Source organism: Rahnella sp. RcJ3, from assembly GCF_009498575.1.
In the GTDB taxonomy this organism is placed as follows: Bacteria; Pseudomonadota; Gammaproteobacteria; order Enterobacterales; family Enterobacteriaceae; genus Rahnella; species Rahnella aceris.
In genome coordinates this window covers 57421-115091 of the sequence record NZ_QSNX01000001.1, presented here as the reverse complement: position 1 = coordinate 115091, position 57671 = coordinate 57421, and the positions used below count along the sequence as shown (strand labels likewise).

Here is a 57671-nt window from a genome sequence, read left to right as displayed (position 1 = left end):
ATATCGGCGCGGGTCCTTTTCGTCTGACTACCTTTTCACCTGAACTGATCAGGCTTGAACAACATACGTTGTACGCCTTACAGCATCCTTATCTGGCGGCTATTGAATTTTGGATCACACCGCAACTCTTTGCACAAAAAAGCAATGTCAGTTGCCAGCATCCGGTCAGGATCATTTTGGGTGAACAGGATGAATTATCGCGCGTGAAACCGGTCAGACGCAGCACCAGCCTGGGATTTTGCTACATCGCCGCCAATCTGAAACGTGGCGTATTGAATGAGGCTCAGGCGCGTAAAATCGTCCGTCTGATCCAGCGCAGCGGCATGCTGGATAATTTGCCTATCGATCATGATCTGGTGAAAGCCAGCAAAGAAATGCTGCCTGGCTGGCCAATACCTTTGCATGACGATGCTGATGTTCCATTGCCTGAAAAGCTGACATTGCTGTTTCACCCGCCGGTTGAATTTGAGCTGGTGGCGCAGGCACTAAAGGAAAAGCTGGCGGAAGAAGATTGTGCACTGGAGGTTAAATATCATGCCGGGCGACTTTGGGAAGATGATGCGCTGCTGGGCTGGGCCGATCTGCTTCTCGGTGATCGTTTGATTGGCGAATCTCCCGATGCCTCCCTGGAGAACTGGTTACAGCAAGATCCGCTCTGGCCGGGGATCCTGCGCGAAAAAGATTATGTTTGCCAGCAACAGCGCCTGGCCGCTATTCAGCAAATCCCGCTGGAGAACCATCGCTCGGACGAACTGCGCGATCATTTATTTCAGTGGATGCAGTCGGCCATCGTCACACCGTTGTTTAACTATCAGTATCAGGTCAGCGCACCACCGCGCATCAGCGGTGTGCAACTCACCGCATGGGGCTGGTTCGATTTCTGTCAGGCATGGGTTCCGCCGCCGCTGCCAACGGAAAGTGCCTGAAGGAGCTGTTTCACTACACTCCGGGGGTAAAGGAAAGTAACATTAGGACACTTTTACTGCCCGATGCGCAGTAAATTTCAGATAATGGTTTCAAACAACAGGTAATCAGAATGAAAAGAGCAGTGGTAGTTTTTAGCGGCGGACAAGATTCAACAACCTGTCTGATTCAGGCTCTGAAGCAATATGACGAAGTCCACTGCGTTACTTTCGATTATGGTCAGCGTCATCGTGCAGAAATCGAGATTGCACAAAAACTGTCTGTGGAACTGGGCGCACGTGCCCATAAAGTGCTGGATGTCGGATTGTTAAACGAACTGGCTGTCAGCAGCCTGACCCGCGATAACATTCCGGTGCCTAATTTTGGTGATGAAAACAACGGGGGCTTGCCGAGTACGTTCGTTCCCGGTCGTAATATTCTGTTCCTGACGCTGGCGGCCATTTATGCCTATCAGATCCAGGCAGAAGCCGTCATCACCGGCGTGTGTGAAACTGACTTCTCCGGTTATCCGGATTGCCGTGATGAATTCGTCAAGGCGCTGAACACGGCTGTGTCGCTGGGTCTGGCGCGCGATGTGCGTTTCGAAACGCCGCTGATGTGGCTCAATAAAGCCGAAACCTGGGCGCTGGCCGATTATTACCAGCAGTTGGATCTGGTTCGCCATAAAACGCTGACCTGCTACAACGGCATTGCTGGTGATGGTTGTGGTGAATGTGCAGCCTGTCATTTACGCGCTAATGGTTTGCAGCAATACCAGCAGGATAAAGCGGGCGTGATGACCAGCCTGAAGAAGAAAACCGGACTGCGTTAATTTTTCAGTTTTAATGTTTTGCCGGTAACGGGCGGCTTTCAACCGCCCGTTGGCGTATTCTTTTGACGGGAAAGTGATCTTGCGTAAGGGGAAACGATTAATCGTTTTCCAGTTCCAGTTCACGTAACCGCTCGAGCAATTCCCCTTCCAGCGGCAGCGCTTTTTGCGTACGCAAATCGATACACACGAACGTCAGCGTCGCATCCGCAACCACATCACCTTCACACGTGACAACCTGCTCGAGAACACCACTGCGCCCGTTCAGCTGTTGCAAACTGCTGTCAATGCGCAATACATCCCCCAATACCGCAGGCTTGCGGTAATTGATGTTGATATTCACCACGATGAAGGCAATCTTGTTCTGGCTCATCCACTGGAAACCTGACTGATTGTCGAGCCATTCCCAGCGCGCTGTTTCAAGAAATTCCAGATAACGCGCGTTGTTTACGTGCTGATAAACGTCAATGTGGAAACCGCGAACTTTAATGAACGTATGCATAATCGTTAAGAAACTCCTGATAGTCGTCTGAGGCTTACAACCAAACTGGTCAGATGTCTCTAGAGATTAGCAGAAGAAAACGGCGGCAACCGTTAAGGGATCACCGCCGCGACATCCGTCACAATTTCAGACGGTCCTTGTTACGTTCAAACAATGCAGCACCAATTCCCGGAACTTCACGCAATTGTTCGATATCCGTAAATTGCCCAAGATCTTCGCGGTAACTGACGATGGCTTGCGCTTTTTTCATCCCTACCCCGTTCATCACATTGGCAAATTCTTCCGCAGTCGCCGTGTTGATGCTTACGGTACTTTCATCGGTCACTGCCACTTGTTCCTTTTTCACTTGCGGGCCAGTGACTTTGCTGGCTGCCGTCGCTGGCGCAGTCGTCGTGGTCGCCACGCTGCTGGCCGCATTGGGCGCGGCCTGCAACATGACCGGTAGTGTGGAAAGTCCCAGAGCGAGAGCTAACGAAAGTGAGGTGATGCCTAATTTTTTCATGCTGTATCCTCCATGTGTTTGACAGCACGGAGAGAATGCATCAGGCAGAGAAAGCGGACAATGGGCAACATTCAAATGTGGAAAAGGCCGCGGAAGCGGCCTTTTGTTTGTTGCAACGCGTTGCAAAACTTTGCGGCGTTTACTGGTTTTGTGCAGCAGAACCGTATTTGATTTTCGCTTCCTGACGCAGGTTGGTCAGCAGCGAATCAAAGGCCACATTCGAGGACGTCTGTTGCATTTCCTGATTGAAACGTGCTGTATCAGCGGCAGGAATGGTACCCGGCGTCACCGCATTCAGTTTGACCAGTACACTGTTGCCTTTATCGTCCTGAGTCAGCCCATAAACCGGTTGGTCTTTCTGAGGATGAGGCAGTGCGTAAACGTTTTCTTCGAATGCAGAAGGCTGCTGGCTACGCTGTACTTTCTGGACGGCACCAAATGTCAGGCCGGCAGCTTTGATGGCGTCATCGCCTTTGCCTTCTTTCAACGCGGTCAGCAGTTTCTCACCTTCCATACGCGCCTGATCCTGTGCTTTCTGCCGTTTCACCAGCGTCGTCACCTGATCTTTCACGTCAGCGAAAGGTTTAACCCCTTCAGCTTTGTGCGCATCCACGCGAACTACAAAGGCGCGGTCACCATCAACGGTAATAATGTCTGAGTTACTGCCAGAAGAACCGTCCTGACCAATCAGGCCGCCGTCGAAAATCGCCTGTACGACAGGTTTGAAATTGATACCTGCCGGGATTTGATTCTGAGTGAACCAATCTGTGTGAACCGCTTTCGTACCGGCAACATCTTCAGCAGAAGCCAGAGATTCGTTGTCATTGGTTGCCGCTTCGCTGACTTTCTGTTGCAGCGCGTAGTAGGCATCCAATGATTTCTCTTGTTTGAGCTTGTCGGCAATCGTGTTGCGAACGTCAGCTAACGGTTTGACCTGCTCAGGCGTCACGTCATCAAGGCGCAAAATGAAGAAACCGCTGTCCGATTTAATCACACCAGACACCTGACCTTTGGTGGTCAGATTGGCATTTTTAAATTCTGGTAACGTCGTTTCAGGCTCCATCCAGCCGAGGTCACCACCTTGTCTGGCACTCAGCGCATCGGTCGATTTGGTCTTAGCCAGTTCCGCGAAATCGGTGCCTTTTTTCAGCTCGGCAGCCACTGCGTCAGCATCGGCCTGAGATTTCAGAACAATGACACTGTAGCGACGGCGTTCAGGCTGACCAAATTCGCTTTTATGCTGGTCGTAATAGGCGCTGATATCCGCATCCGTCACGTTAGTTTTCCCCTGCATGGCCGCTGCATCCATTTCGATGTAGCTGACTTTCACCTGTTCAGGCGAGAGGAAACTGTTTTTATTCTGGTCGTAGAATGCCTGCAATTCAGCGTCAGTGACCTGCTGTTTAGCTGCCAGCGCATCGGTATCCAATGTGGCAGTCTGCACATCACGACTTTGCAGAATCAACCCACCTAGAGATTTGCTTTCCACTGGCAAAACGAAATCGGACTGACCGTAGGCTTGCTCAAGTTGCTGACTGATTAACTGTTGTTTCATCAACTGCGCAAAGTTATCCGCGGTGTATCCCATACCCTGGATGCTTTGCAGATATTTAGCATTGTCGAAACGGCCATCAGTCTGGAATTGCGGAGTCGCAAAAATCGCGTCTTTGATCTGCTGATCGCTGACGGTAATGCCTAATTTTTTGGAATACTGATCCAGCAACGTGACGTCAATCAGGTTGCTCAGGGATTCCTGGCGTAATTGCTGCATATAACCGTCGCTGCCCGCAAGCGCAGAGAATTGATCTCCAAGCTGCTGTTGCAAGCGGCTACGCTGGTTTTGAACTGCCTGTTCCAGCTGAGCACGTCCTATTTCCTGACCATTCACTTTCGCTGCATAGTCGCCTGAACCGCCGATCAGGTAGTTGCCTACCCCTGTCAAAATAAAGGACAGAATAATCAGGGCCAGAATGATTTTGAGCACGACGTGATTGGCGGCCGCGCGTAAATTGTCCATCATAGTGTGGCAACACTCCGCTGTAATAAAAAAAGCGCACCGTTTTCGATGCGCCTTGTATCTTACCTTACCAGCCCGATGACGTCAGGTTATTGTTTAACAACCAGACCTGAATGAAAAGCATCAGTGATGCGCCTCACACAGTTTCGACGTCAGTCTGCGGGTAATTAACCGTTAACGGCATCTTTCAGCGCTTTACCTGCACGGAAGCCCGGCACTTTAGCGGCTGCAATGCTGATTTCTTTACCGGTCTGTGGGTTACGACCAGTACGTGCTGAACGCTCGCGAACGGAGAAAGTACCAAAACCAACCAGAGCTACTTCATCCCCAGCTTTCAGGGTGTCAGTGACAGATGCAAGAACAGCATCTAAAACACGTCCCGCTGCGGCTTTAGAAATATCAGCACCGGCAGCAATTTTGTCGATCAATTGTGACTTATTCACTCTTATCATCCCCTCTTAAAATTCGTTCATCACGGCGCATTTTCCCTGCAGACGTGACCGCGCTGCTGTTATATCAATCTTGTCAGAGTGATGCAAGCGACTGAAAGCAGCCTGAAACCCTTTGACCGTTCACTAAGTTAACGGCACAAAAAAAAGCTGGCAAGTGAGATTTCACCTGCCAGCCTGAGTTTTATTCAACTGTGTAAGCTGAGGTCACTATTTTGCTGCCACCGGCAATGCACCGTAAGCCGGATTTTGCAGTGCGATGTTGAGAACATCATCAATGCGTTTTACCGGATGGATCTCAAGATCTGCCAGCACGTTCGCCGGAATTTCTTCCAGATCACGTTTGTTGTCGTCCGGGATCAGAACCACTTTGATGCCACCACGATGGGCCGCCAGCAGCTTTTCTTTCAGACCACCGATTGGCAGAACCAGACCACGCAGTGTGATCTCACCGGTCATCGCAACATCCGCACGAACCGGGTTACCCGTCAGACAAGACACCAGCGCGGTACACATGGCAATACCGGCACTCGGGCCATCTTTCGGCGTTGCCCCTTCGGGTACGTGAACGTGAATATCACGTTTTTCGTAGAAGTCAGGGTTGATACCCAGTTTGTCTGCGCGTGAACGGACAACCGTCAGTGCAGCCTGAATGGATTCCTGCATGACTTCACCGAGAGAACCGGTGTAAGTCAGCTTACCTTTGCCCGGTACGCAGGCCGTTTCGATGGTCAGCAATTCACCGCCCACTTCGGTCCACGCCAGACCAGTAACCTGGCCCACCCGGTTTTCGGTATCAGCACGGCCATAATCGACCTTCTGCACGCCGAGGAAATCTTTCAGGTTGTCGCCGTTAATTTCAATGTGCTTGATGTCTTTATCCATCAGCAATTGCTTAACCGCTTTACGGCACAGTTTCGACAACTCACGTTCCAGACTACGTACACCCGCTTCACGGGTATAGAAACGGATGATGCCAGTTATTGCGCTGTCATCCACAGTCAGTTCGTTCTTCTTAAGCGCATTACGTTCAAGCTGTTTCGGCAACAGGTGCTGTTTGGCGATGTTCAGTTTTTCGTCTTCGGTATAACCGGAAAGACGGATCACTTCCATACGGTCCAGCAGCGGAGCCGGGATGTTCATCGAGTTCGAGGTCGCCACAAACATCACATCTGACAGGTCGTAATCGACTTCCAGATAGTGATCGTTGAACGCCACGTTCTGTTCCGGATCCAATACTTCCAGCAAGGCAGAAGCCGGATCGCCACGCATATCCGATGACATCTTGTCGATTTCATCAAGCAGGAACAGCGGGTTTTTAACCCCCACTTTCGCCATTTTCTGGATCAGTTTGCCCGGCATGGAACCGATATAGGTACGACGGTGACCACGGATTTCCGCTTCATCACGTACGCCACCCAACGCCATACGAACATACTGACGGCCAGTCGCGCGTGCGATTGACTGACCCAGTGAGGTTTTACCCACACCCGGAGGCCCGACCAGACACAGGATTGGGCCTTTGATTTTGCTGACGCGACTCTGCACGGCGAGGTATTCCAGAATGCGGTCTTTGACACGCTCCAGACCATAATGGTCAGTATCCAGAACTTCCTGTGCTTTGATCAGGTCTTTTTTCACTTTGCTGCGGGCATTCCATGGCACCTGAAGCATCCAGTCGATATATCCACGGACAACCGTAGCTTCGGCGGACATCGGCGACATCATTTTCAGTTTTTGCAGCTCAGCTTCGGTTTTTTCACGCGCATCTTTCGGCATTTTGGCCGCTTCGATTTTGCGTTTCAGCGCCTCGTGCTCGTCAGGCGTGTCATCCATTTCGCCTAGTTCTTTCTGAATCGCTTTCATTTGCTCATTCAGATAGTACTCGCGCTGACTTTTCTCCATCTGTTTTTTGACACGATTGCGAATGCGTTTCTCAACCTGCAACAGGTCAATTTCCGATTCCATCATCGCCATCAAATATTCCAGACGCTCGGTGATATCAAACATTTCCAGTACAGATTGTTTGTCAGCGAGTTTCAGTGGCATATGTGCCGCGATGGTGTCAGCCAGACGTGCAGCATCTTCAATGCTGTTCAGCGAAGTCAGCACTTCCGGCGGGATCTTTTTGTTCAGCTTGATGTAGCCTTCAAACTGATTAATTGCAGTACGCACCAGAACTTCCTGCTCGCGTTCATCCACGGCCGGAGATTCCAGGTACTCCGCCTGGGCAGCAAAATGCTCGCCACTGTCAGAAAGTGTCGTAATACGCGCGCGTTGTAACCCTTCCACCAGCACTTTTACCGTGCCATCCGGGAGCTTCAGCATTTGTAATATTGAGGCAACCGTACCCACGGAGAAGAGATCATTAACGCCCGGCTCATCTGTTGAGGCTTCTTTCTGCGCCACCAGCATGATTTTTTTGTCGTGATCCATCGCAGCTTCGAGGCATCGAATCGATTTTTCCCTGCCAACAAACAACGGGATCACCATGTGCGGATAAACCACCACATCGCGCAGAGGCAATACGGGGATTTCTATGCGTTCAGAACGCTCAGGGTTCATAGAGCTCTCTCTTAGTTTAGCTTCCGCCAGGTTAAGGAAATCTCGTGAAACACGAGTCAGACGGGTTTCAGCAAGTCGTTAACTGAGTATATGGGGATGAATGTCCGACATTCAACGATAAGAATGTGCGAAAAAAAAATGGGGGACAAAATCCCCCATTTCGTGGCTAACTCTCTGGATAGATTGGCTAATTATTCGCCAGATGCTTGTTGTGCTTCCGGCTTGCCATAAATCATCAGAGGCTCTGACTGACCCGCAATCACGGATTCATCAATAACCACTTTCTCGACATCTTCGAGAGACGGCAGATCATACATGGTATCCAGCAATGCCGCTTCCACAATGGAACGCAGGCCACGCGCACCGGTTTTACGGATCATGGCTTTTTTGGCAATGGCCGTCAGCGCTTCATCCCGGAATTCCAGTTCAACGCCTTCGAGATTAAACAATGCCTGATATTGCTTAGTCAGGGCATTTTTCGGCTCTTTCAGGATTTGAATCAGGGCTTCTTCATTGAGCTCACTCAGAGTCGCCACCACTGGCAGACGACCTATGAACTCTGGGATCAGACCAAATTTAATCAAATCTTCGGGTTCAGCCTGAGCCAGTAACTGACCTTCAGTCGCTTTCTGCTCTTTGCCTTTCACTTCAGCGCCGAAACCGATACCGGTATTCGTATTGATACGCTGTCCAATCACTTTATCCAGGCCGGCAAAAGCACCGCCACAGATAAACAGGATTTTCGAAGTATCAACCTGCAAGAATTCCTGCTGCGGATGCTTACGTCCGCCTTGCGGTGGAACAGCAGCCACGGTGCCTTCAATAAGTTTCAGCAGTGCCTGCTGTACACCTTCACCGGACACATCACGCGTGATCGATGGGTTGTCAGACTTGCGGGAAATCTTGTCAATTTCATCAATGTAAACAATGCCGCGTTGCGCTTTCTGTACGTCGTAGTCACATTTCTGCAGCAGTTTCTGAATGATATTTTCGACGTCCTCACCCACATAACCGGCTTCGGTCAGCGTGGTAGCATCGGCCATGGTAAATGGCACATCCAGGAAACGCGCCAGGGTTTCAGCCAGCAGCGTTTTGCCGCTACCGGTCGGCCCGATCAGCAGGATGTTACTCTTGCCTAATTCGATACCGTTGCTGGTATCGCCATTACGCAGGCGCTTATAGTGGTTGTAGACCGCCACTGCCAGCACTTTTTTTGCAGGTTCCTGGCCGATAACATAATCGTCAAGGTGCTGACGGATTTCATGCGGCGTCGGTAATGCACTGCGTTCACGGTGTGGCGCGACTTCTTTGATCTCTTCGCGAATAATGTCATTACATAAATCGACACATTCATCGCAGATATACACTGACGGCCCGGCAATCAGCTTACGAACTTCATGCTGGCTTTTGCCGCAAAAAGAGCAGTACAGCAGCTTTCCTGAACCGTCTTTGCGCTTATCTGTCATCAGTAAACCTCTTCTCTGGTATCAGTCCCGCAGCGTAACAATAACACCACGACACGACTATATTACACAACAGCCGCATGATTGGCTGATGTCTGTTCATTCCTGTTATGACTCATTGCTTGCAGGACTTCAGTAACTCAAGCCCTGCCTTTGAGACGTCCGTATGAGTATAACTATAGACCATCAGCCCGGCAGAAATAAGCCGTCAGGCGCGATGGGTAAATACGGAGTCTACTAACCCGTACTGTACAGCCTCATCAGCGGACAGGAAACGGTCACGCTCAGTGTCACGCTCTATTTCTTCAAGAGATTTGCCCGTATGTTTCGCCATCAGCTCATTCATACGAGATTTCACTTTCAGAATTTCTTTAGCGTGGATCTCAATATCCGTCGCCTGGCCCTGGAAACCGCCCAGTGGCTGGTGGATCATCACACGGGAATTTGGCAGGCAGAAGCGTTTGCCTTCGGCACCTGCTGTTAACAGGAATGCGCCCATTGAACAGGCTTGTCCCATACAAATCGTGCTGACATCCGGTTTGATGAACTGCATGGTGTCATAAATCGACATACCGGCAGTGATCACGCCGCCCGGTGAGTTGATATACAAATAAATGTCTTTTTCCGGACTTTCTGCTTCCAGGAACAGCATCTGGGCAACAATCAGGTTAGCCATATGGTCTTCAACCTGACCGGTCAGGAAGATGATACGTTCCTTAAGCAGACGGGAGAAAATATCGTATGAACGCTCGCCCCGTGAAGTTTGCTCAACCACCATGGGTACCAACGCCATGTTTGGTGCAAATTGCTCTCTTTCACCACTGTATGACATAACCGTCTCCTAATAGATTCTGTTTGGCGCTATTTAAAATCGATTCTACTTGAGATAGGCACACATGACTATGCTCAAGCGGCCAAGTCGCCATTTACACGCCTGACGGTGTTTATCAGTCAGATTTTAACTACAAATTTACCTGGGTTAGCTCTTATCAATTGGGGGAATTGCCCCCTTTTTCAAGCCTGCAGTGATATTTCTTTTTTGGCGTGCCCCCTGAGCCAGTAAAAAGCCATCCTGAGGGTGTCAGTCAACAGTTTCTACGTGGGCTGTGCTTTATATTGATAAATATAGTGCAAAAACAACAGCCAAAACAAAAATACCTGATTTTCAGGAAATAAAAAGCCCGCAGTAAAAACCGCGGGCTTTGGAAGCAAACCTGTAAACAGGTTCAGCAACGTGCATTACAATTATGCAGGTTGAGTCTGGTTCATCAGTTCAGTAAAGGTAGTGGCTTTTTCAGTCACTTTCGCTTTAGACAACAGAGTTTCGACCGCTTGTTCTTCCAGTGCGACGTTACGCATGTTGTTCATCAGCTCTTTGTTTTTGCTGTAGAACTCAACAACTTCCTGTGGATCTTCGTACGCAGAAGCCATTTCTTCGATCAGTGCTTTAACGCGATCTTCATCAGCTTTCAGTTCGTGCTGGCTGATGACCTCGCCCAGCAACAAACCAACAACGACGCGACGTTTAGCTTGCTCTTCAAACAATTCGCGTGGCAGTTCCAGCGCTTGTTTTTCGTTGCCGCCAAAACGTTGTGCAGCCTGACGACGCAGAACATCCACTTCGCCGTCGATCAGTGCAGATGGCACGTCGATTTCGTTAGCGCTGACCAGACCGTCGATTGCCTGAGTTTTGATGCGGTTACGAACAGCACCTTTCAGCTCGCGTTCCATGTTTTTACGCACTTCAGCACGCAGACCTTCAACAGAACCATCAGCCACGCCGAAACGTTTGATGAATTCAGGGGTCAGTTCTGGCAACTCACGCTCTTCTACTTTCTTCAAAGTAATCGCGAACTTAGCCGCTTTACCTTTCAGGTTTTCAGCATGGTAATCTTCCGGGAAGTTCACGTCGATGGTGAATTCTTCACCGGCTTTGTGACCCACCAGACCGTCTTCGAAGCCTGGGATCATGCGGCCCTGGCCCATAGCCAGTACGAAATCAGAAGCTTTGCCGCCTTCGAATTCTTCACCGTCGATGGAACCGGAGAAATCTACAGTCACGCGGTCTTCAGCAGTGGCCGCAGCATCAGTTTCCTTCCAGTCCGCTTGTTGCTTACGCAGAGTTTCCAGCATGGTATCAACATCAGCGTCGTTAACTTCAACAACCGGTTTTTCAACCTCGATGTTTTCCAGATCTTTCAGCTCAACTTCCGGGTACACTTCAAATTCTACGGAGAAGTTAAAGTCTTCACCCTGCTTGTACTCACCCGGGATGTAGTTAGGTGCGCCAGCTGGATTGATTTTTTCTTTGATGATCGCATCAACGAAATTGCGTTGCATCAGATCACCCAGTACGTCCTGACGTACTGACGCGCCGTAACGCTGTTCAATGATGTGGCTTGGTACTTTGCCTTTACGGAAGCCGTCAATACGTACTTTTTTAGAGACGTTGATCAGTTCACTGCTCACTGCTTTTTCAATGCTTTCAGCAGGAACAGTAATCGTTACGCGGCGCCCAAGGCCTTGAGTGGTTTCAACAGAAACTTGCATCTTGTTACCTCAAAAAAAAATCACAGTGCTCGGTCAACTCCAGAAGTCGTTCTCAAGATGAGCGCAAACTTACCTTGAAAACGACTTCTAAGAACCGGGACAGTTCTGTATCAGAACGTAGCCCTGTATTCGAGAGCGTCCGAAACCATTCCGGAAAAATTAGACGCGACATTATAGCGGCGCATACGCATTGAGTCGAGGACGGTCTCTGTTGCGCGGGAGGGAAACTCACACGGGACTCGATCCTTCGAAAAATGCGGTCATTCAGAGGCATAAACCTCGTGCCGTCAGTCCGTCAGAAGAAAAACAAAAACGGCCCGCAGGCCGTTTCTTGAAATTCGCATCTACTAATACCGCATCTGGCAAGGAAAGTTCCAGTGTTACCGCGTCAAATGCCGATATTTATGCCTTTTGTGAATCAGATCGCGACTGTCAGGCCATGGTGCCCGCGCCGCGACACGGCGGTGAAGCTGGCACCGTATCCTGTAAGCCTTCCCATTCTTTCAGGGTATACGTGTGCAAAGCCAGCGCATGCACGCTGCCTGCCAGCTCCTCCGTTAATCTCCCATAGATGGCACGATGACGCGCCAGGAAACGCTCCCCGATAAACTTATCCGACACCATGACCACTTTAAAATGGCTCTCGGAGCCTGCCGGGACATTATGACGATAGCTTTCGTCAGTCACTTCCAGAAACGCAGGTTCAAATGCTTCAACTAATTTTGCTTCTATTTGCTCACGAATCATAGCAATCTCCTTACACCGCATCAGCAGAGAACTGCGCCTGTCTGGTACACCTATCTCTTTATAATGATAGGCGGCTTTCCAGATTCTACGCACGCCAGAACAATAAATTTCTGCTGCAGATTGATAAAAATGGCGCTCAGTCTGTCAAAGAAACTGCCGCTTCGCTACGGATGGCGTCAGCAGCCCGCGGTTTTACTGCGACTTTGCTGAAAAAAAACGCGAAAAACACGCTTTTCCGGATTGTTGGGACTTCCCCCGGCAAATGGCAATGTTATGATGTCGGCAAATTTTTGAGCACTATTCCCTTCTTAATATTGAGAAAATACACATGCTAAAGAAAATTATTTTCCCTGTTCTGGCACTGTTCATGCTGGCCGGTTGCGCCACCAGCACTAACACCCTGGACGTTTCACCGAAAATTGTTCTGCCTTCACAAGATCCAACGCTTCAGGGCATCACTATCAGCATCAACGGTGCTGACCAGCGTCAGGATCAGGCACTGGCAAAAGTGAACCGCGATGGGCAGTTGATTTCCCTGACACCGTCACGCGATCTGCGTTTCCTGTTGCAGGAATCACTGGAGAAACAAATGACCGCCAGAGGTTACATGGTGGGGGCTGACGGCGCGGTTGATTTGCAAATTGTGGTGAACAACCTGTATGCAGATGTTCAGGAAGGTAATCTGCGTTATAACATCACCACTAAAGCCGACATCTCCATCATCGCGACGGCGAAGAACGGCAGCAAGCAGGTGAAAAACTACCGCTCGACATATAACGTTCAGGGCGCACTGTCTGCGACTAACGCAAAAATTACCAACGCAGTTAACACCACACTGGGCGATGTCATCAGTGACATGGCGTCAGACACCAGCATCAGTGACTTCATCAAAGCGAATGCCCGTTAAGTTCAGCTGAAGTTTGCGTGATGAATTCTGCCCGGCTCGTCCGGGCAGAATGCTTTTTAAGGCCAGTGATTATCTTTCCTGAAATGCATCCCTTCCTTTATTATGCGTATGCGCCACTCTCTCAACGGTTCGCAGGAACACAATTTTCATGATCAGTCAGTACTTTAAAATTTTCACGCAACGCAATACGGTCATTTTACTGCTTCTGGGCTTCGCTTCCGGTTTACCCCTGGCGCTGACGTCCGGCACGTTGCAGGCGTGGATGACGGTCGAAAATGTTGACCTGAAAACCATCGGTATTTTTTCGCTGGTAGGTCAGGCCTACGTGTTCAAGTTCTTATGGTCACCGATGATGGACCGTTACACGCCTTCTTTTCTCGGGCGCAGACGCGGATGGCTGATCCTGACGCAGTTGTTGCTGGTCCTGGCGATTTTCGCGATGGGTTTTATGGACCCTTCAAAAGATTTATTCTGGCTCGCCGCGCTGGCCGTACTGATTGCATTCGCCTCGGCGTCGCAGGACATCGTTTTTGACGCGTATAAAACCGATTTACTGCCACCGGAAGAACGCGGAAATGGTGCCGCCGTGTCAGTTCTGGGTTACCGCCTGGCAATGCTGGTCTCCGGCGGACTGGCATTATGGCTGGCTGATCGGTATCTCGGCTGGCAGCATATGTACTGGCTGATGGCAGGTATGATGCTCATCGGCGTTCTCGCCACCCTGTTGTCGCCGGAGCCTGAAAACACCCAACCAGCTCCGCGTACCATGGAGATGGCCGTCGTCGCACCGCTGAAAGACTTTTTTGGCCGCAACAATGCCTGGCTGATTTTGCTGCTCATCGTGATGTACAAGATGGGCGATGCGTTTGCAGGAAGCCTGAGTACAACATTTTTGATCCGTGGCGTCGGTTTTGATGCGGGGGAGGTCGGGCTGGTAAATAAAACGCTCGGGCTAATGGCAACCATCATCGGTGCATTGTTTGGCGGAATGTTAATGCAGCGTCTGAGCTTGTTCCGCGCCCTGATGTTATTCGGGATTTTGCAGGCTGTTTCTAATGCCGGTTACTGGATCCTCGCCATCACCGATAAAGATTTAACCACTATGGGCGCGGCGATTTTCTTTGAAAACCTGTGTGGCGGTATGGGGACGGCAGCGTTCGTGGCACTCCTGATGACGCTGTGTAATCGCTCATTCTCTGCCACCCAGTTTGCGCTGCTTTCAGCATTGTCTGCCGTGGGCCGCGTGTATGTCGGGCCGATTGCCGGATGGTTCGTTGAAGCTTATGGCTGGCCGTGGTTTTATCTTTTCTCGATTGTAGCAGCGCTGCCCGGTTTACTGCTGCTGGCAGTTTGCCGGCAGACCCTCGAATACACCCAAAATACAGACAGTTTCCTGCCGCGCATTCACTTTGCCGCCCCGTATCGCTGGGCATTACGTTGCATGCTGACGGGAAGCTTGTTATTGATACTCTGGCTGATCACGCTGATTGTCGACAGTATGGGCTGGGCATCCTGGCAAAGGCTGGCGACAACCTTGTTAGAAACGGGAGCAGTTATTTGCCTGACTGGCGTTATTTTAGGCAGTCTGCTCGATTTTTTATCTCTGCGCCGTACTGCACGTTCCTGATTTACCGCCATTCATTCGAAATGAATGGCGCGTTTCATTTAACAAATGATCTATAAATAGGACGCAATAAATTAAATTCAGAAAAAATAATATTTTCCGGGATAGTTTTTCTTTCGGGCTTTTCATGCATTTTATTTCACCTGCTTTATACATTAATTTAACATTAATTAAACGTATCGATGAGATATCGCACGACAATTATAATGTCAAAATCTGTCACCCCTTGTTTTTCATCACTATAGAAAAAAATCCATACGCAACATATTGTTGCCCACTGTAAATTGTCACGATCCGTGACATGTGTGACTGCGTTAACATAAAGTGTCAACAGCGCTTTGACACTTGTTTAAGCGTGTTTACAGTCCTGCAACCTTCCCGTAAAATGCCCGCACACCTGAAGCGACAATAGAGCCCTAGTTATTGAGGTCGTTAGATGAGACTTAAGAAATACAATAAAAGTATTGGGATGTTGTCCTTATTTGCCTCCGCGGTAATGTTGAGCGGTTGCAATACGGCATTGATGGATCCCAAGGGAGCAATTGGACTTGAGCAGAGAACGCTGATTTTAACCGCTATCGGTTTAATGCTGATCGTTGTTATACCAGTTATTATCATGGCGTTTGCCTTTGCCTGGAAGTATCGCGCTTCCAATACAAAAGCAAAATACAGTCCTGATTGGTCCCACTCCAACAAAATTGAAGCCGTCGTCTGGACAGTTCCAATTATTATCATTGCCATCCTGGCAACGATTACCTGGAAAACCACCCACTCGCTTGATCCGTTCAAGCCAATCGTGACTGACCAAAAACCGATGACGGTTGAAGTCGTTTCTCTGGACTGGAAATGGTTGTTCATTTATCCAGAACAAGGCATCGCGACCGTTAACGAACTGGTTATTCCTAAAGATGTGCCTGTTCAGTTCAAAGTCACTTCAGACTCTGTGATGAACTCGTTCTTCATTCCTCAGTTAGGCGGGCAGATTTATGCGATGGCCGGTATGCAAACTCAGCTGCATTTGATTGCAAATGAAGCGGGTACGTATAAAGGCATTTCAGCAAGCTTCAGCGGCCGCGGCTTCTCAGGTATGAAGTTCAACACAATTGCGACTCCAACCCGTGCCGATTTCGACACCTGGGTAGCAAAAGTGAAAAGTGCACCGAACCAGCTGGCTACCACTGATGACTTCAACAAACTGGCTGCACAGAGCATCGACAACCCGGTCGAATACTTCTCTGTTGCAAAACCTGGTTTGTTTAAAGAAATCATTGGCAAATACTCCATGCATGACATGAAGGCAGCGCCAGAAGGTCACACCATGCCAATGCCGGCAGGCGCTGACATGAAAGGCATGGATATGGGTGGACAGTCTCACGCAGCCGGAGCCGAGGAATAAACGATGTTCGGAAAATTAACGCTTGATTCGGTTCCGTATCATGAACCGATTATCATGGTCACAGTTGCCGCGATTATTATCGGTGGCCTGGCAGTAGTTGCCGGCATCACCTATTTCGGTAAGTGGAAATATCTGTGGACCGAGTGGCTGACCTCCGTCGACCACAAAAAATTAGGTATCATGTATATCATTCTGGCCTTCGTCATGCTTCTGCGTGGCTTTGCCGATGCCATCATGATGCGTAGCCAGCAGGTGCTTGCCTCTGCGGGCGAGCCGGGCTTCCTTCCTCCTCATCACTACGACCAAATCTTTACCGCGCACGGCGTGATCATGATCTTCTTCATGGCGATGCCTTTCGTAATCGGTCTGATGAACGTGGTTGTTCCTTTGCAAATCGGTGCGCGCGACGTTGCGTTCCCGTTCCTGAACAACGTGAGCTTCTGGTTTACCGCCGCGGCTGTTGTGCTGATCAACATCTCTTTGGGTGTGGGTGAGTTCGCACAGACCGGCTGGTTAGCTTATCCGCCACTGTCAGGTAAGGAATACAGTCCGGGGGTCGGGGTAGATTACTGGATCTGGAGTCTCCAGATATCCGGTGTCGGGACCTTGCTGACCGGTGTTAACTTCTTTGCGACCATCCTGAAGATGCGCGCACCCGGTATGCCGCTGATGAAAATGCCGGTATTTACCTGGGCCGCACTGTGCACCAACGTGTTGATTATCGTGTCCTTCCCGATTCTGACCGTGACTGTTGCACTGCTGACTTTAGACCGTTATCTGGGCACCCATTTCTTCACGAATGATATGGGCGGCAACATGATGATGTACATCAACCTGATTTGGGCCTGGGGCCATCCGGAAGTGTACATTTTGGTTCTGCCAGTATTCGGTGTGTTCTCAGAAGTTACCGCAACCTTCTCCAAAAAACGTCTGTTCGGTTACACCTCGCTGGTATGGGCAACCATCGCCATCACGGTGTTGTCGTTCATCGTTTGGTTGCACCACTTCTTCACCATGGGTTCTGGCGCCAACGTCAATGCCTTCTTCGGCATCATGACGATGATCATTTCTATCCCGACCGGGGTAAAAATCTTCAACTGGCTGTTCACCATGTATCAGGGCCGTATCACGCTCAACGCAGCGATGCTGTGGACTGTTGGCTTCATCATCACCTTCTCTGTGGGTGGTATGACCGGTGTTCTGCTGGCGGTTCCGGGTGCTGACTTCGTGCTGCACAACAGCCTGTTCCTGATTGCCCACTTCCATAACGTTATTATCGGTGGTGTGGTCTTCGGTTGCTTCGCAGGTCTGACTTACTGGTTCCCTAAATCCTTCGGCTTCACGCTGAACGAAAAATGGGGTGTGCGTTCATTCTGGTTCTGGATCATCGGCTTCTTCGTTGCGTTCATGCCACTGTACGTCCTCGGCTTCATGGGCATGACCCGTCGTGTCAGCCAGAACATCGATCCTGAGTTCCACCCGCTGCTGGTTGTTGCGGCATGCGGTGCTGCACTGATTGCCTGCGGTATCCTCTGCCAGCTGATCATGATCTTTGTTTCCGTTCGCGACCGCGACCAGAACCGTGATCTGACCGGTGACCCATGGGGCGCACGTACTCTGGAGTGGTCAACCTCTTCTCCTCCTCCGTTCTACAACTTCGCTATCGTGCCGCAAATTCACGACCGTGATGAGTTCTGGGACATGAAAGAGAAAGGCACCGCTTACAAGCAGCCTGCTAAATATGAACCGATTCATATGCCACGTAACAGCGGCGCCGGTTTCATCATCGCTATGCTGAGTCTGGTTTGTGGTTTCGCGTTAATCTGGGATATCTGGTGGCTGGCCGCGGTGAGCTTCATTGCACTGGCTGCGACCTGGATTGCGAAAAGCTTCGACGAAGATGTTGATTACTACGTGCCAGTTGAAGAAGTGGAACGTATTGAAAACCAACATTATGAACAAATCCGTAAAGCAGGTGTGAAACATGGCAACTGATACTCTGACTCACCACGATGAGGCCCATGCTGAGCATGGGCACCACGATGCAGGTGCAACCAAAGTCTTCGGCTTCTGGATCTACCTGATGAGTGACTGCATATTGTTTGCGAGCCTGTTCGCAACTTATGCAGTACTGGTAAACGGGACCGCTGGCGGTCCCTCTGGTAAAGACATTTTTGAACTGCCGTTCGTACTGGTAGAAACCTTCTGCCTGTTGTTCAGTAGTATCACTTACGGCTTTGCGATGCTGGGCATGAACAAAGGTAACAAAGCAGCGGTTAACGGCTGGTTGTTCCTGACTTTCCTGTTCGGTTTAGGCTTCATCGGGATGGAACTCTATGAATTCCATCACCTGATTGCTGAAGGCTATGGTCCGCAGCGCAGTGGTTTCCTGTCTGGCTTCTTTGCGCTGGTCGCCACCCACGGTCTGCACGTGACCTGTGGTCTGATTTGGATCCTGACCATGATGGTTCAGGTTTCACGTCGCGGTCTGACTGAAGTCAACAAAACCCGTCTGATGTGTCTGAGCCTGTTCTGGCACTTCCTGGACGTGGTGTGGATCTGCGTGTTTACCGTTGTTTATCTGATGGGAGCAATGTAATGAGTCATTCTGCTACTTCCCATGGTGGCGCAAGCCACGGCAGCCTGAAGTCATACGCTATTGGCTTCATCTTGTCGGTTATCCTGACGGTGATCCCGTTTGCCATGGTCATGACCGACACGGCGTCACATTCACTGATTCTGGGTACTGTGGTTGCTTCCGCGATCATCCAGATCGTTGTCCATCTGGTGTTCTTCCTGCACATGAATACGTCGTCGGAAGAGCGCTGGAACCTGGTGGCACTTCTGTTCACCGCTGTGATTATCTTTATCGTCGTTGTGGGCTCATTGTGGATTATGTATAACCTCAACCTCAATATGATGGTCAGTTAAAGAGCCGAGCTGCACGTGATGATTAAGCAATACCTGCAAGTAACGAAACCAGGAATTATTTTCGGCAACTTAATTTCTGTCATCGGGGGATTTCTCCTTGCTGCCAAAGGCAGCATCGACTTCCCACTCTTTCTCGCCACACTGGTGGGTGTTTCGCTGGTTGTCGCATCGGGTTGTGTCTTTAACAACTTTATCGACCGCGACATCGACCGGATCATGGAAAGAACGAAGAACCGGGTCCTGGTGAAAGGGCTTATTCCGCCGAAAACAAGCCTGGTTTACGCGACCATTCTGGGTATTGCGGGCTTTGCGTTGTTGTATATCGGAGCAAATCCGCTGGCCATGTGGCTGGCAGTGATGGGCTTTGTGGTTTATGTCGGCGTTTACAGCCTGTACATGAAACGCAACTCGGTATACGGCACGTTGATCGGCAGCTTGTCTGGCGCAGCGCCACCGGTTATCGGTTACTGTGCCGTTTCTGGCCAGTTTGATACCGGTGCCCTGATCCTGCTTCTGATTTTCAGCCTGTGGCAGATGCCGCATTCGTACGCGATTGCCATCTTCCGCTTCAAAGATTATCAGGCAGCAGGTATCCCGGTTCTGCCAGTAGTGAAAGGCATCTCCGTCGCCAAGCATCATATTATCGTCTACATTCTGGCGTTTATGATTGCGACGCTGATGCTGACCCTGAGCGGTTATGCAGGTTATAAATACCTGATTGTCGCCGCCGCTGTCAGTATCTGGTGGCTGGGCATGGCACTGAAGGGGTATAAAACGGAAAATGACGTGGTGTGGGCGAGAAAACTGTTTGGTTTCTCCATCATCACCATCATGTCGCTGAGCTTCATGATGTCCGTGGATTTTAATTCTGCACCGACATCCTTGCTGACCTACGTTTGGTAACACGCACCTTCAGTGTAACCCGCTGAAATCACAGCTAAAGGCCAGTAGCAATACTGGCCTTTTCTTTTTCTCAGTCTGACAGGCAAACACCGTAATATCTGCTAAAGATCCATCGTTTTACCCAGGCCGGCTTAATCATTAAAATGTCGGATTGTTATTTTGAGGTAGTAATGTGAACGATAACCAGATGACCCCGCAGGAAAGTCGGGCTACATGGGGACTAGGGACAGTATTTTCTTTGCGCATGCTCGGCATGTTCATGGTTCTGCCGGTGCTGACCACCTACGGCATGAAATTATCCGGCGCCAGCGAAACACTGATCGGCATCGCCATCGGCATTTACGGCCTGGCACAGGCTGTTTTCCAGATCCCATTCGGACTGCTTTCTGACCGCGTTGGCCGCAAGCCACTGATCGTCTTTGGTCTGGTCATCTTCTGCATCGGCAGCATTGTGGCTGCTTCCACCGAATCTATCTGGGGCGTGATCATTGGTCGTGCCCTGCAAGGCTCTGGCGCGATTGCTGCCGCCGTGATGGCCCTGCTGTCTGACCTGACCCGTGAGCAAAACCGCACCAAAGCGATGGCGTTTATCGGCATCAGTTTCGGTATTACCTTTGCGATTGCGATGGTGCTCGGCCCGATCATCACCCACGCCTGGGGTTTACACGCCCTGTTCTGGGCGATCGCAGTACTGACCGTTCTCGGCATCATCATTACCGTGGCCGTGGTGCCCTCCCCTGCTACGCACATTCTTAATCGCGAATCGAGCATGGTAAAAGGCAGCTTCGGCAAAGTGATGGGCAACGCCAAACTGCTGAAACTGAACTTCGGCATTCTGTGTCTTCACGTGTTACTGATGTCGAGCTTCGTGGTGTTACCGCAAGTGATGGAACATGCGGGCTTCCCGCCGAGTGAACACTGGCGGGTGTATCTGATCACCATGCTGACGTCTTTCGTCGCTGTCATTCCGGTGATTGTCTACGCTGAGAAAAAGCGCCACATGAAACAGGTGTTCATGGGTTGCGTGGTTGTGTTGCTGCTGGCTGAAATCGTACTGTGGGCCGCGGGGCTACATTTATGGGCGGTCATCGCCGGTATCCAACTGTTCTTCCTGGCTTTCAACGTGATGGAAGCGATTCTGCCTTCGCTTATCAGTAAAGAATCACCCGCGGGCTACAAAGGCACGGCGATGGGGCTTTATTCCACCAGCCAGTTCATCGGCGTGGCGATTGGCGGCAGCTTAGGCGGTTATGTTTACGGACACGTCGGGGCCGGTGCCGTATTCCTGGTTTGTGCGGCCATTGCCGTCGTCTGGTTGCTGGTCAGTTCTACCATGACCGACCCCCCGTATGTCAGCAGCCTGCGTATTACGCTGTCTGAACTGGCGGTGAAAGATTCCGCCCTGCAGGCACGGATCCTCGCACAACCGGGCGTGGCCGAAGCCGTTGTCGTTCCGGAAGAATTCAGCGCCTACGTAAAAGTCGACACCAAACAGACCAACCGTAAAGCGCTCGAACAACTGGTCAGCGCTGCCTGACGCCTTCTGACATAAGTAATCAGCTGTGTCTGGAAACTGGCACAGCGTTTCATTTTTATCCCCACTGCGTGACACCCTTCACTTAAAAAATTCCCTCAATCGTTATCCTCAAGAATTCCTTAACAAAATTTTGTCAGTGATGACGGCTCTCGGGCCTTTTGAGGATCTCATGAAAACATATGCTCTCGTTGGCACCGGCGGACGCTCAGGTTTATACATTGAAGCGATCACCGGTAAATACCGCCACAACGCAAAATTTGTGGCCTTCTGTGATACAAATCAGACGCGAATGGATTATGCGAACCGCCAGCTTGAGCAGAGCGGCATCGCACGGGTATCTACCTGGAAATCTGCTGATTTCAATACGATGCTCGACGAAACCAAACCGGATATCGTGATTGTCACCAGCATGGATCGCACACATGACGATTATATCGTCCGCGCCCTGCATGCCGGTTGTGACGTCATTACTGAAAAGCCGATGACCATTGATGAACAACGCGCGCTGCGCATTCTGGATGCCGTCGATGCAACTGGCTATCAGGTGCGTGTGGCGTTCAATTACCGCTACGCGCCGCATCACAGCAAAATGCGTGAACTGCTGATGCAGGAAACCATCGGTGAAGTACTTTCGGTGCACTTTGAATGGCTGCTGAATACCGAACACGGGGCTGATTATTTTCGTCGCTGGCACCGTGAAAAACGCAATTCCGGCGGCCTGCTGGTGCACAAATCGACCCACCATTTTGACCTGATGAACTTCTGGCTCAACAGCACGCCGGAGAAAGTTTATGCGCAGGGCGACCTGCGTTTTTACGGTAAAGAGAATGCAGAAAAGCGTGGCGTGACAGAGTTTTATCCGCGTACACATGGCTATCCGCAGGCACAGAATGATCCGTTTGCACTGCATATGGGCGATAACGCCCAGCTCAAAGCGCTGTATCTGGATGCGGAACATGAAGATAACTATTTCCGTGACCAGAGTGTCTTCAGTGACGGCATCAGCATTGAAGATACGTTGTCGGTGCTGGTGAAATATCAAAACAAAGTACAGCTAACCTATTCGCTCAATGCGTATCTGCCGTGGGAGGGTTTGAACGTGGTGTTCAACGGCACCAAAGGCCGCATTGAAATGAAAATCGTCGAGATGTCGTACGTCAACGCAGGCGGAAAACGCGAGAACGAAGGCAGCATTGAGAAAGCAGAAATTACTGTTTATCCGTTATTTGCCGAACCCTGGAAGGCGGAGTTCCAGATGGGAGAAGGCGGTCATGGCGGCGGTGATAATGCCATGCTGGAAGACCTGTTCGGCGAGCGCAAAGACGACCCGTTAAAACGCGCCGCCGATCACCGCGCCGGCGCGATGTCGATCCTGACAGGAATTGCCGGAAATCTCTCGATGCAGTACGACAAACCGATTTACTTTAAAGACTTCGAACTGGTGAAAAGGCTGCGCCAGCGGAAGTAATCGCCATAAAAAAGGGACGCAATGCGTCCCTTTAAAATAACCGTAGTACGAAGGCTATCAGTCGCGGAAATTCTTAAACTGGAACGGCTGCCCCAGATCACCGTTGCGGATCAATGCCATTACGGCCTGCAAATCATCACGCGCTTTGCCGGTAACACGGACTTCGTCGCCCTGAACCTGTGCCTGCACTTTAATTTTGCTGTCTTTGATCAGCTTGACGATTTTCTTCGCCAGCGCGGATTCAATGCCGGAATGCAGTTTGGCATCAACGCTGTAGGTTTTACCGCTGTGCTCCATCTGCTCAGGAATTTCCAGCGCCCCGCCTTCAATGCCACGTTTGGCTAACTTCTCACGCAGAATATCGACCAGCTGATTTACCTGAAAATCTGATTCGCTGGCCACTTTGATACTCTCGTTTTTTTCATTGAGATCGAAGCTGGCAGGAATGTTGCGGAAATCCCAGCGGGTTTGCAGTTCACGGCTGGCATTTTCCACGGCATTGCGCACTTCCTGCATGTCGATTTCGGAAACAATGTCAAAAGACGGCATAATCGCTTCTCCCTGTAGTTTTTGTGTTGCACGTTATATGGCGTGCATAATACCGCCTTCAACCCCCGATGCCAAACGACAGCAAAGTACCGGACATAAAATGCTCAGAGGGTCAAAAAGTGCAGGTGAAAATGTGATCTACAGCACAAATGTCTATACTAATAAGATAACCGGACAGCAGAATATTCTTTCAACAAACTATTTCATGGCCCTGTTTCGCCACAATTCCCGGGAGGCACAATGAAAATAACAGTATTGGGTTGCGGTGCGCTGGGACAACTTTGGCTTTCGGCCCTCTATCAGCAAGGCCACGACGTTCAGGGCTGGATCCGCATTGCGCAGCCATTTTGTGCCGTTAACGTTATTTCGCCGGAAGGCATTGCTTTTAATCGCAATATGCCTACTAACGACCCGGAACATCTGGCACAAAGCGAATTACTGCTGGTCACGTTGAAAGCGTGGCAGGTTTCCGGCGCAATAAGCACGCTGATGCCGATGCTTAATGATAATTGCGCGATATTACTGCTGCATAATGGCATGGGCACTGTTGATGAATTACCCCCTAACCGTCTGGCGATTTTGCAGGGCGCAACGACCCATGCGGCGCGTCATGAAGGCAACGCAATTGTCCATGTGGCTGCCGGAGCGACGCACATCGGTCCGGTGACTCCGCGCGGTGCGGCGCTGAGTTCACTGGCGGATACGCTGCATAATGCCTTACCGGACGTGGCCTGGCATGACAACATCAAGCCGTCGCTGTGGAATAAGCTGGCGGTGAACTGCGTGATTAATCCGCTGACAGCTTTGTATGATTGCACCAACGGCGACCTGCTGGCGTACGCCGATCAGATTGAGCAAATCAGTCAGGAGGTCGCGCAGGTGATGGCGATTGAAGGCGTCGAAATTCACAGAGAATCTTTGCTCAGCTTCGTCTATCAGGTGATTGAATCCACCTCCGCTAACCATTCGTCGATGCTGCAGGATATCCGCAATCAACGTCATACCGAAATTGATTATATCACCGGCTATGTCCTGCGCCGCGGGCGTAAGTTCGGCCTGACCCTGCCGGTTAATAACCGCTTATTTGAACAGATTAAGAGAAAGGAAAACGATTATGAGCGCATCGGTTCTGGTCTGCCTGGCACCTGGTAGCGAAGAAATAGAAGCCGTTACCGCAATTGACTTGCTGGTGCGGGCGGGCATTAACGTCACCACAGCCAGTGTCGCAGGCGATGGCAACCTGGAAATCCGCTGCTCGCGCGGCGTGCGTATTCTGGCCGATGTCGCACTGGTAGATGTTGCAGATGATGAGCATGACGTGATCGTTCTGCCCGGTGGCCTCGGTGGCGCAACCTGTTTCAGCGAAAGCCCGCTGCTGGTAGAGAAAGTGCGCCAGATGCATGTCAGCGGTAAAATTGTTGCGGCTATCTGCGCCGCACCGGCGCTGGTGCTGGAGTATCACGATTTATTCCCGGTCGGGAATATGACCGGTTTTCCGGGCTTAAAGGATAAGATTGACCCGAATAAATGGTCCGATCGTCGGGTGATTTTCGATCCGCGCGTTAATCTTCTGACCAGTCAGGGGCCGGGCACGTCAATGGAATTTGCCCTGAAAATTATCGATCTGTTGCTGGGCAAAGCCAAAGCAGCGGAAATTGCCGCGCAACTGGTTCTGGCTCCGGGGATTTATAACTATACTGATGAAGGTGCCCGGGAGTCGTGATCCGATTACCGCCAGTAAAAAGGGGCTCAGCGATGCTGAACCCCTTTTTTACATCCGGAATATCGTTTACGGACGATAGACTTTCACGTTGTTAAAGCCCTGTTCTTTCAGATACAACGCCTGTAAACGACTCATCACGCCACGGTCGCAATACAACAGATAGGTTTTGTTCTGATCCAGATCGCCAAACTGAGTGGCCAGTTTGTAGAACGCCAGCGGCTTCACTTCAACGTTTTCCAGTGCCAGCGGCTGGGCTTCCACTTCATCCGGTGCCCGGACATCCAGAACGACGTCTGTTGACACGAACTCAGCCACAGTTTCCACTTCCGGTACCACTTCCGCCGCCTGTGTAGCAATTTCGCGAATATCGACATTGCGCGCTTCGCTGACCACTTTATCCAGCACGTCAAAATCGAACATCGCTTCTTCGGCTTCGATTTTTGCTTTCACCGCTTTCACCGTCGGGCTTTTCGAAATCACACCGCAGTATTCCGGCATGGTTTTCGCAAAATCTTCCGTACCGATTTCACGGGCAATCTTGATGATGTGCTCTTTATCGTGAGAAATCAGCGGACGCAAAATAAGCGTGTCAGAAACATTGTCGATTAAACGCAAATTGGTCAGCGTCTGGCTGGAAACCTGCCCCAGCGCTTCACCGGTGACCAGTGCCTGCACGCCATAGCGCTCAGCAATGGAAGACGCCGCACGCACCATCATACGTTTCAGGACAACGCCCATCTGACCGTCTTCAACTTTTTCGAGGATTTCACCGACGACCGGTTCGAAATCAACCGCGATAAAACGCACCCGGTGCGAGCTGCCGAAACGGTTCCACAGATAATGCGCCACCTGTTTCACACCGATTTCATGCGCTGCGCCGCCGAGATTAAAGAAGCAATAATGCACACGACAGCCGCGACGCATCAGCATATAACTGGATACACCGGAGTCGAAACCACCAGAAATCAGTGACAGCACATCTTCCTGCGTGCCAATCGGGTAACCGCCCTGACCCTCGAGGCGGCTTTTCACCAGCACCAGCTTATCGTCGTTAATTTCCAGTTTCACCGTGACCTGCGGATCTTTCAGGCTGACCTTCGCTGATTCAATGTGCTGATTCAGGCCACCGCCGACATAGCGTTCAACCTCGGTAGACGTAAAATCATGTTTACCACGACGTTTAACACGCACACAGAAAGTTTTGCCTGCCACTTCATCACGGTAAGCTTCCAGCGCTTGCTCGAAGATGTTGTGGACATCGGTGTAAGGACGGTCTTCAACTTCTTCAACATAACGGATACCTGGAATGCGGCAGAGCAATTCCTGAATCAGGTCGTGTTTGCTTTCGTCTTTGCTGCGAACTTCGATATGATCCCAGTGGCGGACCACCGCCAGCGTCTCATCATGCGGTCGCACGATATTGCGAATGCTGCTAGAGAGGATCTTAATGAAGCGCAAACGCACAGATTGGCTCTTGATGGTGATTTCAGGGAACAATTTAATGATAAACTTCATGGCAGTCTTTTGTTAGCAGGTGAAAAAACGGGGTAGTAAGTCGCTGAATAAGGATCTAGGATCCTATTATTGCTAAGCCAAATGTTCATTTTGTGTCACATTGGGCTTAGCAATAATATCTGCGGCGCAGAGTATATCACTTAAAATGGGTACTCTGTGCACAAAACCCTGCAGCAGATGTCATGCTGGACAGGAATGTCTCTTGAGGCTGAGCGCTGACTCTGCCGCCTCAGTACTTCGATCATCCATTCTGATCAACGATATTAAAAGAGAATTATGCCAAAAAAATCTGCACCACCTGCCAATTTTGAAACGGCTCTGGCCGAACTGGAACAGATCGTTTCCCGCCTCGAATCAGGCGAGTTGCCTTTAGAAGACGCACTCAACGAATTTGAGCAAGGCGTCCAGCTGGCGCGTCAGGGGCAGCAAAAGCTGCAACAGGCAGAACAGCGCGTTCAAATCCTGCTCGACAGCGACAACGACGCTCCGCTGACCCCGTTCACCCCGGAAGCCGAGTAACTGTCATGTCTGAAGCGATCTCCCTTTCCAGCGCTGACGGATTTACGCATGAACTGCGCGCAATGCAACAGCGAGTCGATGAGGTATTAACAGCCTATATCAGCGCACTGCCGCTGGCCGACTTACCGCTGGTTGAAGCCATGCGTTACGGTGCGTTGCTGGGCGGTAAACGTCTGCGTCCGTATCTGGTTTACGCCAGCGGCCAGTTGTTCAGTCTGGATCTGAAAAATCTCGATGCGCCTGCGGCTGCCGTGGAATGCATCCATGCATATTCGCTGATACACGATGATTTACCGGCCATGGACGACGACGATTTGCGCCGTGGTCAGCCGACCTGCCACATTAAATTTGGCGAAGCCAATGCGATTCTGGCGGGCGATGCTCTGCAAACACTGGCATTCTCGATTCTGGCTGACAGTGAAATGCCGGATGTTGCGGTAAAAGATCGTCTGGCGATGATTTCCGAACTGGCCCTCGCCAGCGGATCCAGCGGGATGTGTGGCGGTCAGGCCCTGGATTTAGCCGCTGAAGGTCAGCAGGTTGGCCTCGACGCACTGGAACAAATTCATCGCCATAAAACCGGTGCGCTGATCCGCGCCGCCGTACGCATGGGCGCGCTGGCTGCCGGTGAAACCGGACGTGCTGTTTTACCGATACTGGATAACTACGCGCAGGCTATTGGTTTAGCATTTCAGGTTCAGGACGATATCCTGGACGTGGTTGGCGATACCGCTACGCTCGGCAAACGCCAGGGCGCTGACCAGCAACTCGGAAAAAGTACCTATCCTGCCCTGTTGGGGCTGGACGGCGCAAAGGCTAAGGCCATGGACCTGTATCAGGAAGCCGTTTCCGCACTGGATCAGTTGGCGGCACTTTCTTACAACACAGCGCCACTTCTCGCGTTAGCCAGCTTTATCATTGAACGCGATAATTAAACTTACTATGAGCAACTGATGAGCCTTGAATTAGCCAAATACCCGACACTGGCGCTGGCGGAGAATCCTGAAGATCTCCGTTCACTTCCTAAAGAGAGCTTGCCTAAGCTCTGCGATGAGCTGCGCCAATATTTATTGGCCAGCGTCAGTCAGTCCAGCGGACACTTTGCGTCCGGTCTGGGGACGGTTGAACTGACCGTGGCGATGCATTATGTCTATAACACGCCGTTCGACCACGTTGTCTGGGATGTCGGCCATCAGGCCTATCCGCACAAAATTCTGACCGGTCGTCGTGATCGTATTTCCACCATTCGTCAGAAAGGCGGTCTGCACCCATTCCCCTGGCGTGGTGAAAGCGAATACGACACCTTATCCGTTGGTCACTCATCGACCTCCATCAGCGCAGGCCTCGGCATGGCGGTGGCTGCTGAACGTGAAGGTAAAGGTCGTCGTACCGTTTGTGTAATTGGCGATGGCGCGATCACCGCAGGTATGGCGTTTGAAGCGATGAACCACGCAGGCGACATCAAACCTGACATGCTGGTTATCCTCAACGACAATGAGATGTCGATTTCCGAAAACGTCGGCGCGCTGAATAATCATCTGGCACAGTTGCTCTCCGGCAAGCTGTATTCGCGTCTGCGTGAAGGCGGCAAGAAAGTCCTGTCTGGCCTGCCACCGATTAAAGAACTGGTGCGCCGTACCGAAGAACATCTGAAAGGCATGATGGTGCCGGGCACGCTGTTTGAAGAGCTGGGCTTTAACTATATCGGGCCGGTCGATGGTCACGACGTGGTGGCGCTGGCGCAAACGCTGAAAAACATGCGTGACCTGAAAGGCCCGCAGCTACTGCATATCATGACGAAAAAAGGCAAAGGCTACGCCCCAGCCGAAAAAGATCCGATCAGCTTCCATGCCGTGCCTAAATTCGATCCGGCTTCCGGCACGTTGCCGAAAAGCAAAGAAGGTCTGCCAACCTATTCGAAGATTTTCGGCGACTGGTTGTGCGAAACCGCGGCCAAAGACAGCAAGCTGATGGCTGTCACGCCAGCGATGCGTGAAGGATCCGGTATGGTGCGTTTCTCGCGTGAATACCCGCAGCAGTATTTCGACGTGGCCATTGCCGAACAGCATGCGGTCACCTTTGCGGCAGGCCTTGCGATTGGCGGATACAAGCCGATTGTGGCGATCTACTCGACGTTTCTGCAACGCGCCTATGATCAGGTGATCCACGATGTGGCGATCCAGAATCTTCCGGTACTGTTTGCTATCGACCGCGGTGGTATTGTCGGAGCGGATGGTCAGACACATCAGGGCGCGTTCGATCTCTCCTTCCTGCGCTGCATCCCAAACATGACCATCATGACGCCGAGCGACGAAAACGAATGTCGTCAGATGCTGCACACCGGTTATCACCATAACAGCGGGCCGGTTGCCGTGCGTTATCCACGTGGTAATGGTACCGGCGCCACCAGTGAACCGCTGGCTTCACTGCCAATCGGTAAAGGCGTCGTGCGTCGTGAAGGCGAGAAAGTTGCGATTCTTAACTTCGGTACATTGTTGCCTGAAGCGCTGGCCGCAGCGGAAAAACGCAACGCGACCGTCGTGGATATGCGCTTTGTGAAACCACTCGATGAAGCACTGATTCAGGAACTGGCGTCAAGCCATGAAGTGCTGGTCACACTGGAAGAAAACGCCATCATGGGGGGGGCGGGCAGTGGCGTGAATGAACTGCTGATGTCCAGACGTATTCTGGTGCCGGTGCTGAATATCGGTCTGGCGGACAGTTTTGTGCCACAAGGCACGCAGGACGAAATTCGTCACGATTTAGGACTGGATGCCGAAGGCATTGACCGTCAGATAACCGACTGGCTGGCCTGATTCCCCTCCCCTCTTTCTACCTGAAAGAGGGGATTTTCCTCTCCATTTTCCCCTTCAGTCACACGAGCTCCCCCTGCTTTAAGCTACAGTTATAGCGTGCTAATCATTTTCAATGATTTTCTGTTATCACTTCATGATTACCAGGAGATGTCATGCAATACACCACATTAGGAAAAACCGGACTAAAAGTATCGAAACTGTGTCTCGGTTGTATGACTTTTGGCGAACCAGATCGCGGCACTCATGCGTGGACGTTACCGGAAGAGAGCAGTCGCCCGATCATCCAGCAGGCCCTGGATGCCGGCATTAACTTCTTTGACACCGCCAACAGCTATTCCGACGGTAGCAGCGAGGAAATCGTTGGCCGCGCCCTGAAGGATTTCGCCAGACGCGATGAGATTGTCGTGGCGACCAAAGTGTACAACGCCGTCACCGGCTTAAAACCGGGGCTTTCACGGGCTTCGATTATGCAATCCATCGATGACAGCCTGCGCCGTCTCGGCATGGAGTATGTCGACCTGCTGCAAATCCATCGCTGGGATTACGAAACACCCATTGAAGAAACACTTGAAGCGCTGAATGACGTCGTCAAAGCCGGTAAGGCGCGATTTATCGGCGCGTCATCGATGCATGCGCATCAATTCAAACACGCGCTGGATGTCTCTGCGCAAAACGACTGGGCAAGTTTTGTGTCGATGCAGGATCAGTACAATCTGATCCAGCGTGAAGAAGAAAACGAGATGTACCCGCTGTGTCTGGAAAAGAACATTGCAGTATTGCCGTGGAGTCCGCTGGCGCGCGGCAAACTGACCCGTCCGTGGGGAGAAACCACTGCACGTTCGGTTTCCGATAATTTTGCTAAAACGCTGTATGACGCCACCGATGAAGCTGATGGTAAAATTGCTGAACGTGTCGGGAAAATAGCGGAAGATCATGGCGTGCCACGCGCACAGATCGCACTGGCGTGGATCCTGAGTAAACACGTCGTGACCGCGCCAATTATCGGCGCTTCGCGCCCCGCTCATCTGGAAGATGCCATTGCCGCGCTGGAGGTGAAACTTTCGATTGAAGAGATCGCCGAGCTGGAAATGGCTTATGTGCCGCATCAGGCGACCGGCTTTCAGTAATATAAACGCGTAAAAAAAGCGTTGTCAGGGAAAACCCGGCAACGCTTTTTTATTACTATCTGAAACGGATCAAAACAGGCCCAGCGGCCAGTGATGTCCGACCAAATAGATAATGGCCGCGCCAAGCACACCGGCGACCACATCATCGATCATGATACCCATTCCGCCCTGCACGTTGCGGTCAAACCAGCGGATCGGCCACGGCTTCCAGATATCCAGCACGCGGAAAACGATAAAGCCAATCAATACCCAGCGCCAGTCGTTGACCGGGATCGCCATCAGGGTGATCCACATGCCAACAAATTCATCCCATACAATACTGCCGTGGTCATGAACCCGCATGTCGCGCGCGGTCTGTCGGCAAAGATAAACCCCGATACAAATACTGAACATGACGATCATGGAATACACCTGCCACGGCAGGTAGGTCATGACAATCCAAAACGGGATCGCAGCGATGGAGCCCGCAGTGCCCGGACCAACAGGGAATAAACCGCTGCCAAAACCGGTCGCCAGTAAATGCCACGGATTACGCAAATCAAGACGCTTTTTAGCCGCAGCCATGTCCTGAACCGGATCACCGGTTTTTCCCTTGTACCCCGCCGGGCGTTTTTTACGGCCAATATTCACAACAATTCCTCTCCGGCAAAGTGGTCAAAACCTTGCCATTCAAGTTCTACCGGTACGCCAGAACGCATAAACTTAATACCTTCTGAAAGCGGCGCAATCTGGCCAACACAGGTAAAGTTGACACCCAGATGGCTCAGTGCCACATCCAGCGCACCGCGGTTAATTTCCGGCACAGTGAAGCAAAGTTCATAATCTTCGCCTCCGGTCAGCGCCCATTTCAGCGCCTGCTCAGGATCGGCAACTTTATTCAATGCAACCGATAATGGGATCGCATCAAGATCGAGCCGCGCGCCACATTCACTGGCAGTCAGTATATGTTTAAGATCCGACATCAACCCGTCAGAAAGATCGATAGCAGATGTTGCTAAATCGCGCAGCGCCTGCCCTTGCAGAACGCGTGGCGAAGGCCGCAGATGGCGTTTGAGCAGAAATTCGCGGTTATCGGTATCAGTCACATTCAGCTGTTCCAGCAGAATAGCGAGCCCCGCAGCACTGTCACCGAGGGTACCGGTGACGAAGATCCAGTCACCAATGCCTGCACCGGAACGGGTTAATGCACGCCCCACAGGCACCAGCCCCTGAATGGTTAACGTCATGCTCAGCGGGCCACGCGTAGTGTCGCCGCCAATCAACTGCATGCCGTAATAATTGAGTTGTTCAAACAGACTGTCGCTGAATGCCTGCAACCAGTCGGTGTTCACTTCCGGCAGCGTCAGGGCCAGCGAAACCCAGGCAGGATCGGCGCCCATCGCGGCCAGATCGCTCAGGTTAACCGCCAGCGCTTTATAGCCCAGGTCGGAAGGTGAAATAGTTTTTAGAAAATGGATACCTTCGACCAGCGTATCGGTACTGACTGCTAATAGCTGCTTCTCGCCAACCGTCAGTAAGGCACAATCATCACCAATGCCTAAATGCACATCCTGCCGGGCAGTTCTGAACCGGTTAAAGTAGCGAGTGATGACATCAAATTCGCCGCATGCCATAGTACATTTCCAAATCGTTAGAATGACTTAAGGCCGGAAATCCGGCCTTAAGAAGGGTGTCACACAAAGGATAAACGCAGTGACATCACCAGATTATCAACAGAGCCAGAAATCAACCGAAAATGACTGTCGCCATTTGTGAACGAGGCTGACCCTTTTTGACGATCACTTTTTACGAATATGTGGGCCTGCTTTATCCAGCACACCATTGACGAACTTATGACTGTCTTCAGCCCCAAAAGTTTTGGCCAGTTCGATAGCTTCGTTGATCGCCACTTTATAAGGAACGTCCTGGCGTTTGCTCAGCTCAAACAGAGCCAGACGCAAAATAGCTCTTTCCACCTGGCCCAGTTCATCCAACTGGCGGGACAGGTATGGCGCCATCAGTGCATCGAGTTTCTCAGCACTGTTTGCTACACCAGCCAGCAGTTCGCGGAAATAGGCAATGTCTACGTCTTTGACATCCTGCTCGGTCAGGAATTCTAATTCAACATCGGCGATGTCATTTTTCGACAACTGCCAGGAGTAAAGCGCCTGAACGGCACATTCACGGGCGCGGCGACGAGCAGCAGGTTTCACGGATTTCCCCTTAACTAGATTCAGGCCTTAATAGCCTTGATAACATTAATCATTTCAAGCGCGGTCAGTGCAGCTTCTGCACCCTTGTTACCGGCTTTTGTCCCTGCGCGTTCGATGGCTTGTTCAATGCTTTCTGTCGTCAGCACACCGAAGGCCACCGGGATTTCGCTATTCATGGCAACGCTGGACAGGCCAGAGCTGCATTCGCCCGCTACAAATTCAAAGTGGGCAGTGCCCCCGCGGATCACGGTGCCAAGTGCAACAACCGCATCATACTTACCGCTTTCAGCCAGTGCGCGGGTTGCCAGAGGCAATTCGTATGCGCCCGGGACCCAGACTACGGTGATGTTGTCATCGCTGACCTGACCAATACGTTTCAACGCATCAACAGCGCCAGAAAGCAGGCTGTCGTTGATAAAATTGTTAAAACGAGCAATCGCGATCGCTACGCGCGCGTTAGGCGTGGCTACAACACCTTCGATAACGTTCATAGTTTTCCTTAAAGTGGGTTCAGGAGTTTCTCAACCCCAGCCGCAGGGGGGCGGATTCTATCATAAAATTACCCTGTCTGGACATGCGCTTTTAAAGTCATTCCGCAGGGAGGAGTAAAATTCTCAATACACCGGTTTCAGGCGCAAACGTAAGTCAGAGCCGACCTGACGGATATCATTGAAAACAAATTCAGGGGCATCCGCCAAATGCTGCAATCCTGGCAGTTCACACAGTGCGCGGCCATTATCGCCCAATAACTTAGGCGCCATATAAACGATTAATTCATCAACCAGACCGGCTTGTAATAAGGCACCGGCCAGTTGTGCACCGGCTTCCACCCAGATGGAATTTATCTGCCGTTTCGCCAGTTGCATCATCAGCAGAACCAGATCAATACGGTTGTCGCGCCCGGCCACACGCCATTGCTCGACGGATCCCGGCCAGACTTGCGTGTCAGCTTCCAGCCGCGCCAGCCAGACTTCACCGGGTAAATTCACCACCTGATGCTGTGGCGTCACGCGATTCTGACTGTCGAGAATAACCCGCAGCGGTTGACGCAGATTTTCCTCGGGATAAATCGCCTGCACCTCACTGCCCAGTTCGCTCCAGCGTACATTCAGCGAGGGATTGTCCGCGAGAACAGTGGCACTGGTGCTCAGAATCGCCGAGCTTTCAGCGCGAAAACGCTGAACATCAGCACGGGCGGCAGCCGAGGTGATCCACTGGCTTTCGCCCGAGGCCATCGCAGTTCTGCCATCTAAAGACGCGCCCATTTTGAGCTGAACATACGGGAAACCGGTCCGCATTCGTTTCAGGAACCCCAGATTCACGGCTTCAGCCTGCGGATGCATCAGCCCGTGACTGACATCCACGCCGTTTTGTTTGAGGCGGTATAAACCACGCCCCGCGACTTCCGGGTTAGGATCCTGCATCGCGGCGACAACACGGGCAACACCTGCTGCCAGTAATGCATCGGCACACGGCGGCGTGCGACCATGATGACTGCACGGCTCCAGCGTCACGTAGGCTGTCGCCCCTTTCGCTTTCTCACCTGCCATGCGTAATGCGTGGACTTCAGCATGCGGTTCACCGGCACGCAAATGATAGCCCTCACCGACGATTTCGCCATTTAATACAATGACACAACCGACGTTGGGATTAGGTGTCGTGGTGAAACGCCCGCGACGCGCCAGCTCGAAAGCCCGCGCCATGTAGTGTTCATCGGTAGGGTTTTCGGCAACTTGTTGGTCAGGCGACATCAGCTTTCCTTAATCCTGAAGACGGGCGATTTCTTCACCAAACTCACGAATATCTTCGAAACTGCGATACACCGATGCAAAGCGGATATAGGCGACTTTATCCAGCCCTTTCAGGGCGTCCATTACCAGATTGCCGATCATTTTGGCCGGAATTTCACGCTCACCGGTCGCGCGCAATTGCGACTTAATGTGGCTGATGGCCGTTTCGACGTCATCGGAACTGACCGGGCGTTTTTCCAGTGCTTTCAGAAAGCCACTGCGAAGTTTGTCTTCGTTGAACGGTTCACGAACTTCATTGCTTTTAATGACGCGAGGCATCACCAGTTCCGCCACTTCAAACGTGGTGAAACGTTCATGGCACACCAGACACTGACGGCGACGGCGAACCTGCGATCCATCGCCTACCAGACGGGAATCGATGACTTTAGTATCAACAGCGGCACAAAATGGGCAATGCATAGCACTTCCTGATCGCGAACTCAATTGGACATTAGTTTAACCCGAAGTTTGCCGACAACAAAGGCTGTCGCTACTTTCATCGACATCGGGTTAAACTTAACTATCAATATTGGTGCCCGGACGGAATGTTTCAACGGGCAGATGAAAGGAAGTCTCTGATATGACAAAACACCCACGCCTTTTGCTGGTCTGCGCCGCATTGTTCAGCCTGACGGGTTGCGCGACGCAAAATTCACAAATCCCGGAGCTGAAAACAGAAGTCGGTCAGCTCAATCAAAAACTGCAACACCTGACGGATCTGGCCATCGCGCTGGAGCAGCAAACCACGCTCAACCGCCAGTCAAATAATGGTGTCTATTTGTTACCTGCAGCCAAAAGTGCCGCCTTGCTGAAAAGTAATATTGGTGAATTAAGTGTGCAGTTGATCCGCGTCGCCCCGGATGCCAGCGGCGTACAGGCCGTGCTGGAAATCAAAAACACTGCGGGCCAGCCATTGCCGCCGTTTACGGCTTCCCTGAGCTGGGGGCAGCTCGACCCGGTCACGGGCAAACCGCTGACTGTTGATATGCAAACCCAGACCATTAGCGTCGAGCCAGATCTCTTGCCAGGCCCGGTGAAAACGGTCGATGTGAAATTTAATCAGGTCACTGTCGAAACTCTGGGATTTGTTCACCTGCATAATATTGTGGCGACACCGCAGGCACAGCCCGTCGTTACCAGGTAAAGACAACGAGTTGCAGATGAAAAAAAACCCCGCATTGCGGGGTTTTTGTTTTCTTTTCCGAACGGGACAACCATCGGCAACTTACGGAAGAATGGAAGGCTGATCAGCGCCCTCTTTTTCCACTTTCTGCTGCAGCATGTGTTCACGCTTCATGCCCAGTTTCAGAGCCAGCGCGGACGCCACGTAGATGGACGAAACCGTACCAATCGACACACCAATCAGCATGGTCAGTGAGAAGCCTTCCAGCAACGCACCGCCAAAGATATAGAGCATCAGTACCACCATCAGCGTGGTCGCTGAAGTCATAATGGTACGGCTTAACGTCTGGGTCAGGGACACGTTCATGATTTCGTAAGAGTTCCCGCGACGAATTTTGCGGAAGTTTTCACGAATACGGTCCGATACCACGATGGAGTCATTCAGCGAGTAGCCGATAACTGACATCAGGGACGCGATGATGGTCAGATCAATTTCGATCCTGAACAGTGACAATACGCCCATGGTGATGATCACGTCGTGCGCCAGTGCGATTACCGCCCCCAGCGCCAGCCGCCATTCAAAACGGAAACCGACGTAAATCAGGATACAGATCAACGCCATCAGCAGGGCCATGCCACCAGCCTGCGCCAGATCACTCCCCACGCTCGGGCCGACAAACTCGACACGTTTCACGGTCGCGTCTTTATCGATATCCGCGTTCACCAGGCTAAGGACTTTATTTCCCAGTTCCTGACCGGCATTACCCGATACAGGTGGAAGACGAACCATCACATCACGGCTGCTACCGAAGTTCTGAACCACAGGATCCTTGAATCCTGCTTTTTCCAGATCGGCACGCATTACGTCCAGGTTAGCGGGCTGGCTAAGGCTGATTTCAATGACGGTACCGCCGGTGAAATCCAGACCCCAGTTGAACCCGCGAACACCCATAATCGCAACGGATGCGATAAACAACAGGCCTGAAATACAGAAGGCCACGTTGTCCCAGCGCATAAAGTCGATGACTTTACGGCCGTAGTTCAGTTGTTCAACAGTATATGGTTGTTGCTGTGCCACAACGCACTCCTCAGATAGACAGCTTTTTAATGCGTTTGCCGCCGTAAACCAGGTTCACGATGGCACGGGTCCCCACGATCGACGTAAACATCGAGGTTGCCACACCGATAGCGGTGGTGATAGCAAAGCCTTTAATCGAACCGGTACCCACTGCATAAAGAATAATTGCCGTGATCAGGGTCGTAATGTTGGCATCAACGATACTTGAGAACGCGCCTTTATAGCCTTCATGAATCGCCTGCTGAACGGAACGTCCGTTCTTCAGCTCTTCTTTGATACGTTCGTTTATCAGTACGTTGGCGTCGACGGCCACCGCCAGCGTCAGGACGATACCGGCAATACCCGGCATGGTCAGCGTCGCACCAGGCAGCAGAGACATGATCCCGACAATCAGGATCAGGTTAGCGACCAGCGCTGTCGTGGCGATAATGCCGAACTTACGGTACCAAACCACCATGAACAGAATGGATGCCACCAGACCCCACAAGCACGCTTCCAGACCCTGAGTGATGTTTTGCATCCCTAAGGTCGGGCCGATAGTACGCTCTTCAACTATCTGAATTGGCGCGATCAACGCACCGGCGCGCAACAGAAGGGACAACTGGCGGGCTTCATTCGGATCGTTCACCCCGGTGATACGGAAGCTGTTACCCAGGCGTGACTGAATGGTCGCCACGTTGATAACTTCTTCCTGCTTCGCCAGAATCGCACGGCCATTGGCATCTTTCTTACCGCTGTCTTTGTACTCCACGAACAAGGTTGCCATCGGTTTACCGATGTTATCCTTAGTGAAGTTAGACATGGCGTTACCACCAGCGCTGTCGAGAGAGATGTTAACCTGCGGCTGATTGTACTCATCCATGCTGGATGTGGAATCAGTGATGTGGTCACCGGTCAGGATCACGCGTTTGTACAGAACAACCGGACGGCCATCACGCATGTTTTTCACTTCGCTGTCGCCCGGCACACGACCGGTTGAAGCAGCAGAAGCATCTACATTGGTGTTAACCAGACGGAATTCCAGTGTCGCGGTCGCGCCCAAAATTTCTTTAGCGCGCGCAGTATCCTGAATACCCGGTAACTCAACCACGATACGGTCAGCACCCTGACGCTGTACCAGCGGCTCGGCCACACCCAGTTGGTTTACACGGTTACGCAGGATGGTGATGTTTTGCTGAACGGCATACTCGCGGGCTTCACTCAGGCGAGCATCAGTCATCACTACACGGATAGCATTGTCGCCACTGTTAGTGATCACTAAATCGCGGTGACGTGGGCTCAGGTAGCTGACCGCAGAATCACGGGTAGCAGCATCGCGGAAACGCACTTCAACGCCATAGTTGTCGAGCTTACGCACCGTGGCATAAGGAATATTCTTGTCGCGCAGGTCGCTGCGCATATTGTCCATCGTCTGCTCTTGCAGCTTACTCAGCGCGGTATCCATATCCACTTCCATCAGGAAGTGAACACCCCCACGCAAGTCGAGGCCCAGCTTCATCGGCTCAGCGCCCAGCATGCTCAACCAGCGCGGCGTTGCCGGCGCGAGGTTCAGTGCAATAACAAACTTGTCGCCCAACGCTTCAGTCAGCGCTTCACGTGCACGAAGCTGTACATCCGTGTCGTTAAAACGGGCAAGAATAGCGCCATTCTCCAGAGCAACTGATTTGATCTGGATTTTGCTTTGATCTAATACGTTACGGACTTGGTCCAGCGTTGCTTCACTGGCGTCGGAACCCCGAGCACCAGTGATTTGAACAGCCGGATCCTCACCATAAAGGTTGGGAAGTGCATAAAGCAGCCCGACGATGACCACAACGATCAGCATCAGATACTTCCACGCAGGATAACGGTTTAACACGGCAGTTCCCTTCGGGAAAATCGAAAATTAGATAGACTTCATCGTGCCTTTTGGCAGAACTGCTGCCACGAAGTCACGTTTGATCATCACTTCGTTAGTGTCGTTCAGTGCGATAACCACATAACCGGTTTCGGCTACTTTGGTTACGCGACCAATCAGGCCACCCGTGGTCATGACTTCGTCACCTTTACCGATAGAGTCCATCAGTTTTTTGTGTTCTTTAGAACGTTTCTGCTGCGGGCGCAGGATCATGAAATAGAAAATCAGACCAAAAACCACCAGCATGATAACCAGAGAGTAAGGACTTCCCTGTGACGGTGCGCCGGTCGCTGCGACTGCATCGGAAATGAAAAGACTCATTTAAATTCCCTCATTGTTGTTGTGAAGCAAATTGATGTAAAACAAACCGAGAATCCGACCCGGAGTCTGCGATGAAACGTCTCGCACAATACCCCATAATGCCGGTCCAAGAAATTATAAAATCGGCACCCTCTTTCGAAGATGCCGACACGAGAAAGAAATCAGAAGTTTAAAGGCGGAACAGGCTTGCCTTTACGCTCGTAGAAGTCTGTCACAAACGCTTCTAATTTACCCTCTTCGATAGCCTGGCGTAAACCGGCCATCAGACGCTGGTAATAGCGCAGATTATGGATCGTGTTTAGCCGCGCACCGAGAATTTCGTTGCAACGGTCAAGATGATGCAAGTAGGCACGGCTATAATTGCGACATGTGTAACAATCACAATGTTCATCCAGCGTCGACGTATCATCTTTATGCTTGGCATTACGGATTTTTACGATGCCGTCAGTGACAAACAGGTGACCGTTACGCGCGTTACGCGTTGGCATCACGCAGTCAAACATATCGATACCGCGACGCACGCCTTCAACCAGATCTTCCGGTTTACCGACACCCATCAGATAGCGAGGTTTGTCTTCCGGAATTTGCGGACAAACGTGCTCCAGAATACGGTGCATGTCTTCCTTCGGCTCGCCCACTGCCAGGCCGCCCACAGCGTAACCATCAAAGCCGATATCTACCAGCCCTTTTAATGATACATCTCGTAAATCTTCGTAAACGCTGCCCTGAATAATCCCGAACAAAGCATTCTTATTATTCAACTCGTTGAAGCGATCGCGACTGCGTTTTGCCCAACGCAAAGACATCTCCATCGAGCGTTTTGCATAATCCCAGTCAGCAGGATATGGCGTACATTCATCGAAGATCATTACGATGTCGGAACCCAGATCGTTTTGGATTTCCATGGATTTTTCCGGACTAAGGAACACCGGGTCACCGTTGATCGGGTTACGGAAATGCACACCCTCTTCTTTGATTTTACGCATCGCGCCCAGGCTGAACACCTGGAAGCCACCTGAATCGGTGAGGATCGGGCCATGCCAGTTCATGAAATCATGCAGATCGCCATGCAGTTTCATGATTTCCTGCCCCGGACGCAGCCACAGGTGGAAAGTGTTGCCCAGCAAAATCTGTGCACCGGTGTCTTTGACTTCTTCCGGGGTCATGCCTTTTACGGTGCCGTAAGTGCCCACTGGCATAAATGCCGGGGTTTCGACCACGCCACGTTCAAAGATCAGACGCCCGCGACGTGCGCGGCCATCGGTCGTGCTTAATTCGTACTTCACATTGCCTCCAGCATCAGAGAAACAGTCTGATGAGGTTAAATCCGTGGCATGACGCCCGGAAGAGAAAGCCCGGATGCACCGGGTGCGACCAGGCCGGTAATTATTAACTCAAGGTTACTGGCCGACCACTTCCTGCGGCGCCAGCGGGTTACGGTTGATGAACATCGCATCACCATAACTGAAGAAACGGTACTGCTCAGCCACCGCCTGATGGTAAGCATTCATGGTATTTTTATACCCGGCAAACGCCGACACCAGCATGATCAGCGTCGATTCCGGCAGATGGAAATTCGTGATCAGGGAATCAATTACCTGATAGTGATAGCCCGGATAAATGAAAATCTTGGTATCGCCGAAGAACGGCGCAATCAGTGCATCTTCACTGGCCTTCGCTGCACTTTCCAGCGAACGCACAGATGTTGTCCCCACGGCCACCACGTTATTGCCACGCGCTTTGCAGGCCAGCACCGCATCCACAACGTCCTGAGGCACTTCGGCATACTCAGCATGCATGATGTGGTCTTCAATGGTGTCCACACGAACCGGCTGGAAGGTGCCTGCCCCCACATGCAGCGTCACAAAAGCGAACTCCACGCCTTTGGCTTTCAGCGCATCCATCAGCGGCTCATCGAAATGCAAGCCAGCGGTGGGCGCAGCTACCGCACCCGGGCGTTCGCTGTAGACGGTCTGATACAGTTCACGGTCGGCATCTTCATCAGGACGGTCAATATACGGCGGCAGCGGCATATGGCCGATTTCGTTGAGCAGAGTAAAGACATCACGATCTTCATTAAATTCCAGCTCAAACAACGTATCGTGGCGAGCCACCATCGTTGCTTTAATATCTTCTTTATCACCGAGCAGCAGTTCTGCGCCCGGTTTTGGCGATTTGGACGCACGCACATGGGCCAGAACGCGGTGTGTATCCAGCACGCGCTCAACCAGCACTTCAATTTTACCGCCGCTGACCTTGCGGCCAAACACACGAGCCGGGATCACGCGGGTATTGTTAAATACCAGCAAATCGCCGGGATGAATTTTATCGAGAATATCAGTGAACACGCCGTGCGTTAACTCACCGCTTGGCCCGTCCAGAGACAACAAACGACAGCCGCTGCGCTGGGTCTGCGGATAGCGGGCAATCAGGGATTCAGAGAGTTCAAAAGAAAAATCGGCAACACGCATGGTTTTTCACTTCACTTAACGACAAAAACAGGCGGCTTAGTCTAGTGGGACGGGGCATCCCCTGCAAGCTTCTGCGCGAATAAAGGCATCCGCTGCCCTGTCGGAGATCAACTTTCCTGCGTTATACTTCGCGAATGAATTTTTTAGCCCACCTCCATCTGGCCTCACTGGCCAAAAGTTCACTGACCGGAAATCTGCTGGCAGACTTCGTTCGCGGCAATCCTGACGGTCAGTTCTCTGATGAGATCGTCAGCGGCATCCGCATGCACCGCCGCGTGGATGTCATGACCGATTCACTGCCGGAAGTGAAAATTGCCCGCAGTTATTTCCGTGAAGATTTTCGCCGCGTCGCACCGATAACGCTCGATGTCGTCTGGGATCACTTCCTTTCCCGTCACTGGGCCAGCATTCATCCGCAGCAATCACTGGAAGATTTTCTTGACGGCTGTCAGCAGGAAATTGAACCTCAGTTACCTGAAATGCCGGAACGTTTCCAAAATCTGAACGCTTATCTCTGGCCTGAACGCTGGATGGAACGTTACGCGGTGCTGCCTTTTATTGGCGACGTATTGCGCGGTATGGCTAACCGGCGGCCAAAACTTGCCGCCCTGACCGGCTCTTTCCATGATATCGAACTCAATTACGACGCCCTCGAGCAACTGTTCTGGCAGTTTTATCCGGTGATGATGCAACAGGCGAGAGACCGGCAAATCTGACAAATACCCTTCATTTTGTGGATTACCCCGCAATTCTCTGCAAGACAAGAAGTAGTTGTTAAAAAGTTTGAGACTTACTTCAAAGACTGATAGCCGGATGCTATCTGATTGATTGGTGCGATGGGGTTTATTCACCCGAAGGTTGCCCCTATACTGGCAGTCGTTTTGTTCACCCTTTCCTTCTCACCTACGACGCCCGGAAGGGTTTCATAAGGAGTAATAATATGGTTCTGGTAACTCGTCCAGCCCCTGACTTCACCGCAGCAGCAGTACTGGGCAGCGGCGAAGTAGTTGAAAACTTCAACTTCAAAAAACACACTGCAGGCAAACCTACTGTTATCTTCTTCTGGCCAATGGACTTCACTTTCGTCTGTCCTTCTGAACTGATCGCTTTCGATCACCGTTACGAAGAATTCCAGAATCGTGGCGTAGAAGTGGTAGGCGTCTCCTTCGACTCCGAGTTCGTTCACAACGCATGGCGTAACACCCCTGTAGAGAAAGGCGGCATCGGTCCTGTTAAGTACGCGATGGTTGCTGACATCAAACGCGAAATCCAGAAAGCCTACGGTATCGAACATCCGGACGCTGGCGTTGCACTGCGCGGCTCTTTCCTGATCGACAAAGAAGGCGTTGTTCGTCACCAGGTCGTTAACGATCTGCCACTGGGTCGTAACATCGACGAAATGCTGCGTATGGTTGACGCACTGCAATTCCACGAAGAGCACGGCGAAGTGTGCCCGGCTCAGTGGGAAAAAGGCAAAAAAGGCATGGGCGCATCCCCGGATGGCGTGGCTAAATATTTGTCTGAAAACGCATCAAACCTGTAATCCTTCAGCGGATTTCACGGTCAATAACGGTCAGCCTCGCTGGCCGTTTTTTTTTGCCTGCTATCCGGCACGATCACATTTTCCCGCCTTCCCTTCCCGCTCCCGGTCATTTACGTCTACGCTGAAAAATAGTCTGACCGTCTCATTATGGCGTGCCGTTTGCATAAAGAGTGTCAGACTGAAAAAACAAAAAAGCGTTATCACACAATAACCTGAAGGTTATGACTCAAAAGACAGGGTAATAGACAGGAGCCCCTATGTTACGGAAATCACTCATCGCGCTGGCCATGCTGACCAGCCTGCCGTTGTACGCCGCATCGAATCCCGCGGTGGAAGCCAAAAATGGCATGGTCGTCACCTCGCAATATCTGGCGTCTCAGGTCGGCGTCGATATTCTGAAAATGGGCGGCAACGCCATCGATGCTGCCGTGGCTGTCGGCTACGCGCAGGCCGTCGTCAACCCATGCTGTGGCAATATCGGTGGCGGAGGCTTCATGACGGTGCATCTTGCCGACGGTAAAGACACCTTCATCAACTTCCGCGAAACCGCCCCGGCCGCCGCCAGTGCCAATATGTATCTGGATGCCGACGGCAACGTGAAGAAAGGGGCCAGTCTGTATGGCTATCTCGCCGCAGGCGTGCCAGGTACGGTATTGGGCATGGATACCGTGCAGAAAGAATACGGCAAACTGACGCGCCAGCAGGTAATGGCGCCGGCGATTAAACTCGCCCGTCAGGGATTTGTACTGACCCGTGCTGATACCGATATTCTTGATACCACCGTCAAACGCTTCAAAGAAGATCCCGAAGCCGCGCGCATTTTCCTGCGCAAAGACGGCAGCCCGCTGCAACCCGGCGACAAACTGGTACAAACCGATTTAGCCAACACGCTGGAGTCCATATCGAAACATGGCCCAGATGCGTTCTACAAAGGCAAAATCCCGGCAGCGGTCGAAGCGGCCTCTAAAAAAGGTGGCGGCATCCTGACCGCAGCGGATTTCGCGAATTATAAAGTCACCGAAGACGCCCCGATCACCTGCAGCTATCGCGGTTATAAATTTGTCTCAGCGCCACCGCCAAGCTCCGGCGGTGTCACGATGTGTGAAATCCTTAACATCGTTGAAGGCTATGACCTGAAGAGCATGGGCTTCAATTCAGCGGCATCGATTCACGTCCTCACCGAAGCCATGCGCCATGCGTATATGGACCGCAATACCTATCTCGGCGATCCGGAATTCGTGAAAAACCCGATCGACCGGCTGGTCAGTAAAAGCTATGCCGAAGAAATCCGTAAGAAAATAGAAGCGGACAAAGCCACGCCGTCCACTGCCGTTCAGCCGGGTATGGAACCGCACGAGAAACCGGAAACCACGCATTATTCCATCGTCGATAAAATGGGTAACGCGGTGTCCACCACCTACACAGTGAATGGCCGCTTTGGTTCTGTCGTGATTGCACCGGGCACCGGTTTCTTCCTGAATGATGAAATGGATGACTTCACCACCAAAGTCGGCGAGAAAAACCTGTACGGTCTGGTGCAGGGAACCAAAAATGCCATCGCCCCCGGTAAGCGCCCACTATCCTCTATGAGCCCGAGTCTGGTGACCAAAGACGGTAAAATCTTCATGGTTCTGGGATCGCCTGGCGGTTCGCGCATCATCACCATTACCCTGCAGGCTGCGCTGAATGTCATCGATTACGGCATGGCACCACAGGAAGCCGTGGATGCGCCACGTATTCATCATCAGTGGTTGCCGGATGAAGTGTATTACGAGCAGCGCGGCGTTTCTCAGGACAGCCTGAATATCCTGCAGAAGATGGGTTACAAAATGGTGGAACAGACGCCATGGGGTGCGACGGAGCTGATTATGGTGGGGTTACCGGGTGCGGCCGGTGTGACATCGGCGAACTCAGGTAATGACTCGGCGGTGTCAGGCAAGGTTCGCGAAGGTTATCTGTATGGCGCGAATGATGTGCGACGTCCCGCAGGAGCCGCCATCGGTTATTAACTGGCATCCTTCAAGCTATCTCTGCATTGGCTGCCTTCATTCACCCCGATCACTTACCTGTAGTAAAAAGCCCCCGATATCATCTGATATCGGGGGCGTTAAAATTTACCGAAAGGTAAGTGCATGCTTACGCTTTATTGCTCAGCGCCAGTGCTTCTTTCTTACGGTCGTTGCGGCGTTTAAAGGCATAACCGACCAGTAGAGCCACCACCCAAACCATCCCCACATACAACGAAATACGGGTATCCGGGAAGTAACCAATCAGGCCGATGATGAACACCAGGAAAATAATACCGAACACCGAGGTATAAACGCCGCCACGCAGCGGAAACTCCAGCTCTTTCACCTGTTGTTTGCTCAGTTTGCGACGGAAACCAATCTGCGAGAACAGGATCATAATCCACACCCAGACCGTTGCGAAGGTCGCCAGAGACGCAATCACCAGAAACACAGCCGATGGCATGACGTAGTTCAGATAAACCGCCACCAGCAGTGCCGCCATCATCACCAGAACGGTGACCCACGGCGTGCCCAGACGCGATACCTTGCTGAACATTTTCGGTGCCTGCCCCTGCTCTGCCATTCCGTGCAGCATACGGCCCACGCCGAACACATCACTGTTAATGGCAGAAAGCGACGCGGTAATCACCACAAAATTCAGGATCGTCGCCGCAGCAGTAATGCCCATGTGCTGGAAAGTCAGCACGAACGGACTGCCCTGCGTCCCCACCTGATTCCACGGGAAAATAGACATGATCACAAACAGCGTACCCACATAAAATACCAGAATACGCAGCGGTACTGAGTTGATGGCTTTCGGAATAGATTTCTTTGGGTCTTCCGCTTCACCGGCCGTGATCCCGATGATCTCGATGCCGCCGTAAGCAAACATCACCAGTTGTAAGGACAAAATCGTCCCCATGATGCCCTGACTGAAGAAGCCACCATGACTCCACAGATTGTGGATACCGGTCGCCTGCCCGCCATTGCCGATACCCCAGAAGATAATCCCAAAACCTGCCACGATCATGATGATGATGGTCAGCACTTTAAAGAAGGAGAACCAGAACTCCAGCTCGCCGAAGACTTTCACGCTGACCAGATTGATCGCGCCGATGATCAATACCACGCTGAGCACCCAGGTCCATTGCGGCACATCCGGGAACCAGACGCCCATATAAATGCCGAACGCGGTTACATCAGCGATGGCGACGATCAGGATTTCGAAACAGTACGTCCAGCCGGTGATGTAACCCGCCATCGGCCCGAGATAATCTTGCGCATAACGCGAAAATGAACCGCTCTGCGGGTTGTTAACCGACATCTCACCGAGAGCACGCATGATGATAAACGCGATAATCCCACCGACCAGATACGCCAGCAATACGCTCGGTCCGGCCATTTTAATCGCATCTGCCGAGCCATAAAACAGACCAGTTCCGATGGCTGAGCCCAGTGCCATAAAGCGGATATGGCGCGTTGTCAGGCCACGTTTTAACTTCGTGCCCGGCGCTTCGTTCTGCGCTATTGGTTGTTCAGCTTCTTGCTGCATGTGCATTAACCCGTGTTGTTTTTTTAAATATCAAAAATCGTATTCTAAAAAATGACTTTTAGCCTGCCAATGAAAAAGCCACGGAAGGGGTTTCCGTGGCCTGATTGGCGAAACATTCGTCAGACGATCATGCTTTTATGTCTTCGAACATTCACCCGATGATCATTGGTGCGCGGTAACGCTGCGCGGGCCGCTGATTTTGTCATAAATCCCGACCAGTACCAGCATTAATAATGACGGGGGTAACCAGGCAAGACCTTGTGCAGCCAGGGGCAGGTTTGCGGTCCAGGCTGGCATCAGGTCAACAAAAGCAGACGCCTTGATACCATCAACAATACCGAACACCAGGCTTACCAGCATGACCGGCGCCACGATACGCGTGGTGCTGTTCCACCAGCGCAGGGTGAAACTCAGCACAACCAGCGCGATACATGGCGGATAAATCGCCGTCAGTACCGGTACTGAAATCGCAATCAGATGGCTCAGGCCCAGGTTGGACACCAGCATGGAGAACAGACCCAGAATGAAGACCAGTGTTTTGTAAGACAGTGGCAGATACTGAGCAAAGAATTCCGCACAGGCACAGGTCAGGCCAACCGCCGTCACCATGCAGGCGATGAAAATCAGCGCACCGAGGAAGAAGCTGCCCACACCGCCGAAGGTATGTGCCACATAGGCATGCAGAATAATCGCACCATTGGTCGCATCAGGCACCAGTGAAGCGCTGTTTTCGCCGAGCTTGAACAGGCTCAGGTAAACCAGCATCAGACCCAGACCGGCAATCAGCCCTGCCAGCACGGTATAACGGGTCAGCAGTTTGGCATCAGATACACCACGGGAACGCGCGGCATTGACGATAACAATACCGAACACCAGCGCGCCCAGCGTATCCATGGTCAGATAGCCGTTAACGAAACCGCTGGAGAACGGCACTGTCTGGTAAGCATCCACCGCTGGCATCGGAGAACCGGCTGGCCAAAGTACGGCAGCAATACCCAGTGCAGCCAGCGCCACCATTTTCAGCGGCGCGAGGAAATGGCCGACAGTATCAAGCAAACGTCCCGGATACAGGGAAATGCCGATGACCAGGGAGAAATAGATCACGCTATAAATCAGCAGAGGCAGCGGGCCGTCACCGGTCATCGGTGCGATACCCACCTCAAAAGAAACGGTTGCCGTGCGTGGCGTGGCAAACAGCGGGCCAACAGCCAGATAACACACAGTGGCCAGAAGAATACCGGCACCACGACCAATTGGCGTACTCAGGGCATCCACACCGCCGCCAACGCGTGCGAGTGCAATTACCGTCATCACCGGAAGTCCGACTGCGGTGATCATAAAGCCGGCAGCAGCCCACCAGACGTCATGACCTGCCTGCAAACCAACCATTGGCGGGAAAATAATATTCCCCGCCCCGACGAATAAGGCGAAGGTCATGAAACCCAGCGCCAGAATATCTTTATTTGTTAAACGAGTACTCATGATGGGTGTCGTGTTGCCTGTTCAAATGAATAAAGTGTCCGATGCTGCCGTCGTGCCACGTCGTCAGAAAGATGAATGGCATATAACAGCCAGAGAGCACCCATGTGAGGAGCGAAGTGAGCAAAAACGCCTGATGATATGCAGATGATTACGTTGTTATGCAGGGAGTATCGAGCGACAGCGGGGGCTAAGGTAATCTTTTATAGCGTATAAAGGCAAGCCGGGATCCAAAAAGCAGAGTGTTTAACCAAATTAATGTTACAAGGCAGGTATATTCACTAAATACTGCGATAAACACACCATATGATATGTATGATTTTTGAACTAATGAAGCACAAGATATGCTCCGATAAGATTAAAAATGCGTGAAATCACCACTTTCAGGTTATTTCACGCACAGTTTACAGCATATTTACAAGGTCATCATTTGACCTCTTTCAGGGGTTACCAGACGCGGGCAGCAATATCGACCACCAGTTTTAGTTTTTCCCACTGCTGCGCTTCGGTCAGGCTGTTGCCCTCTTCCGTTGACGCAAAGCCACATTGCGGGCTGAGGCAAATCTGGTTGATATCCAGATATTCCGCCGCCTCGGCCAGACGTGATTCCACGGTTTTTGCCAGTTCAAGCTCACCGGACTTGGTGGTGATCAATCCCAGAACCGCCTGCTGATGGCCTTTCTTAATGAAACGCAGCGGTTCGAAGCCACCGGAGCGCTCGTTGTCATATTCCAGGAAGAAGGCATCGATGTTCACGCCACCAAACAGGATCTCCGCGACAGGTTCATAGCCGCCTTCAGAAATCCAGGTGGAACGGAAGTTCCCGCGACAAACATGCAGACCAATCACCAGATCATCAGGTTTACCGGCAATCGCTTTATTCAGCACGTCAGCGTAAGTACGTGCTAACTCTTCCGGAGAATCGCCACGTTCGCGGATCTGCTTCTTCTGATCTTCAGAACACAGATAAGCCCAGACGGTGTCATCGAGTTGCAGATAACGGCAACCGGCATCGTAAAACGCTTTAATCGCATCCCGGTAAACCTGCGCCAGATCGTCAAAATACGCTTTCAGATCCGGATACACTTCTTTGCTGATGGCGTTACGGCCACCGCGGAAATGCATCACACTCGGGCTTGGAATGGTCATTTTCGGCACAGCACTTCCGCTGATGCTTTTCAGGAAACGGAAATCTTCCAGCATCGGGTGCGAGCCGAAACCGAGCTTGCTGACCACTTTAATGCTGCGCGCTTTAGTCTGTACGCCGTTGAACTGGATCCCCTGCACCGCATCGTAACCTTCCACACCTTCCAGACCTTCGAAGAAATCGAAGTGCCACCATGCGCGGCGGAATTCACCGTCAGTGACCACTTGCAGACCCGCTTCGCGCTGCAATTCCACCACGCGGCGAATTTCGGTGTCTTCCACGGCACGCAGCTGCGCGGCATCAATCTCACCGGCCTGAAACTGCTTACGGGCTTCTTTAATCGCCGCCGGACGCAGGAAACTGCCAACGACGTCTGCACGGAATGGAGGGGTTGTACGTTGCATGAAGAACTCCTTAATAACATCCCGCCGGTGGCGAAATGCGAATGATTCACAAAGTAAATAATTACACTGCGTTATATTTAGACATCTGGATGTCTAAACGTCTTTAAGAAGATACTGTCATGCAGGGTGTTAACGGGCAACAGAGGAATTTTCATGGGACATGAATAAAGTTCATGATCGCTTCATCATTTTTCATGATGCTGGACAATATTCGCCCCATTGCGATCTGTAGTAATAAATACTATAGTTTATTTTACCAGGGACGATGACATGAACTGTTTACGTATTTTTGTTACAGAGGATTTTCACGACTTCATGACCGCCAGCAAACTGTCGGAAAAGGATATCCTCAAGTCAGCACATGAACTGGCAAACGGACTTTTTGATGCGGATTTGTCCGGCAACGTTTACAAGAAGAGAATTGCACCGTCAGGGAGATCGAAGTCAGGGTTTGGCCGGGCAGTCATCGCTTTTCGTTTTGAAGATAAGATCTTTTATATCGACGGGTGGCTGAAAAATAGTGTCCGCAAGAAAGGCAATGAAATTCCCGACAAACTTCTGTCTTTATATAAAGCAATTGCTAAAGATTTGCTCAACTTCACAGAGCTTCAACTCGAAACAGAACTTCGAAATGGATTAATTAAAGAGGTGATTTCTAATGGTTGATGAACGTTTGCTAAAAATGCAGCGGATGGCTCAACGCTTCCATGATTCATCTGGCGTGGTAACACAAACCACGATGCGTGAAATTAACAAAATAGTTGATGAAGCCGTTCAGGAGGAAAGACTGAAAGCCTTCGCAGAAAGCTCTGCTGAACGCATTCGCGCTTTGCGTGAGAAAGAAAAAATCAGTCAGGGCGTACTGGCAAGACTCATCAATATGTCCGCCAACAGCATTCAAAAATGGGAGCGGGATGAAACCAAACCCACCGGAGCGGCGCTGATCTTACTGATGCTAATTGAAGAAAAAGGTTTACAGATCATCTGCTAAAAGAAGCCACAGCTTGTTGCTGTGGCTTGATTTTTATCCCTTTACGCCGCTTTGGCTGGCCTGTTCCTGAGGAACAATCAACTTCGGCGCCAGCGTAAACATAAACCGGGTGCCGACGCCGACTTCACTCATGACTTCAAGTTTCGTGTGGTGATGGCTGAGCGCATGTTTGACGATTGCCAGTCCCAGTCCGCTGCCGCCGGTCTGACGTGAACGGGCTTTATCGACGCGGTAGAAACGTTCGGTCAGGCGCGGCAGGTGCTGCGGCGCAATGCCCGGTCCGTTGTCGCTGATCTGGAACTGTGCGCCATGCGGCGTTTGTTGCCAGCTGACTTCAATCCGTGTCCCCGCTGGCGTGTGGTTAACCGCGTTATACACCAGGTTCGACACCGCGCTGCGCAGTTGATCTTCATTACCAAAGACCTTCAGCTTGTCGTTTACGCGAAACACCACTTCATGCCTGCCGTTGCTTAACGTTTGCACTTCACGTTCGAGCATGCCGAGCATCACCGGAATATCGACTTTCTCGTGCAAATCAATATTCGCTGAGGCTTCGATTTTCGACAGCGTCAGCAGCTGCTTCACCAGCCCGTCCATGCGCCGCGTCTGTTCCTGCATGGTATCCAGCGCTTTAGTGCGGAAAGGCTCTTCCAGCTTGGCGTCTTCCATCATTTCCAGATACCCCTGCAATACCGTCAATGGGGTTCTCAGTTCATGACTGACGTTAGCGAAGAAGTTACGCCGTGCGCCTTCAAGCTGACGCATCTGGGTCACGTCGCGTGCCACCATCAGCAGTTGTCCTTCGGAATAAGGCATGACGCGAAACTCGACATAATGCTCATTATTGAGTTGTAAATTCAGCGCCCGGCTGAAATCGCGGGTCTGGATCCACAGCCGGAATTCCGGATAACGCAGCAGGTTGAAGATATGTTGCCCGTTATCTTCCGGCCAGCGGAAACCGAGCAAATCCTGCGCCAGTCCGTTACACCAGAAAATATTGCCATCTTCAGTGGTCAGCACCACGGCATCCGGCAGCGATTCGGCACCGCTGCGAAAACGTTTGATGAGCTGACCTAATTCCCGACGGCGACGCCGGTTGCGTATCTGCATCTGGTTCAGCCCGTAAAACAGCGGCTCCCAGCTCCAGCGCCCATTCGGTGGCGTAATGCTGCGGTCGAGCCACAGCCAGTGAGAGAGTTTAAGCTGGTTGTAATAATTCCAGCCCAGTGCCGCCATCAGCGACACCAGGAGGAGCCAGCCGAAATGGCCGACGAAGATACCGAGAATTAACGCTGGCAGGCAAAAGAGAAACAATTCACCCGCCAGTCGTTTCCATGACAAACGTTCTAGCACACAGATTCTCCGCTGTGAGGGCTCAATAACGCGTTGAAAAACGGTATCCGGTACCACGAACAGTCTGGATCATTCTGTCATGTCCACTGGTTTCCAGCGCCTTACGTAAACGACGAATATGCACGTCAACCGTGCGATCTTCCACATAAACGTTAGTGCCCCAGACGTTATTGAGCAACTGTTCGCGGCTGTATACACGTTCGGAATGGGTCATAAAGAAGTGTAATAACTTAAATTCGGTCGGCCCCATATCGAGCGCCTGCTCGTTGGCCATTACCCGGTGAGACGACGGATCCAGGCTTAACCCCTGCATGTCGATCACTTCTTCCACCGCCATTGGCGAGATGCGACGCATCACGGCTTTAATGCGGGCAACCAGTTCTTTCGGAGAAAACGGTTTAGTGATGTAATCATCGGCACCCACTTCAAGGCCGCGCACCCGATCTTCTTCTTCACCGCGTGCGGTCAGCATCATCACCGGAATTTCGCGGGTCAGTGCCTCACGTTTAAGATGCTTAATAAACTGAATACCGGAACCGCCAGGTAACATCCAGTCAAGCAGGATCAGTTCAGGGTAAGGTTCAACAAGCTGCCCAATCGCTGAATCAAAATCCTCAGCTTCTACGGCCTGATAGCCATTTTGTTCCAGTACAAAACACACCATTTCACGGATTGGAGCTTCGTCTTCAACCACCAATATACGTCTAGCCATCGTAGGTCCTGCCAATAGGTTAGCGATCTTTTATTTGATTGCGGGCGCCATTATGCGTCAGTTTTGTGACAGATTTATGAATGAAAAGAATGGTTCATTACAGTCAACTATGACAGATAATTTTCGGCCATCTTGCTGAAATTGGTCTGATTTATCGGGGACAGCTTCCCCTGCCGACGTTTATACTTTACCTCATTGTCGTCATCCAGGGTTCATACGGGAGTCTCATGCGCCTGATCCACACGTCAGACTGGCACCTCGGCCAGTACTTTTTCACTAAAAGCCGTGCAGCCGAACATCAGGCATTTTTGCGCTGGCTGACCGGTCAGGTGCAGCAACATCAGGTCGACGCCGTGATTGTCGCGGGCGATATTTTCGACACGGGATCCCCACCCAGTTATGCCCGCGAATTGTATAACCGCTTCGTGGTGGAATTACAGCAAACCGGCTGCCAGCTGGTGGTGCTGGCTGGTAACCACGATTCTGTCGCCACGCTCAATGAATCGCGCGAGCTCCTTTCCTGCCTGAATACGCGGGTGATTGCCACCGTCGGTGAAAACCTTTCTGAACAGATTTTAGTGCTCAGTCAGCGTGACGGGAAACCCGGTGCGATACTGTGCGCTATCCCGTTTTTACGCCCGCGTGATCTGCTCGCCAGCCAGGCGGGACAGTCCGGCAGCGACAAGCAACTGGCATTGCAGGAAGCCATCGCCGCGCATTATGACGCGCTCTGGCAGGCTGCGCAGGCCAGACGTGACGAACTGGGCATGCCGCTGCCTATTATTGCGACCGGCCATCTGACGACTGTCGGCGTCAGTACCTCTGATTCCGTGCGCGACATCTATATAGGTACGCTCGATGCGTTTCCGGCGCAGGCCTTTCCGCCGGTCGATTATGTGGCACTGGGTCATATTCACCGTGCACAATGCGTCGCCAAAACCGAACATATCCGTTACAGCGGCTCGCCGATTGCCCTGAGTTTTGACGAACTGAGCAAAGCTAAAAGTGTGTACTTACTTGATTTTGATGGTGCGACGCTCAACGCCATCGACACACTGGAAATCCCGGTTTTCCAGCCGATGCAGATAATCAAAGGCTCGCTGGTGGAGATTGAACAACAACTGGCACAGTTCGAAGGCGGTGATCCGGCCAAACCGGTGTGGCTCGATATTGAAGTCTCCACCCAGGATTATCTCAGCGACATCCAGCGACGCATTCAGGCGCTGACGGAAGATCTGCCGGTAGAAGTCGTGCTGTTACGCCGCAGCAAAGAACAGCGCATCAACAGTATTGAGCAGCAGGAAAAAGAAACCCTCAGCGAACTGAGCGTCAGCGACGTGTTTGAACGACGACTGGCGCTGGAACCGGCCCCTGACGAGCCGCGTCAGGCTCGGATGCGCACGTTGTTTGCGCAGGTGGTTGAACAGGTTACCAACGGTCAGAACGCGGAGGACAGCGCACAATGAAAATTCTCAGCCTGCGTTTAAAAAACCTGAACTCGCTGGAAGGCGAATGGAAAATTGATTTCACCGCCGAGCCGTTTGCCAGCAACGGATTATTCGCCATCACCGGTCCGACCGGTGCGGGGAAAACCACCCTGCTCGATGCCATTTGTCTGGCGCTTTATCATCAGACGCCACGGCTGAACATTACACCAAGCCAGAATGAACTGATGACCCGCCACACCGCAGAATCGCTGGCCGAGGTGGAGTTTGAAGTCAAAGGTGTGGGTTACCGCGCTTTCTGGAGCCAGCGCCGCGCCAAAAATTCCCCTGACGGCAATCTGCAGGCACCGAAAGTCGAGCTGGCGTTACTGGCCGACGGCAAAATTCTGGCGGATAAAGTGCGCGATAAACTCGATGCCATCGCCACACTGACCGGGCTGGATTTCGGTCGTTTCACCAAATCCATGATGCTTTCACAGGGGCAGTTCGCCGCGTTTCTGAATGCCGATGCCAACGACCGCGCCGAATTGCTGGAAGAACTGACCGGCACCGAGATTTACGGTCTGCTTTCTCAACGCGTGTTTGAGCAACATAAAGAAGCGCGCATTGCGCTGGACGGTCTGCATCAGCGTATGGCCGGAATCGAACTGCTCAGCGAAGAACAGCGCCAGACGCTCGAATCACAACGTGCTGAACTGAACGCGCAGGAAATCAGCCTCAGTCAGCAGGCGCAGCAGCGCCAGCAGGATCTGAACTGGCTGCAACAGTGGCAGCAGGTGCAGCAAAAACAGCAGCAGTCTCAGCAACAACTGACCGCCGCAGAGCAGGAAAATCTGGCCGCCGCGCCGCAGTTACAGCAACTGGCGCGCAGCGAACCGGCAGAAAAACTGCGTCCGTTACTCAATGATCGCCAGCGCTGTCAGGATGACGCGCAGCGCCTTCAGCAATTACTGATACAACTGACGCAGCAGCAGGAGCAGCAGATTGCACAGATGACGCCGCTGAGTCTGGCGGTGGAACAGGCGCACACTGCACGGCAGAAACAGGCGGAAGAACAGCGTCAGATGCAGACGCTGATCGAAGAAAAAATCCTGCCACTGGATAGCGAAATCGCGCAATGGCGCAAATCGCTGGTGGAAACACAGCAGGCGGTCAGCGAGTCGCAGAAACAGGCTGGTGAACATAGCGCGACGCTGCAGCAAATCACGGCGGAACGTCAGAAACTGGATGAGGAAAGCCGCCAGCATCACACCCGTCAGGCCGCGCTGACTGAAGCCCTTAACGTTGCACAACAACGTCAGGCTGAACTGGAAAAACAGTACCCGCAGGTAGTGTTACAGAAACGTCAAACCGAACTCATGCAGCTCCGGCCGGTGCGGCAGCAGCTGTTTTCACTCTCGCAAATCTTCCCGCAACTGAACCAGCGCGTGCAGCAACAGCATAAAGATTTTGCGCAGTACCAGACGGTGCTGGCCGAAGAAGAACTGCGTCTGGGCGCGATCCGTCTGCAATGTCAGAAACAACTGGAACATCTGAACGACGTCAAGGCGCTGCATAAACAGGAAATGCTGATCGTCAGCCTTGAAGCCGAACGCGCGAATTTGCAAAGCGGCAAAGCCTGTCCGCTGTGCGGCTCAACATCACATCCGGCGATTGAACATTATCAGGAGGTTAAACCTTCTGAAACCGCGCAGCGCGTCGAGAAAATGCAACTGGAATTCGATGCAGCAAAAGCCAGCGGTATCGAACTGGCGGCGAAAATTAAAGGCCTGAAAGAGCAACAAACACGGCTGCAAACTCAGCTTGAGCAGGATCAGCAACAACTGAATGCACATACCCTGAACTGGCAACAACTCAGTGCGCCGCTGAATCTGACGTTTACGCTGCATGATACCGCCGACATCACGCAATGGCTGACCGCCCGCGATGAGGAAGAGCAGCAGTCGCAGGCGCGGCTGAGCCAGCACGAACAGCTGGCGCGGGCCCTGCAACAGGCCAAAGATGCCCTGAACGACGCACTGAATGCACAGCAGAAAGTGCAGCAGCAAAGTGCCTTGCTGACAGAGCGCGTTACCCGGCTGGAAGAGATGCAGGCAAAATCTCAGCAAGACCTCGTGCGGTTGCAAAAGCAACTGGCGGAAGGTGAAAAATCCCTTTCTGAGCTGAATGCCCGACGCCTCGAACTGTTCGGAGAGCGTCAGGTTGCTCAGGTTCGCGAGCACTTACATCAGCAACAACAGGCGACAGAACAAGCACTGAGTGATGTCCAGACCGCGCTGCATAAGGCGCAGGAACAGCGCGACCAGTTGGCCGGTCAGTTGGCCAGTACTCAGCAGCAACAGTTACAGACCGCCGCACAACTGACGCAGGTGGAACAGGCGTGGCAGCAGGCATTGAGCGCCAGTGGATTTTCGGATGAAGCCGCAGTGAAACTGGCGCTGCTCGACGACGCGTTGCGCCAGCAGCTTCAGCAACGCAAAGAACATCTGCAACAACAACTGGCACAGGCGCAGGCATTACTGGCGGATGCCCGTCAGCAGCTCGAAAAACATCAGCTTGCCCGTCCTGCACATCTCAGTGAAACCGACAGTGATCTTAACGCCCTGACGGTGCAACAGGCGGA

52 protein-coding genes (2 of these 52 only partly in view) are annotated in these 57671 nt (G+C 51.8%); 25 read left to right on the top strand and 27 right to left on the bottom strand.

The annotated features are described in order from the left end of the window. On the top strand, positions 1 to 926 hold the 3' portion of the coding sequence (locus DXU84_RS00535) for an SgrR family transcriptional regulator (protein WP_013576632.1). The gene continues 787 nt to the left of window position 1, outside the view; only the last 926 of its 1713 coding nucleotides appear in the window; its start codon lies beyond the left edge, outside the window; its stop codon occupies positions 924 to 926. 110 nt (positions 927 to 1036) lie between these two features. Next, positions 1037 to 1735 carry a 7-cyano-7-deazaguanine synthase QueC gene (gene queC / locus DXU84_RS00530; protein ID WP_112151714.1) on the top strand — a complete coding sequence of 233 codons (699 nt, stop codon included), beginning with the start codon at positions 1037 to 1039 and terminating at the stop codon, positions 1733 to 1735. A gap of 97 nt (positions 1736 to 1832) precedes the next feature. Here the strand turns inward: queC and DXU84_RS00525 are convergent, their stop codons facing one another. The 9 genes from DXU84_RS00525 to bolA all read right to left on the bottom strand — a co-directional run bounded on the left by DXU84_RS00525 (position 1833) and on the right by bolA (position 12527). Continuing rightward, positions 1833 to 2234, bottom strand: a complete 402-nt coding sequence (locus DXU84_RS00525; RefSeq protein ID WP_013576634.1) for a YbgC/FadM family acyl-CoA thioesterase — start codon at positions 2232 to 2234, stop codon at positions 1833 to 1835. A 118-nt stretch (positions 2235 to 2352) separates the two neighbouring features. After that, entirely contained in the window at positions 2353 to 2736 is a 384-nt protein-coding gene (locus tag DXU84_RS00520; RefSeq protein WP_112151716.1) for a helix-hairpin-helix domain-containing protein, read from the bottom strand. 139 nt (positions 2737 to 2875) lie between these two features. Further along, the gene (gene ppiD, locus DXU84_RS00515; RefSeq protein ID WP_153374577.1) at positions 2876 to 4756 is read right to left on the bottom strand and encodes a peptidylprolyl isomerase; all 1881 of its coding nucleotides are present in this window, start codon (positions 4754 to 4756) and stop codon (positions 2876 to 2878) included. A gap of 164 nt (positions 4757 to 4920) precedes the next feature. Next, complete coding sequence (gene hupB, locus DXU84_RS00510) at positions 4921 to 5196, bottom strand: nucleoid-associated protein HU-beta (protein ID WP_013576637.1); 276 nt, start codon at positions 5194 to 5196, stop codon at positions 4921 to 4923. Between the two features lie 216 nt (positions 5197 to 5412). Continuing rightward, a complete protein-coding gene (lon, locus tag DXU84_RS00505) occupies positions 5413 to 7767 on the bottom strand; it encodes an endopeptidase La (RefSeq protein ID WP_013576638.1) in 2355 nt (784 codons plus the stop codon). A gap of 191 nt (positions 7768 to 7958) precedes the next feature. Further along, a complete protein-coding gene (gene clpX, locus DXU84_RS00500; RefSeq protein ID WP_013576639.1) occupies positions 7959 to 9233 on the bottom strand; it encodes an ATP-dependent protease ATP-binding subunit ClpX in 1275 nt (424 codons plus the stop codon). Positions 9234 to 9438: 205 nt separating this feature from the next. Next, entirely contained in the window at positions 9439 to 10062 is a 624-nt protein-coding gene (gene clpP, locus DXU84_RS00495; RefSeq protein ID WP_013576640.1) for an ATP-dependent Clp endopeptidase proteolytic subunit ClpP, read from the bottom strand. 413 nt (positions 10063 to 10475) lie between these two features. Then, positions 10476 to 11780, bottom strand: a complete 1305-nt coding sequence (gene tig / locus DXU84_RS00490) for a trigger factor (protein WP_013576641.1) — start codon at positions 11778 to 11780, stop codon at positions 10476 to 10478. A 432-nt stretch (positions 11781 to 12212) separates the two neighbouring features. Then, entirely contained in the window at positions 12213 to 12527 is a 315-nt protein-coding gene (gene bolA, locus DXU84_RS00485; RefSeq protein ID WP_013576642.1) for a transcriptional regulator BolA, read from the bottom strand. Positions 12528 to 12855: 328 nt separating this feature from the next. On the opposite strand from bolA, the gene DXU84_RS00480 reads away from it, so the two are divergent. The 9 genes from DXU84_RS00480 (at position 12856) to DXU84_RS00440 (ending at position 23293) form a co-directional block, all read left to right on the top strand. Beyond that, on the top strand, positions 12856 to 13434 hold the full coding sequence (locus tag DXU84_RS00480) for a lipoprotein (protein ID WP_013576643.1): 579 nt from the start codon (positions 12856 to 12858) through the stop codon (positions 13432 to 13434). A gap of 148 nt (positions 13435 to 13582) precedes the next feature. Next, complete coding sequence (gene ampG / locus DXU84_RS00475; RefSeq protein ID WP_153374572.1) at positions 13583 to 15061, top strand: muropeptide MFS transporter AmpG; 1479 nt, start codon at positions 13583 to 13585, stop codon at positions 15059 to 15061. Between the two features lie 433 nt (positions 15062 to 15494). Then, on the top strand, positions 15495 to 16454 hold the full coding sequence (gene cyoA / locus DXU84_RS00470; protein ID WP_013576645.1) for a cytochrome o ubiquinol oxidase subunit II: 960 nt from the start codon (positions 15495 to 15497) through the stop codon (positions 16452 to 16454). A 3-nt stretch (positions 16455 to 16457) separates the two neighbouring features. After that, complete coding sequence (cyoB, locus tag DXU84_RS00465) at positions 16458 to 18449, top strand: cytochrome o ubiquinol oxidase subunit I (RefSeq protein ID WP_013576646.1); 1992 nt, start codon at positions 16458 to 16460, stop codon at positions 18447 to 18449. Then, on the top strand, positions 18439 to 19053 hold the full coding sequence (locus DXU84_RS00460; protein ID WP_013576647.1) for a cytochrome o ubiquinol oxidase subunit III: 615 nt from the start codon (positions 18439 to 18441) through the stop codon (positions 19051 to 19053). Before cyoB ends, DXU84_RS00460 begins: the two co-directional genes overlap by 11 nt. After that, complete coding sequence (locus DXU84_RS00455; RefSeq protein WP_013576648.1) at positions 19053 to 19385, top strand: cytochrome o ubiquinol oxidase subunit IV; 333 nt, start codon at positions 19053 to 19055, stop codon at positions 19383 to 19385. The genes DXU84_RS00460 and DXU84_RS00455 overlap by 1 nt, the downstream gene beginning before the upstream one ends. Positions 19386 to 19403: 18 nt before the next feature. Beyond that, positions 19404 to 20288 (top strand): heme o synthase, encoded by an 885-nt coding sequence (gene cyoE / locus DXU84_RS00450; RefSeq protein WP_013576649.1) that lies wholly within the window; start codon positions 19404 to 19406, stop codon positions 20286 to 20288. Between the two features lie 172 nt (positions 20289 to 20460). Continuing rightward, entirely contained in the window at positions 20461 to 21825 is a 1365-nt protein-coding gene (locus DXU84_RS00445) for an MFS transporter (RefSeq protein WP_370461701.1), read from the top strand. 169 nt (positions 21826 to 21994) lie between these two features. Beyond that, complete coding sequence (locus DXU84_RS00440; RefSeq protein WP_013576651.1) at positions 21995 to 23293, top strand: Gfo/Idh/MocA family protein; 1299 nt, start codon at positions 21995 to 21997, stop codon at positions 23291 to 23293. Between the two features lie 57 nt (positions 23294 to 23350). On the opposite strand, the gene DXU84_RS00435 is transcribed toward DXU84_RS00440, so the two are convergent. Beyond that, positions 23351 to 23842, bottom strand: coding sequence for a YajQ family cyclic di-GMP-binding protein (locus tag DXU84_RS00435; RefSeq protein ID WP_013576652.1), 492 nt, complete (start codon positions 23840 to 23842; stop codon positions 23351 to 23353). 240 nt (positions 23843 to 24082) lie between these two features. On the opposite strand from DXU84_RS00435, the gene panE reads away from it, so the two are divergent. After that, positions 24083 to 24994 (top strand): 2-dehydropantoate 2-reductase, encoded by a 912-nt coding sequence (gene panE / locus DXU84_RS00430; RefSeq protein ID WP_121019769.1) that lies wholly within the window; start codon positions 24083 to 24085, stop codon positions 24992 to 24994. Next, a complete protein-coding gene (yajL, locus tag DXU84_RS00425; RefSeq protein ID WP_013576655.1) occupies positions 24957 to 25565 on the top strand; it encodes a protein deglycase YajL in 609 nt (202 codons plus the stop codon). The genes panE and yajL overlap by 38 nt, the downstream gene beginning before the upstream one ends. A 66-nt stretch (positions 25566 to 25631) precedes the next feature. Here the strand turns inward: yajL and thiI are convergent, their stop codons facing one another. Beyond that, the gene (gene thiI, locus DXU84_RS00420) at positions 25632 to 27080 is read right to left on the bottom strand and encodes a tRNA uracil 4-sulfurtransferase ThiI (RefSeq protein ID WP_013576656.1); all 1449 of its coding nucleotides are present in this window, start codon (positions 27078 to 27080) and stop codon (positions 25632 to 25634) included. Positions 27081 to 27356: 276 nt separating this feature from the next. On the opposite strand from thiI, the gene xseB reads away from it, so the two are divergent. The 4 genes from xseB to DXU84_RS00400 all read left to right on the top strand — a co-directional run bounded on the left by xseB (position 27357) and on the right by DXU84_RS00400 (position 31542). Beyond that, on the top strand, positions 27357 to 27599 hold the full coding sequence (xseB, locus tag DXU84_RS00415) for an exodeoxyribonuclease VII small subunit (protein WP_013576657.1): 243 nt from the start codon (positions 27357 to 27359) through the stop codon (positions 27597 to 27599). A 5-nt stretch (positions 27600 to 27604) separates the two neighbouring features. Then, positions 27605 to 28534 carry a (2E,6E)-farnesyl diphosphate synthase gene (ispA, locus tag DXU84_RS00410; protein ID WP_112151723.1) on the top strand — a complete coding sequence of 310 codons (930 nt, stop codon included), beginning with the start codon at positions 27605 to 27607 and terminating at the stop codon, positions 28532 to 28534. Positions 28535 to 28552: 18 nt separating this feature from the next. Beyond that, positions 28553 to 30415, top strand: coding sequence for a 1-deoxy-D-xylulose-5-phosphate synthase (gene dxs, locus DXU84_RS00405; RefSeq protein ID WP_013576659.1), 1863 nt, complete (start codon positions 28553 to 28555; stop codon positions 30413 to 30415). Positions 30416 to 30567: 152 nt separating this feature from the next. Next, the gene (locus DXU84_RS00400; protein ID WP_119261891.1) at positions 30568 to 31542 is read left to right on the top strand and encodes an aldo/keto reductase; all 975 of its coding nucleotides are present in this window, start codon (positions 30568 to 30570) and stop codon (positions 31540 to 31542) included. Positions 31543 to 31611: 69 nt separating this feature from the next. On the opposite strand, the gene pgpA is transcribed toward DXU84_RS00400, so the two are convergent. The 6 genes from pgpA to nrdR form a co-directional block, all read right to left on the bottom strand. Beyond that, entirely contained in the window at positions 31612 to 32106 is a 495-nt protein-coding gene (gene pgpA, locus DXU84_RS00395; protein ID WP_015690311.1) for a phosphatidylglycerophosphatase A, read from the bottom strand. Between the two features lie 62 nt (positions 32107 to 32168). Beyond that, positions 32169 to 33155, bottom strand: a complete 987-nt coding sequence (gene thiL / locus DXU84_RS00390; RefSeq protein WP_013576662.1) for a thiamine-phosphate kinase — start codon at positions 33153 to 33155, stop codon at positions 32169 to 32171. Between the two features lie 165 nt (positions 33156 to 33320). Continuing rightward, a complete protein-coding gene (gene nusB, locus DXU84_RS00385) occupies positions 33321 to 33734 on the bottom strand; it encodes a transcription antitermination factor NusB (protein WP_013576663.1) in 414 nt (137 codons plus the stop codon). A 20-nt stretch (positions 33735 to 33754) separates the two neighbouring features. Next, a complete protein-coding gene (ribE, locus tag DXU84_RS00380) occupies positions 33755 to 34225 on the bottom strand; it encodes a 6,7-dimethyl-8-ribityllumazine synthase (RefSeq protein ID WP_013576664.1) in 471 nt (156 codons plus the stop codon). A 123-nt stretch (positions 34226 to 34348) separates the two neighbouring features. Further along, positions 34349 to 35485 (bottom strand): bifunctional diaminohydroxyphosphoribosylaminopyrimidine deaminase/5-amino-6-(5-phosphoribosylamino)uracil reductase RibD, encoded by a 1137-nt coding sequence (gene ribD / locus DXU84_RS00375; RefSeq protein ID WP_013576665.1) that lies wholly within the window; start codon positions 35483 to 35485, stop codon positions 34349 to 34351. Between the two features lie 9 nt (positions 35486 to 35494). Beyond that, entirely contained in the window at positions 35495 to 35944 is a 450-nt protein-coding gene (gene nrdR / locus DXU84_RS00370) for a transcriptional regulator NrdR (protein ID WP_013576666.1), read from the bottom strand. 160 nt (positions 35945 to 36104) lie between these two features. Here nrdR and DXU84_RS00365 point away from each other — a divergent pair, with 160 nt between their 5' ends. Next, on the top strand, positions 36105 to 36668 hold the full coding sequence (locus DXU84_RS00365) for a DUF3251 domain-containing protein (protein WP_013576667.1): 564 nt from the start codon (positions 36105 to 36107) through the stop codon (positions 36666 to 36668). A gap of 81 nt (positions 36669 to 36749) precedes the next feature. Here the strand turns inward: DXU84_RS00365 and secF are convergent, their stop codons facing one another. From secF to queA, 5 genes are all read right to left on the bottom strand, one after another. Next, a complete protein-coding gene (gene secF, locus DXU84_RS00360) occupies positions 36750 to 37661 on the bottom strand; it encodes a protein translocase subunit SecF (RefSeq protein WP_049804364.1) in 912 nt (303 codons plus the stop codon). A 73-nt stretch (positions 37662 to 37734) separates the two neighbouring features. Continuing rightward, a complete protein-coding gene (gene secD / locus DXU84_RS00355; RefSeq protein WP_015690312.1) occupies positions 37735 to 39582 on the bottom strand; it encodes a protein translocase subunit SecD in 1848 nt (615 codons plus the stop codon). 27 nt (positions 39583 to 39609) lie between these two features. After that, the gene (gene yajC / locus DXU84_RS00350) at positions 39610 to 39942 is read right to left on the bottom strand and encodes a preprotein translocase subunit YajC (RefSeq protein ID WP_013576670.1); all 333 of its coding nucleotides are present in this window, start codon (positions 39940 to 39942) and stop codon (positions 39610 to 39612) included. A gap of 161 nt (positions 39943 to 40103) precedes the next feature. Then, the gene (tgt, locus tag DXU84_RS00345; RefSeq protein WP_013576671.1) at positions 40104 to 41228 is read right to left on the bottom strand and encodes a tRNA guanosine(34) transglycosylase Tgt; all 1125 of its coding nucleotides are present in this window, start codon (positions 41226 to 41228) and stop codon (positions 40104 to 40106) included. 114 nt (positions 41229 to 41342) lie between these two features. Continuing rightward, positions 41343 to 42413, bottom strand: a complete 1071-nt coding sequence (queA, locus tag DXU84_RS00340; RefSeq protein ID WP_153374568.1) for a tRNA preQ1(34) S-adenosylmethionine ribosyltransferase-isomerase QueA — start codon at positions 42411 to 42413, stop codon at positions 41343 to 41345. 134 nt (positions 42414 to 42547) lie between these two features. Here queA and DXU84_RS00335 point away from each other — a divergent pair, with 134 nt between their 5' ends. The 3 genes from DXU84_RS00335 to ggt all read left to right on the top strand — a co-directional run bounded on the left by DXU84_RS00335 (position 42548) and on the right by ggt (position 45965). Then, positions 42548 to 43129, top strand: coding sequence for an ACP phosphodiesterase (locus DXU84_RS00335; RefSeq protein ID WP_013576673.1), 582 nt, complete (start codon positions 42548 to 42550; stop codon positions 43127 to 43129). 224 nt (positions 43130 to 43353) lie between these two features. Beyond that, the gene (locus DXU84_RS00330; protein ID WP_013576674.1) at positions 43354 to 43956 is read left to right on the top strand and encodes a peroxiredoxin C; all 603 of its coding nucleotides are present in this window, start codon (positions 43354 to 43356) and stop codon (positions 43954 to 43956) included. 257 nt (positions 43957 to 44213) lie between these two features. After that, on the top strand, positions 44214 to 45965 hold the full coding sequence (ggt, locus tag DXU84_RS00325; protein ID WP_013576675.1) for a gamma-glutamyltransferase: 1752 nt from the start codon (positions 44214 to 44216) through the stop codon (positions 45963 to 45965). 127 nt (positions 45966 to 46092) lie between these two features. On the opposite strand, the gene proY is transcribed toward ggt, so the two are convergent. From proY to DXU84_RS00310, 3 genes are all read right to left on the bottom strand, one after another. Next, entirely contained in the window at positions 46093 to 47523 is a 1431-nt protein-coding gene (gene proY, locus DXU84_RS00320) for a proline-specific permease ProY (protein WP_013576676.1), read from the bottom strand. Positions 47524 to 47679: 156 nt separating this feature from the next. Next, positions 47680 to 48999, bottom strand: a complete 1320-nt coding sequence (brnQ, locus tag DXU84_RS00315) for a branched-chain amino acid transport system II carrier protein (protein ID WP_013576677.1) — start codon at positions 48997 to 48999, stop codon at positions 47680 to 47682. Between the two features lie 444 nt (positions 49000 to 49443). Beyond that, positions 49444 to 50547 carry a cobalamin-independent methionine synthase II family protein gene (locus tag DXU84_RS00310; protein WP_153374566.1) on the bottom strand — a complete coding sequence of 368 codons (1104 nt, stop codon included), beginning with the start codon at positions 50545 to 50547 and terminating at the stop codon, positions 49444 to 49446. A 270-nt stretch (positions 50548 to 50817) separates the two neighbouring features. Between DXU84_RS00310 and DXU84_RS00305 the strand changes: the two genes are divergently transcribed. Continuing rightward, positions 50818 to 51213: a type II toxin-antitoxin system RelE/ParE family toxin gene (locus tag DXU84_RS00305; RefSeq protein ID WP_037036797.1), complete on the top strand. Its 396-nt coding sequence runs from the start codon at positions 50818 to 50820 to the stop codon at positions 51211 to 51213. Further along, positions 51206 to 51538 carry a DNA-binding transcriptional regulator gene (locus tag DXU84_RS00300; RefSeq protein WP_013576680.1) on the top strand — a complete coding sequence of 111 codons (333 nt, stop codon included), beginning with the start codon at positions 51206 to 51208 and terminating at the stop codon, positions 51536 to 51538. The genes DXU84_RS00305 and DXU84_RS00300 overlap by 8 nt, the downstream gene beginning before the upstream one ends. 33 nt (positions 51539 to 51571) lie before the next feature. On the opposite strand, the gene phoR is transcribed toward DXU84_RS00300, so the two are convergent. Both phoR and phoB read right to left on the bottom strand, forming a co-directional pair. Next, positions 51572 to 52891 (bottom strand): phosphate regulon sensor histidine kinase PhoR, encoded by a 1320-nt coding sequence (gene phoR, locus DXU84_RS00295; protein WP_013576681.1) that lies wholly within the window; start codon positions 52889 to 52891, stop codon positions 51572 to 51574. Between the two features lie 22 nt (positions 52892 to 52913). After that, positions 52914 to 53603 carry a phosphate response regulator transcription factor PhoB gene (gene phoB, locus DXU84_RS00290; RefSeq protein WP_013576682.1) on the bottom strand — a complete coding sequence of 230 codons (690 nt, stop codon included), beginning with the start codon at positions 53601 to 53603 and terminating at the stop codon, positions 52914 to 52916. A 227-nt stretch (positions 53604 to 53830) separates the two neighbouring features. On the opposite strand from phoB, the gene sbcD reads away from it, so the two are divergent. Together sbcD and sbcC are read left to right on the top strand one after the other, a co-directional pair. Then, on the top strand, positions 53831 to 55069 hold the full coding sequence (sbcD, locus tag DXU84_RS00285; RefSeq protein WP_013576683.1) for an exonuclease subunit SbcD: 1239 nt from the start codon (positions 53831 to 53833) through the stop codon (positions 55067 to 55069). Further along, positions 55066 to 57671, top strand: partial view of an exonuclease subunit SbcC gene (gene sbcC / locus DXU84_RS00280; RefSeq protein ID WP_153374564.1) — the 5' portion only. 643 nt of this gene lie beyond the right edge of the window; the window shows 2606 of its 3249 coding nt (coding positions 1-2606); it begins with the start codon at positions 55066 to 55068; its stop codon lies off the right edge, out of view. The genes sbcD and sbcC overlap by 4 nt, the downstream gene beginning before the upstream one ends.

Coding starts and splice junctions, on each gene's coding strand:
- queC (WP_112151714.1), top strand. CDS start 1,037: ATGAAAAGAGCAGTGGTAGTTTTTAGCGGCGGACAAGATTCAACAACC.
- DXU84_RS00525 (WP_013576634.1), bottom strand. CDS start 2,234: ATGCATACGTTCATTAAAGTTCGCGGTTTCCACATTGACGTTTATCAG.
- DXU84_RS00520 (WP_112151716.1), bottom strand. CDS start 2,736: ATGAAAAAATTAGGCATCACCTCACTTTCGTTAGCTCTCGCTCTGGGA.
- ppiD (WP_153374577.1), bottom strand. CDS start 4,756: ATGATGGACAATTTACGCGCGGCCGCCAATCACGTCGTGCTCAAAATC.
- lon (WP_013576638.1), bottom strand. CDS start 7,767: ATGAACCCTGAGCGTTCTGAACGCATAGAAATCCCCGTATTGCCTCTG.
- clpX (WP_013576639.1), bottom strand. CDS start 9,233: ATGACAGATAAGCGCAAAGACGGTTCAGGAAAGCTGCTGTACTGCTCT.
- clpP (WP_013576640.1), bottom strand. CDS start 10,062: ATGTCATACAGTGGTGAAAGAGAGCAATTTGCACCAAACATGGCGTTG.
- tig (WP_013576641.1), bottom strand. CDS start 11,780: ATGCAAGTTTCTGTTGAAACCACTCAAGGCCTTGGGCGCCGCGTAACG.
- bolA (WP_013576642.1), bottom strand. CDS start 12,527: ATGATTCGTGAGCAAATAGAAGCAAAATTAGTTGAAGCATTTGAACCT.
- DXU84_RS00480 (WP_013576643.1), top strand. CDS start 12,856: ATGCTAAAGAAAATTATTTTCCCTGTTCTGGCACTGTTCATGCTGGCC.
- ampG (WP_153374572.1), top strand. CDS start 13,583: ATGATCAGTCAGTACTTTAAAATTTTCACGCAACGCAATACGGTCATT.
- cyoA (WP_013576645.1), top strand. CDS start 15,495: ATGAGACTTAAGAAATACAATAAAAGTATTGGGATGTTGTCCTTATTT.
- cyoB (WP_013576646.1), top strand. CDS start 16,458: ATGTTCGGAAAATTAACGCTTGATTCGGTTCCGTATCATGAACCGATT.
- DXU84_RS00460 (WP_013576647.1), top strand. CDS start 18,439: ATGGCAACTGATACTCTGACTCACCACGATGAGGCCCATGCTGAGCAT.
- DXU84_RS00455 (WP_013576648.1), top strand. CDS start 19,053: ATGAGTCATTCTGCTACTTCCCATGGTGGCGCAAGCCACGGCAGCCTG.
- cyoE (WP_013576649.1), top strand. CDS start 19,404: ATGATTAAGCAATACCTGCAAGTAACGAAACCAGGAATTATTTTCGGC.
- DXU84_RS00440 (WP_013576651.1), top strand. CDS start 21,995: ATGAAAACATATGCTCTCGTTGGCACCGGCGGACGCTCAGGTTTATAC.
- DXU84_RS00435 (WP_013576652.1), bottom strand. CDS start 23,842: ATGCCGTCTTTTGACATTGTTTCCGAAATCGACATGCAGGAAGTGCGC.
- panE (WP_121019769.1), top strand. CDS start 24,083: ATGAAAATAACAGTATTGGGTTGCGGTGCGCTGGGACAACTTTGGCTT.
- yajL (WP_013576655.1), top strand. CDS start 24,957: ATGAGCGCATCGGTTCTGGTCTGCCTGGCACCTGGTAGCGAAGAAATA.
- thiI (WP_013576656.1), bottom strand. CDS start 27,080: ATGAAGTTTATCATTAAATTGTTCCCTGAAATCACCATCAAGAGCCAA.
- xseB (WP_013576657.1), top strand. CDS start 27,357: ATGCCAAAAAAATCTGCACCACCTGCCAATTTTGAAACGGCTCTGGCC.
- ispA (WP_112151723.1), top strand. CDS start 27,605: ATGTCTGAAGCGATCTCCCTTTCCAGCGCTGACGGATTTACGCATGAA.
- dxs (WP_013576659.1), top strand. CDS start 28,553: ATGAGCCTTGAATTAGCCAAATACCCGACACTGGCGCTGGCGGAGAAT.
- DXU84_RS00400 (WP_119261891.1), top strand. CDS start 30,568: ATGCAATACACCACATTAGGAAAAACCGGACTAAAAGTATCGAAACTG.
- pgpA (WP_015690311.1), bottom strand. CDS start 32,106: ATGGCTGCGGCTAAAAAGCGTCTTGATTTGCGTAATCCGTGGCATTTA.
- thiL (WP_013576662.1), bottom strand. CDS start 33,155: ATGGCATGCGGCGAATTTGATGTCATCACTCGCTACTTTAACCGGTTC.
- ribE (WP_013576664.1), bottom strand. CDS start 34,225: ATGAACGTTATCGAAGGTGTTGTAGCCACGCCTAACGCGCGCGTAGCG.
- ribD (WP_013576665.1), bottom strand. CDS start 35,485: ATGTCGCCTGACCAACAAGTTGCCGAAAACCCTACCGATGAACACTAC.
- nrdR (WP_013576666.1), bottom strand. CDS start 35,944: ATGCATTGCCCATTTTGTGCCGCTGTTGATACTAAAGTCATCGATTCC.
- DXU84_RS00365 (WP_013576667.1), top strand. CDS start 36,105: ATGACAAAACACCCACGCCTTTTGCTGGTCTGCGCCGCATTGTTCAGC.
- secF (WP_049804364.1), bottom strand. CDS start 37,661: ATGCGCTGGGACAACGTGGCCTTCTGTATTTCAGGCCTGTTGTTTATC.
- yajC (WP_013576670.1), bottom strand. CDS start 39,942: ATGAGTCTTTTCATTTCCGATGCAGTCGCAGCGACCGGCGCACCGTCA.
- queA (WP_153374568.1), bottom strand. CDS start 42,413: ATGCGTGTTGCCGATTTTTCTTTTGAACTCTCTGAATCCCTGATTGCC.
- DXU84_RS00335 (WP_013576673.1), top strand. CDS start 42,548: ATGAATTTTTTAGCCCACCTCCATCTGGCCTCACTGGCCAAAAGTTCA.
- DXU84_RS00330 (WP_013576674.1), top strand. CDS start 43,354: ATGGTTCTGGTAACTCGTCCAGCCCCTGACTTCACCGCAGCAGCAGTA.
- ggt (WP_013576675.1), top strand. CDS start 44,214: ATGTTACGGAAATCACTCATCGCGCTGGCCATGCTGACCAGCCTGCCG.
- proY (WP_013576676.1), bottom strand. CDS start 47,523: ATGCACATGCAGCAAGAAGCTGAACAACCAATAGCGCAGAACGAAGCG.
- brnQ (WP_013576677.1), bottom strand. CDS start 48,999: ATGAGTACTCGTTTAACAAATAAAGATATTCTGGCGCTGGGTTTCATG.
- DXU84_RS00310 (WP_153374566.1), bottom strand. CDS start 50,547: ATGCAACGTACAACCCCTCCATTCCGTGCAGACGTCGTTGGCAGTTTC.
- DXU84_RS00305 (WP_037036797.1), top strand. CDS start 50,818: ATGAACTGTTTACGTATTTTTGTTACAGAGGATTTTCACGACTTCATG.
- DXU84_RS00300 (WP_013576680.1), top strand. CDS start 51,206: ATGGTTGATGAACGTTTGCTAAAAATGCAGCGGATGGCTCAACGCTTC.
- phoB (WP_013576682.1), bottom strand. CDS start 53,603: ATGGCTAGACGTATATTGGTGGTTGAAGACGAAGCTCCAATCCGTGAA.
- sbcD (WP_013576683.1), top strand. CDS start 53,831: ATGCGCCTGATCCACACGTCAGACTGGCACCTCGGCCAGTACTTTTTC.